Below are 54,927 nucleotides of genomic sequence, written 5' to 3' on the forward strand. Positions count from 1 at the left end.
GCGAAAGCGCCCTCGCGCCAGATGGGCGAGCCAGCGGCCTACCAGGGCATAGTTCAGTGGAGGAATGCCGAGCAGCCACTGTCGAGCCGCGGCCCAGATGTCCATCACCACGGTCGCGCCCGTCCCGATCAGGAAAGCGCACATCGGGTAGCCCACTGCGTCAGACATGGGTGGCCCCCTTCAGCGCGCCCGACGCAAACGGCGCTCGGGCGCTGACCATCCAGCAGGCCGCAGTGAAGCGAACTTCAGCGCCGTGCACATAGGGATCGAAGGCGGTGCGGACCGTTTCGATGACCTGCATGCGCGTGCGCTCGTCCGCCTCTTGCAGGATCAGGCCAACGGGGCCGAGTTGGGACAGGTAGCCGACCAGTTCGTTCTCGGGGAAGGTGCATTCCACGTTGAGCGGCCGGATGTCGATCTCGGCCCAGCCGCTCTCCTCCAGCATGGAAGAGACCCAATGCCCTTCCGCGAAGGAGAACTGTCCCGGCGCACCTGGCCGGCGGGCGGGCATGCTCGGCAACAGCGGCGCAGCGGCGCGCTCGGCCGTCGTCATGAACGGATTTTCCGCGGCGCTGCGCCACGCGATAAAGCAGAGATCTGCGCCGTCCCGTGCGGCGTGGCGCAGGTTCTTGAAGGCCAGGACCGGGTTGTCGAAAAACATGACGCCGAAGCGCGAGATGATCAAATCGAAGCTTGCGGGCTCGAAGTCATGTTTCTGCACGTCGGCGCGGATGAAGCGTGCGGTGATATCTTCGCGTTCGGCGCGCACCCGCGCAGCGGCGATCATCGGATCCGAAATGTCGGCGCCGGTGCAATGGCCCTTCGCGCCGAGCCGCCGCGCTACGGCGAGCGTGGTGCTGCCCGTACCGCAGCCCACATCCAGCACCCGGTGCCCGGCGCCGCCACGGACCGCTTTGACGAGCAGGTCTTCGAAGGGCTTGAACATCTGGTCGAGCAGCGCCTGCGCCTCGACCCAGGCGCGCCCGGAGCGGCCCCTCCAGAGCGTCGCCTGCTCGCTTTCGGCCTGTTGCGTGACGTCCATGATCGTTTTCCTTTGCTGCCCCAGGGAGCGGAAGCTAGACTGTGCCAGTTCAAGTCGACTTGAGGTCAAGAGGGTGAAAAGCCTAGACATAGCCGAAGTGGCGCAGCAGTCCGGCGTTCCCGCATCGACGCTGCGGTTCTATGAGGAAAAGGGGCTGATTGCCTCCACTGGCAGGCGCGGGCTGCGCCGCCTGTTCGATGCCGGCGTGCTGGAACGGCTGGCGCTGATCGCGCTGGGGCGCGCCGCCGGCTTCTCGCTCGACGAAATTGCCCTCATGTTCGCGCCGCAGGGGCAGCCGCGCATCGACCGGCAGATGCTCGCGGCCAAGGCGGATGAGCTGGACAGGACGATCAAGAAGCTCAGCGCCATGCGCGACGGCCTGCGCCACGCCGCCGCCTGCCCGGCGCCTAGCCACATGGAATGCCCAACCTTCCGCCGCATCGTGCAGGCCGCCGCGTCCGGCGCCCTTGGAGCGCCGCCGAAGAAGGCGCCGCGATCGCCGCGGAGTTAGCGCGGAGTACGCACCATCGGGGTGGTCATGCCCACGCTGTGATAGGCTCGCGTGCCGAGCATATCGCCTCAAAGTCGGATTCCGGCCCATGCCCCATGTCTCCTCCGATCCGACCGAATGCGCCAAGAGTTGCACCGCGAGCATCTAGGCTTGACCGCGCCGGCCCTCACCAAAGCTTGCGCAGCGCCTTCAGCCCCGCCGCGATGCCCGCCTCGTCGATCGCGCCGAAGCCAAACAGCAAGCCCGCACGGTCCTGCGGGCCAAGGTAGTACTCCTGCGTGGTCCAGACCCCGATGCCCTGCTTCCTCGCGCGCTCCGCCAGCGGCTCGAGATCGGCATGGCCAACGCATAGCGCGGCCAGATGCAGCCCGGCGGCGCAGGGCACCGGATCGAGCCGGCCGCTGAAATCCGCGCGCAGCGTATCCAGCAGCAGCTGGCGGCGCACGCCATAGAGCCGGCGCATCTTGCGCACGTGGCGTGCCAGGTGCCCTTCGGCGATGAAGGCGGCGAGCGTGTCCTGCGCGGCGGCAGCGCAATGCCAGTCGCTGCACTGCTTGGCCAGCGTGAGCGCCTGCCGGGCCCACCGCGGGGCCACCACGAAGCCCAGCCGCAGCGTGGGAAACAGGCTCTTGGAGAAGGTCCCGACGTAGCACACGGATTCGGCGCGGTCGAGGGTCTGCAGGGCGTCGAGCGGGCGCTCTCCGTGGCGAAACTCGCCATCGTAATCGTCTTCGACGATGACCGCGCCGTGCGCCTGCGCGAACGCAAGCAAGGCCGCGCGCCGCGCCGCCGACATGGCATGGCCGAGGGGAAACTGGTGCGATGGCGTGACGTAGATCACCCGCGTATCGGCAGGCAGCCGGTCCACCACCAGCCCGTGCGCGTCCACCGGCACCGGCACGATCCTGGCGCCGGCGGCGGCAAAGGCAGCGCGGGCCGGCGGGTAGCCCGGGTCCTCCACCGCCACCACGGTGCGCCCGGGCGTCACCAGCACGCGGGCCAGCAGGTCGAAGGCCTGCTGCGCGCCCGCCGTGACCACCACGTCGCCAGCCTGGCAGGCGACCGCGCGCGCGAACGAGACGTGGCTGGCAATGGCCTCGCGCAACGCAGGCTGCCCTTGCGGGTCTGCATAGGCCACCGGCGCATGGGCCATCGTCCGCATTGCGCGCGCTGTCAGGCGCCCCCACAGGTCTGCCCGGAATGCCGACAGGCTGGGCACGCCTACGCGAAAATCAAAGCGCGGCACCAGCGGCGAAGCTTCCCGAGGCGGCAAGGGCGGCGCGCGCCAGAACGCGGCCAGCCGGCGCTCAGCCTCGGGCGCGCCGGGCTGCGGGGCTGGCTCGCGCGTGGGCGCCAGCAGCCCCGCCACATAGGTGCCGCCACGATCGCGCGCCACCACGTAGCCCTCGCTCAGCAGCAAGTCGTAGGCGGCCACGACGGTGTTGCGCGACACCCCACAGGCCTGGGCCAGCGCGCGCGTAGCAGGCAGGCGCAAACCAGGGCGCAGGCGCCCGTCCAGGATCGCCCCCTTGAGCTGGCCGTGCAGGCTGCGCAGCAAATGGCGCGAGCCGTGTACCGGCAAGCGGATCGGGAAGGCGAATTCTGGATCCATAAACTTCCTTGTTCCTGGTTCTTTTCAGGTACCAGTTTGCCGTCTTATCCTGGCCCTGTCATCCCCATGAGGTGCCTGGAAATGAAACGCTCCGATCTTTCGATGTTGCTGTCGCTGGCCGCCCTGTGGGGCGCCTCCTACCTGTTTATCCGTCTGGGTGCGGGTGAGTTTGGCGCGGTGCCGCTGGCGGGCGCGCGCGCCGGCGGCGCGGCCCTGCTGCTGCTGCCGCTGCTGGCCTGGCGCGGCGGGCTGGCCGGCCTGCGCCGCCGCTGGTGGGCGATCGCCGTGGTAGGGATCACGAATTCAGCGCTGCCCTTCGTGCTGTTCAGCTTTGCCGCGCTGACGATTCCGGCCGGGCTCTCCGCCATGTTCACCGCGGCCACGCCGCTGTTTACCGCGCTGATCGGCTGGCTGTGGTTGCGTGAAAGCCTGGGGGCGCCACGCGTAGCCGGGCTGGCCCTGGGCTTCGCCGGGGTGCTGTGGCTGGTGTGGGATAAGGCAGGGCTGCACCACGGCGCCGCGGGCAAGGCCGCCGGCCTGGCTGCGCTGGCCTGCCTGGCCGCTACCCTGCTCTATGGCTTCTCCGCCAACTTTACCCGCAAGTACCTGGCGGAGGTGCCGCCGCTGACCGTGGCAGCGGGCAGCCAGCTCGCATCGGCTCTGCTGCTGTGCGCGCCTGCGGCCTGGCTGTGGCCGGCCACGCAGCCAAGCGCGCACGCGTGGCTGGCGCTGGGCGCGTTGACCGCCGCCTGCACCGCGCTGGCTTATGTGCTCTTCTTTCGCCTGATCGCCAAGGCAGGGCCAGCGCGGGCAATGACCGCGCTATTCCTGATCCCGGCCTTCGGTGTCTTGTGGGGTGCGCTGTTCCTGGGAGAGCGCATCACCCCTTCGATGCTGCTGGGCTGCGCCGTGATCCTGGCCGGCACCGCCCTGACAACGGGCATTGTGCGCGGATGGAACAAGCGCCTGGCTAGCTAGCGAGGCGCAGGGATGCAGACTGGATTTACGGGGCTTGTAAAAAGCTTCGGCGCGCCACAGTGGGCGCGCCGTTTCGCATGCAGCGTGGGGACGCTGCGATATGCCTTCTTTACCACGGATGCTGTGGATCCCGGGGAACCCTCAGGCCGGGAGTGCCTGTGCCACCACGGTGGCCATGGAGCCGCTGGCAACGCAAACCAGCGCCCAGCCTGCCAACATCCGGAAACTCTGCCAACGGTTCATGATGTGCTCCAGGTATCCGCGCGTCGTTACGGTGACGCCGCGGGGTGATACATGCAATCCGGCGCCTCGGCCATCGAGACCTTTGAGGCACCGGTTTTCACTCAGGCCCTTGCGCCGTCGGTGTACACGTCCCGTGCGCCGCTGCGGGCACCGTCGAAGTACGGGTTGCGCTTGTCGTTGCGGGCGCCGTCGGTGTACGGGTCGAACTTGCGGCTGGGTTCAGACGACACGCCGCTGCGATCCAGGCCCGCGACGGTACGGAAACCATCCGTGTACGGGTCGGTCTTGCCAACGCGGGCGCCATCGGTGAACGGATCGGCCTTGCCGGCGCGTGCGCCTTCGGTGAAGGTATCGAACTTGCCGCTGCGGGCGCCGTCGCTGTAGACGTCGCGGGTGCGGTATTCATAGCCGTACTTGTCGGCGGTAACGGTTGCGGCGGCCTGGGCATGGCCAGCAGCGAATGCTGCGGCGAGGGTGGCGGCGGTGAGCAGGGACTTGGCAAAAAGCTTGGTGTTCATGATGTTCTCCAATCGAAGCATGGGTCCGGGGGTCTGCTTTGGCCGCGGGGACCGGGTTTTAGCTGGTTCGTCGTTTTTTCGCCCTCTTACCTATCACTAGGTAGAGAGGCGGAGCAAAAAAAATGACTTTCGTCTTTGTTCCTCATTTGCTGCATTGGAAACCGGCTGGCTGGGCCTTGTCTGCTTGGCGTTACCTTGCTGCGGGATCCATGGAACACATCTTATCTACCTGTAAGTAGATAGTCAAGGGTTTTTACTAGGTTGTACCTACGATATCCACCAATGGCATAAGCAGCACAAACCAAAGAAGGGGTTCATGAGTCGCTATTTGGCGCTATAGCCCTTTGATGCCCCGCGTGTACTACGCTTTTGGGGTGCGCGGACAACGAGGGATTGCCGCATCGCGGCATCGCGAGCAAACTCTCCGGGCCATGCCCGGGCATCCCCGCGCACGCATCAGCAGCACTCGACTCATCCGCACCGGCGCCCGCGCGGTGCCACCGGGAGGCCTTACAGCCATGAGCGCAGACACCGCTATCGGAAGCCTGGAACCCCCTGGCCCGCAAGCCATTGTTGCGGCGGGCCTGGCCATCGAGCAGGAGGCAGCCACCGCGGCGTTCTCCCCGATGGAGTCGCGCCGCCACCAGATGTGGCCCCTGCTTACCGCCGCCGAGATCGTGCGGCTCCAGCATTTCGGCACACTGCGGCAGTGGCGCGCCAATGAATACCTGTTTCGCACCGGCGACCCTGCCCACGGCATGGTGGTGGTATTGCGGGGCCGCGTGCGCGTCTTGCAGCGCGACGCGCGCGACCGTGCGTCGGTGGTCGGCGAGCACGGGCCGGGCAACTTCCTTGCCGAGGTGGGGCAGCTATCGGGCAAGCCCGCGCTAGTCGACGGCCTGGCGCTGGAGGACATCGAGGCCATCTCGATTCCACCCGATCGGCTGCGCGCGCTGATGGTCGCGGAAGCCGATCTGGGCGAGCGGATCATGCGTGCGCTGATCCTGCGCCGCGTTGGCCTGATCGAGCGCGGCAATGGCCCGACGCTGCTGGGCCGCGGCAGCGACGCGCGCCTGCTGCATCTGCAGGCGTTCCTGCGGCGCAACGGCTATCCCCACACCGTGGTCGACGCGGATACCGATCCCGATGCGTGCGCCCTGCTCGATTTCACCGCCGCCGCGCCCGGCGACTTTCCGCTGGTGATCTGCCCCGGCGGCGCGGTGCTGCGATGTCCGGACGCGGGCCAGCTTGCCACCTGCCTGGGCCTGCTGCCCGAATTCGACCCGGACTATATCTACGATGTGATCGTGGTGGGTGCCGGTCCGGCGGGTCTCGCCACCGCGGTGTATGCCGCTTCCGAAGGCCTGTGTGTTGCGGTGTTCGACAGCCTTGCGCCAGGTGGCCAGGCCGGCGCCAGCTCGCGCATCGAGAACTACCTGGGCTTCCCCACGGGTATTTCCGGGCAAGCATTGGCCGGCCGGGCCTTTGTGCAAGCCCAAAAGTTCGGCGCGCACCTTGCCATCCCCTTGCAGGTGAGCGCGCTGCATTGCGGCGAGCATCCGCAGCGCATCGAGCTGAGCGATGGCCGCAAGATTGCGGCCCGGACCGTGGTCATTGCCAGCGGTGCGGCTTATCGCCACCCCGCCATCGCGGAACTCGATCGCTACGAAGGACGCGGCGTCTACTACTGGGCCTCCCCGGTGGAAGCCCGCCTGTGCAACGGCGAAGAGGTCGTGCTGGTGGGTGGCGGCAATTCCGCAGGGCAGGCCGCAGTGTTCCTGGCCGCGCACGCCAAGCGCGTGCACATTCTCATCCGGGCATCAGGGCTGGAGGCCAGCATGTCGCGCTACCTGATCGAGCGCATCGCGGCCCAGCCCAATATCGAACTGCATACCGGCACGGAGATCGTCGCCCTGGGCGGGGAAGAACGCCTGGCCACGATCGGCTATCGCTCGCGCGACAGCGATCGCGTGACCGAGGTGCCGGTCCGGCATCTGTTCCTGTTTACTGGTGCCGACCCCAATACGGGATGGCTCGCCAGCTGCAATGTGCGCGTGGACGCGAAGGGATTCGTGCTGACCGGCACAGACACGGCGCATGAAGGCACCATGCCGGCATCCACGCTGGAGACCAGTGTGCCAGGCATTTTTGCAATCGGGGACGTGCGCTCGGGTTCCACCAAGCGGGTTGCGGCGGCCGTGGGCGAAGGCGCGGCGGTGGTCGCGCAGATCCACGGCTACCTGGAAAAAATGAAACAGCCGGAGCCGGGAACGCTTGCCATGTAAGCGCTGCCGGGCACCTTGCAAACACCGGACGATGAATTTACTCCTGCCGTTGCACGCCGGCAATCGACCGTGTGGACGGCGCGCGACAGGGCCTGAAATGCGCTTTTATTTACTATATTGGTTGCATGGCAGGAGCTTCAATTCGAAGCCGTCGATAGCGGGAGGTTGCCATGCGTTCGCTTGCAGACATGTTTAGTCCGCCCACCCCGGAGAAAATCGCAGCAAGGGAATTGCAGCAAATGCGGCTTACCTTATTCCAAGCCGAGCGTCGTCTGCTGGAGGCACAGATGCAGGTCGACTACTACCGCGACCTGGTCGCCTTCCTGGAGGAGGTGACCGCCTCTGGCGTCGAGAGCGTCGTGGACAAGCGGCGCGCACCCGTTGCCGCGGAGCATGCGCAAGCGCCCCGCTCCGCGCCCGGCCTCATCACGGTGCCTACCGTACCTTCAGCAGCCTGACGGTTTGCCGTCAGGCCATGCCGCGCGGCTTGAAGCCGCCGCGGCCATCCGCTCGCATGACACGCGGCGCTTGCTGAAGCGTTCCCGATTGCCCAGCCGCCGGCACCGCGCCGGCGCTGTGCGATACTTGCCGCCTCACGCGGCCACCCCCATGCCATCCGCACAGACACATTGCCCCGCACCGGGCAGTGGCGCCCAGCGCGCTCGCCGTGCCGGCAAGGGGGCCCGATCAGGATCCGGGAACAAGGAACATCGAAATGAGCGCACTGCTGCCAGCCATTGAAATCGAAACCGCGCCGTCACCCACGTGGTCGGTCATCTGGATGCACGGGCTCGGCGCCGACGGCAGCGATTTCGTGCCCGTGGTGCCGGAGCTGGGCCTGGCGTCCGCGCCCGGCGTGCGTTTCGTGTTTCCCAATGCGCCGGCCATCCCGGTTACCTGCAACGGCGGCTACGTCATGCCGGCGTGGTACGACATCCAGTCGCTCGATGACGCCCGCCGCCATGCGGACGAGGCCGGCATCCGGGTCTCCCGCGATGCCATCCGCGCCCTGATCGCGCGCGAGAACCAGCGCGGTGTGCCCAGCCACCGCGTGGTGCTGGCGGGGTTCTCGCAAGGCGGGGCCGTGGCCTATACCACAGCCCTGACGCATCCCGAAGCGCTGGGCGGCATCATTGCCCTTTCCACCTATATCCCCGCGCCGGCAATGCTTGCCGCCGAGTTCAGCGAAGCCAACCGCGCCACGCCGATCTTTGCCGGACACGGCAGCGAGGACGATGTGGTGGCCGTGCAGCTCGGCCTGCTGGCGCGCGAGACCGTGGAAAAACTCGGTTGCAAGGTGGAATGGCACACCTACCGCATGTCTCACTCGGTCTGCATGGAAGAGATCAAGGCGATCGGCGCCTGGCTGAATGCGCGCTTCGCGGCGGCCGGGAAATCCTGACCCGCACGCACGCCGCCCCGGCACCGGATAGCGTGGTAGGCTCGCGCCCCACCGCACGATTTGCAAGTCATGATGAAAACCTCTTCCCCCGACGCTTCTGCTTCCGCTTCCGCCCCCACGCCAGCGCCAGCACTCAAGCTCGACTTCAATACCCGCAAGGCCTTGCTGTTTGCGCTCGCCGCCGAGCGCTTGTCGGCATTCTACGAGCACCGCCAATGGATGACCGATGCCCAGGGCGCCACCCTGGCGAGCCTGTGGCTGTCGCGCTCCAAGCTGCAACTGGCGCTGGCCGAGCGGCGCTTGCTGTCGCAACTGAGCGATCAGTTCGCGCGCCAGCTCGCCGGCACGCTCTCGCGCGAGGCCGGGCTGTACACCGCCCACGAAATGATGGAAGCGCTGGACCCCAATTACCAGTCGGCCTTTGCGCACGACCTGCTCGATGAGTGCGAGCGGCTGCTGCATGAGAACGGCGTGACTGAGTGATGACGGGGCAAGCCGGCGCGCGATGCGCCGCGTCCCGCCATGGGGCATCAGCGACTGGCTACGCTGGCCGGGCCGCGGCTCTTGTCGAACTGCTCGGCATCGAGCTGGCGGAACACCAGCGCCGATAGCAGCGTGATCATGCCCACGGTGAAGAACGCCAGCCGGTAAGCTGTGCCGGCCACGCCCAGCTGGGCTGTGAACATGCTGACCAGCCCGCCGCCGATGGTGACCCCGAGGCCGATTGCCAGCATCTGCACCATCGAGAACAGGCTGTTGCCGCTGCCCGCGTCTTCCACGCTCAAACCCTTGAGCGTCACGCTGTTCATGGCAGCAAACTGCATGGAGTTGGTGGCCCCGAACAAAGCGAGCTGCGCAATGGCAAGGCCCACGGGCCATCCCGGCGCAATCGCTGCGAACGAGGCGATCGAGCCACCTACCAATACCGTGTTGACCAGCAGGAAGTTGTCATAGCCAAAGCGCTTGACCAGCGGCACGATCCAGCGTTTGGCAACCACGCCGGCCAGTGCGGCCGGCAGCAGCATCAGCCCCGAATGCAACGGGGAATATCCCATCTGCAACTGCAGCAGCAATGGCATCAGGAACGGTACCGCACCCGAGCCGATGCGGCACACCAGGTTGCCGGCCAGGCCCACGCTGAAATTGGGCTCGCGAAATAGCGCCAGCCGGAACAGCGGACTTTGACGGCGCCGCGCATGCGGGATGTAAAGCAGCGCGGACAGCAGGCTCAGCGCGAACAGGCTGCCGCTCCATGCCGCGTGGCTTGCCTCGCGCGGGGTGTCCAGCGCCAGCGAGAACGCCACCATGCAAAGCGACAACAGGCCGCAGCCAACAAAGTCGAACGGTGGCGCACGGCCAATGGTGTGGTCGGGCAGGTAGCGCAAGACCGCCAGCATCCCGATGGCGCCCACGGGCACATTGATCAGGAAGATCCAGTGCCAGGCCACCGACTGCACGATCCAGCCGCCCAGCACCGGGCCAAAGATCGGCCCGACCTGCCCCGCCACCGAGACAAAGGCCAGCGCCGCGATGTAATGCTCGCCGGAGACGCTGCGCAGCACCGCCAGCCGGCCGATTGGCAGCAGCATGGAGCCGCCCACGCCCTGGATCACGCGGGCAATCACGAGCTGGTCCAGGCTCTGCGCACCCGCGCAGAACAGCGAGCCCAGCACAAAGATCAGGATCGCGGCGAAGTACACGCGACGGGTGCCGAAGCGGTCGGCCAGCCAGCCCGAGGCCGGCGTGAGCATGGCCATGGTCAGCGTGTAGGCCACTACCACGGGCTTCATGTCGAGGGGGCTTTCGTTGAGGCTGCGCGCCATCGCGGGCAACGCGGTGTTGACAATGGTGGTGTCGAGCGTTTGCATGAAAAAGCCCGCTGCGACGATCCACAACATGGCCTTTTGCGAGGTTTGGCTGGTCATCTGGTACGTCTCGAGGCAAGTGCCGGCAATCAGGGGCAATGACCGGCGCGGCATCTGGAGTGGACCGTGGAAGAAGCGATCGGGGCAAAACCAGTGCCAGGAATGCTGCCGATGTTAATACCGGCCATGCCAATCGGGAACCCCGCTAGGTATATTGACTGTCATCGGAAAATCCGATGACAATGCGGCATGCTCAATCCTGTCTGGATCAAGACCTTCGCCACCGTAGCCGCCGCGCACAGTTTTACCGACGCGGGGCGCCAGCTCGGCCTGTCCCAATCCAGCGTCAGCGACCACGTCCGTCGCCTGGAACAGCACGTCGGGCGCCGGCTCTTTGTGCGCGATACCCACACCCTGACCATGACCGCCGACGGCGAGGCGCTGCTGGCGCATGCGCGGCTGATCCTGGATGCCATTGCGCGCGCGGAGTCCCAGTTCAATGCGCCGCGCCTGCAGGGCCGCGTGCGCCTGGGTACTTCCGATGACCTCGCGCTGGGCCCCCTGCCCAATGTGCTGGCGGCGTTTCGCAACTCGCATCCGGATGTGGAGCTGGAAATCACCATCGGCATGACCGGCAAGCTCTACGAGCTGATGGATGCCGGCGCGCTGGACCTGATGATCGGCAAGCGCCGCGAAGGCGACCGGCGCGGGTCTCCGTTGTTCAGGGGCAAGCTGGAGTGGCTAGCCCGGCCCGGCACGGTGGCGGACCTGCGCCAGCCGCTGCCGCTGATCCTGGTGCCCGAGCCCAGTGTCACGCGCGCCATCGTGCTCGATACGCTGGCCAAGGCCGGGATGCGCTGGCAGATCGTCTGCACCAGCAGCAGTCACTCGGGCTGCATCGCCGCCGCGCGCGGCGGGCTGGGCATTACCGTGCGCGCGCAATACCTGTCCGGGCGCGGGCTGTCGCCGCTGGTCAACGGCGACAGCCTGCCGGCGCTGCCGGAGGTGGAGTTCATCTCGCTGCGCGCGGGCCGCCTGAGCCGGCCCGCCGAAACCTTGCTGCAACTGCTGCAAAAGAGCGATCTGCGCGGGTCCTGGCTGGACGAGTAGCCGGCCCCGGCGCATTGGACCGCGCGCGGCTCACGCATCCGCGCCATCCTGGTACACGTTGAAGCTGCGGGCCGGCGACGCCGAAACGCCGCGGGTATCCATGCCAGCCACTTTCTGCGCGCCATCGACGAACGGGTCGATATTGCGCGCCGGATCGGCGGAAACGCCAGTGCGATCCAGGCCAGCGATGCGGGCCCCATCGGTGAACGTATCGAGCTTGCGGGCGCCGTCGACGAACGGGTCGATGCTGCGCGCCGGATCGGCGGATACGCCAGCGCGATCCAGGCCGGCGATGCGCGCGCCATCGGTGAACGTATCGAGCTTGCGTGCGCCGTCGACGAACGGGTCGATGCTGCGCGCCGGATCTGCGGAGGGACCAGTGCGGTCCAGGCCGGCGATGCGCGCGCCATCGGTAAACGGATCCACCATGCGGGCGCGGGCGCCATCGGTGAAGGCGTTCACGGGCGCAGTGCGCGCCCCGTCGCTGTAGATGTCGCGCACGCTGGTGGCGCCGTGGGCAGCCGGGCTGGCGGCTTGGGCGCTGCCCAGGGCAAGCACCGCGCCGGTGATGGCGGCGGCAAACAGTGACTTGGTGAACGACTTGGTGAGGTTCGGGTACATGGCAATCTCCAACTGGGTGAATGTGCCCATTCGTCGCCGCCACCCACAGAAACTTACAGGTTTTTATAGATTGTTTGCGCCGATCCGTCCGCCGCATCCCCGTGCGGCGCCCCGGCCACCTAACCCCCCCGTCAAAAGTATGAACCCGGGGCTGAATCCAGCCAAAAGCATATCCCCCCAATACCGTGGCGATCTCCAACCTCCGGCCAGTGTCGGCAAGCGCACGCATGACGCTTAATACGTTAACGGGTCAAGCCCGGCTGCGTGGCATACCGAACAGAGAAAAAACCAAACGGCTGGCGCAGCAGCCGCGACCTTTCGACTTCGGGAGACAACGGGATGATCGATACCGAACTGGATCTGGCCGCCAATCACTTGCTAGGCGCCCTGCCGCCGCACGAGCGCCGCTTGCTGCTGCCGCGCCTGGATAGCGTCAGCCTGCGCACAGGGCAACTGTTGAGCGATTCCGGCCAGCGCATCCGGCATCTCTATTTCCCGAGCACGGCGGTGATCTCGATGATGTCGCTGCAGGAAAGCGGCGCCACCGTGGAACTGGCCTCCGTGGGCCGCGAGGGGCTGGTGGGACTGCCCGCGCTGACCGGCGCCGAGACCATGCCCAACCGGATCGAGGTACGCAGGAGCGGCACCGGGTTTCGCGTCGCCGCGAGCGACCTGCGCACGATCTACCCCGAGCTGCCCACGCTGCAGCGCATGGCCCTGCTCTATATGCAGGCGTTGCTCACGCAGGTGTCGCAGACGGCCGTCTGCATCCGCCACCACTCGCTGACCACGCAGTTGTGCCGCTGGCTGCTGCTGGCGCTGGACCGCTCGCCTTGCAATGAGCTCGACGTGACCCAGCAGACCATTGCCGACATGCTTGGCGTGCGCCGCGAAGGCGTGACCGAAGCGGTGGGCAAGCTGGCGGAGCTCCAGATGATCCGCCACAGCCGCGGCCATATCACCGTGATCGACCGGGCTGGGCTGGAGGGCTTTTCCGGCGAGTCTTACCGCATCGTGCGCAACGAGTTCGACCGTTTGCTCCGCCGCGCGGCCGGCTGATGCGGTGGTGAATCCGCCAGGCCGTCAATCCTGCGGCAGCGCCTGGTAGGCGGTGGCAAGGTGATATGGCGTGGTCGAAGGCATCTCCGCCCGCTCCACCTTGCCGGCAGGCGAGAGGCACTCATGCCAGCCGCCTGCGTGCAGGAATCGCGCCGGGTAGGCTTTCAGCCAGGCCTGCAGGTGCGCCAGCGCCACGCTGTCGCCGCGCACCGCCAGCGCCCGCGCGAATTCGGTCTGCGCCCAGATGCGCTGGATCGGGTCTCTGGGCGAGCCATCCAGATGCAGCGCCGCGGCTACGCCCATGGTGCTGGTGTCAACGCCGTGCTGCATGGCAAAGCCGAAGGCGCTTGCCAGCGCTTGCGCAAGCCCGGAGCCGTCGAACAACGCGGGCGCGCTGGCAAGCAGCGAGAACCACTCGAACTGATGGCCGGGCTCGACCCGGTTGCCAGCGCGATCGGTGCACATCGGCAATTCGGCAATGCAACCCGTCGCCGGATCGACAAAGGTGGCCAGCACGGCGGCGGCAATGCCCGCCAGCCGGTCCGCATAAGAGCGCTCCCCGGTGACCTCGAACGCCGCCAGGTAGGCCTCGGTCAGGTGCATGATCGGGTTTTGCTGGGGCGCCCCGCCCAGTGGGCGAAAGTCCTGCGCTAGCGCCGCATGGTACAGGCCATCCGCGGTGGCGAAACGCGCCTCGATCAGCCGTGTGGTGCCATCCAGCAACGCACGCGCCTGCGTGCTGCCCGACCGCTTGAAATACGCCGCGCAGGCAAAGACGACGAAGGCGTGGGTGTACAGGTCCTTGGTGGTATCCAGAGGCTGTCCCTGCGCATCGATGCTGTAGATAAAGCCGCCCTGCCCGCCATCGGCAAAGCAGCCCCCGAGCGATGCGAACAGGCGCGCGGCATGGGCGGCCTCATCGGTGCCATCGCACTGCGAAAACACATAGAGCTGGCGCGCGCAGGCCATGGCGCGGTAACGCGCCACCGGCAGAGGCTGCTGGTCGGCGCCGGACAGCGCCTCATAGGGCAGCTGCATCGTGGCGTTCCAGCCCGGCCCGGTCCAGAGCGGCAGGACGACGCCATCGTAGTGCGCGCGCAATGCGGCGAAGGAAGCGGCCTCGGGATCAGCACCAGTGGTGGCAAGGGGTGGCGTAACGTTCATGCGGAAAAGGAAATCGGTAAGAGGCGCGTATCTGCCACCCGTGGAATATACCTCAGCCCGCCAGCTGGCCTTCCCGAGCTGCGATGGCGGCCGCTGAGTGCCGCCTTCGTCCTACTAGCTCTTTTACGCCGACGGCAAGCTTGATCCCGCCAGTAAATCGCCTAACCTTACGGCGTGGCCCCTTGAATCGATCGCCGCGGTAAGCGGCTTTTGCGCCGTATTCCGCGCCTGCCGCGGCGTCCTGGCCACATTCCTGGTTTGTGCAGGTGACATGGACGGAGGGCTCCCCCCGCCTCCCGTCCAGTCCGTTCTCCAAGCACTTTCGGCCCGTCCGGAGCCCTCCGGAGGTCGCGCCCATGCTCCATGGGAGAGCAAGATGGAAAAGCCGGTTGTAAGCCCCTTGCGTTTTGTCGAACTACTCAACGCCAGGCTGCCCGCCCATCCCCTGTATCAGGAAGGGATGCGCGTGTACGCCATTCCCAATCATTCGGAACACCCGCACAGCCTGGTCTGCGTAGGCCCGCGTGGCGTCAAGGGCGTCTGCGCGACGGTGGAGTTGATCGTGCGCGGCGAGTGCGAGATCTTCCCCGACATACCAGGCGACTGGCACGGCTCCCACCACGGAACGGTCCGCGCGTCGCACCGCTAGGGCTGCTCCACCCTCACCCGTACCCTCATCCTCGCATCCTGCTCAAACCCGATCCAGCTTGCGGTGAGGCTCGGGCGGCAGCGTCACGCGAATCGCGTCGTGCGCGCGCACCAGTCCGCCGGCCAGGACAATGCCCATGATGCCGGCCTTGCGCACCAGCTTGCCTTCATCGTCCCGACCCAGCACCCGCGCAAGCAGGCCCGGCTGGAAGCGCTCGATCTGCGCGCAGGGATTGCGCAGCCCGGTGATCTCGACCAGCGCGGTCTCGCCCAGGTGCAGCCGCGCGCCCGTTGGCAGCGCCAGCAGGTCGATGCCCTGCGTGGTGATGTTCTCGCCCAGCGCGCCGGGCGCCACCGCATGGCCTGCGGCTTGCAGCATCGCCTGCAGCTCCACCGATAGCAGGTGAACCTGCCGCAGGTTCGGCTGGCTGGGGTCCACCGCCACGCGGGAACGGTGCTTGACGGTTTCCCCCAGATGCGCGTCACCCTCCACGCCCAGCCCGGCCAGCAGGCGGATGACTGGCGTCACCGTCTTGCTGAAGGTGTGCGTGGCACTCAGGCTTACCGCGGCCACACTGCCCGCCTGCGGCGATTCGGCCCACCCGTTGCCAATATCGGCCGCCATGGTCATGCTGCCGCGCGGCTTGGTTCGCCTGGTGCGTCGGGCGCCGGCATCTGGACCACCCCCGAGCTGTCAGCCGCCAGGGCGCCCGCCGGATAGCGCGCGGCAAACACCAGCCGGCCCGATGACCACGTATGCGTGACCAGCGGCTGGCCGGCCACCATGGCGACCGCCACCAGGTCGGCACGCAGCCCGGCCCCGATGCGCCCGCGATCGGACAAGCCGCAAGCCGCGGCCGGGTTGGCGCTGACCAGCGCGGCAGCCTGCGGCAGGCTCAGGCCAGCGAGGCGTTCCGCGGCAAAGGCGGCGGCAATCAGCGTGGATGGCTGGTAGTCCGAGCACAGGCAGTCCGCCACCCCGGCGTTGATGGCGTCGATGGCACGCATGGAGCCACTCTGGCTTTGGCCGCGCAGCACGTTGGGCGCGCCAAGGATGGTCGGCAGCCCCTTTGCCTTGGCGGCCTGCGCCGTCTCCAGGTTGATCGGGAACTCGCTCATGCGCACGCCCAGCGCATGCATGGTGGCAATACGCTGTGCCGAGTCGTCGTCATGGCTCGCGGCCGGCACCCCTGTGCGCGCGGCCAGTGACAGCAGGCGTTCAACCCGGTCCAGTGCGCCGTCCTTCTCCACCAGTTTCTTGGCGGCGGCGGCATGGGCCTCTTCGCGGCTCATGGCGTGGTTGCCCATCATGTAGGCCAGGTAGGCCTCCAGTGTCTTGAACTGGCCCTGCCCGGGCGAATGGTCCATCACGGAGACCAGGTCCACCAGGCCGGATTCCACCAGTTGCTCCAGCACCGGCAACGCGCTGGCGTCCGTGACCTCATAGCGGCAATGGATGCGGTTATCCACCAGGCTGTGGCCGCGAAAGGCGGCGACGGCGCGCACGAGCTCGCCGGCCGTGTCGAAATTGCGCACGCCGAACGAGTTACCCGCGAACGAGACCGCGTGGTAAGGCGTGGTGATGCCCGCTGCGGCGTTGCGGCGATCGATCTGCGCCACGGCAAAATCCAGCGGGAACATCACCCGCGAGCGCGGCTCGGCTTCTTTCTCGATGGCGTCGCAATGCAGGTCGACCAGGCCGGGCAGCAGCGTCTGGCCACGCAGGTCGATCACCTGGGCGGCACGCGGCACGGCGGCGGCATTGGGCTCGATGGCCGCGATGTGGCCGTTATCGATCAGCAAGGCGCTGTCGGCTAGCACGCCGTCGGGCAGGACGATTCGTGCATGAGTCAGGTAAGCAGGAAGCATGGTCGGTTCCGGGAGCGATTGGGAACGAGTGAATACGGGAAAAATGAATGGCTCAGCCCGCGACAGCCGCAAGCTTGCCGACCGGCGCAGCCTCCATGACAGCCGGCGGGTGCAATGGCAGCAGCCTGGTGGCCACCGTCTCGCGCACGGCTTCATCGTGGAAGATGCCGACCAGGCACCGGCCCTCGGCCAGCGCCTCGCGGATCAGCGCCACCACCACCGCGCGGTTATCCGCGTCGAGCGAGGCGGTCGGCTCGTCGAGCAACAGCACCGGATGGCCGCCGATCAGCCCGCGCGCAATGTTCACGCGCTGCTGCTCACCGCCCGAGAACGTCGCGGGCGGCAGGCTCCACAGCCGGCCCGGCACCTGCAGCCGCGCCAGCAGCACCGCGGCACGCTCGCGCGCTTCGTCGGCACTGGCGCCACGCTGCTGCAGCGGCTCGGCCACCACATCGAGCGTGCTCACGCGTGGGATCACATGAAGGAACTGGCTGACATAGCCAATCACCTCGCGCCGCAATTGCAGGATGCGTTGCTCCGGCGCGCGGGTCAGCTCCACCCACGCGTCGTTGTCACGGATGCGGATGCTGCCTTCGGTGGCCAGGTAGTTGCCGTACAGACAGCGCAGCAGCGTGCTCTTGCCCGCGCCGGAACTGCCGGCCAGCACCAGGCATTCGCCGGCGGCAGCGTCGAAATCGATGGCCTGCAGCACGGGCAGGCGCGTGCCGCCCTGGTTGTGCAGGATGAAGGTCTTGCCGAGGCCGCGCACCTGGATGCGCTGGGCGTCGGCGGCCGTGCTTTGATGGTGGTAGGCGTCTTGCGTCATGATCAGCCCTGCAGAATGGAAGACACCAGCAACTGGGTGTACGGGTGGTGCGGATCGTCGAGGATCTGGTCGGTCAGGCCGCTTTCCACCACGCGCCCGCCCTGCATCACCAGCGTGCGGTGCGCCAGCAGGCGCGCCACGGCGAGGTCGTGGGTGACGATGATGGCAGCCAGCCCAAGGTCCGCCACCAGCCGGCGCAGCAGGTCGAGCAGGCGGGCCTGCACGGAGACATCGAGCGAGGCGGTAGGCTCGTCCATGAACACCAGGCGCGGATGCGTCACCAGGTTGCGGGCAATCTGCAGGCGCTGCTGCATGCCGCCGGAGAAGCTGGTCGGCGCATCGTCCAGGCGGCCCAGGTCGAGCTCCATCTTTTCCATCCACGTGCCAGCCACTTCGCGCAGCTCGCCATAATGGCGCCCGCCCACCGCCATCAGGCGCTCGGCGATATTGGCGCCGGCGCTCACCCGCATGCGCAGGCCATCGCGCGCGTTCTGGCGCACGAACCCCCAGTCGGTACGCGCCAGCAGACGCAGCCGTGCGTCGGACAGCGTGGCGAGGTCAACCAGCCCTTGCTCGCGGGTGTCGTAGCAAACGCTGCCGGATTCCGGCGCGGCCTGCCATGACACCGCCTGCAGCAAGGTGCTCTTGCCCGAGCCGGACTCGCCCACCACGCACAGCACTTCGCCGGGGAACAGATCGAAGCTGACATCGTGGCAGCCATGCACGCCGTCCCAAGTGCGGGTCAGGCCGCGCACGGACAACAGCGGCTGGTGCGGATCGGTGCGGCTCATGCGGCCTCCTTGCGTGCGTGGGCGGCGGTGCCGTTCGGCCCGGTCTCACCCTGCTCCTGGCGCGTGGCGCAGTACTCGGTATCGGAGCAGACGAACATGCGCCCGCCCGCGTCGTCGGTGATGATTTCATCGAGATAGCTGTCGGTGGAGCCGCATAGCTCGCAGCAGCCATCCCACGTCTCCACCGCGAACGGATGGTCGTCGAAGTCCAGGCTCTTCACGCTGGTAAAGGGCGGCACCGCATAGACTCGTTTCTCACGCCCCGCGCCGAACAGCATCAGCGCCGGGCTGTAGTCCAGCTTGGGGTTGTCGAACTTGGGGATCGGCGACGGCCGCATCATGTAGCGCTGGTTGACCATCACCGGGTAGTCGTAGGTGGTGGCAATGCGCCCATGGCGGGCAATGTCCTCGTAGAGCTTGACATGCATCGCGCCGTACTCGGCCAGCGCGTGCATGGTGCGGGTCTCGGTCTCGCTCGGTTCCAGCCAGCGCAGCGGCTCCGGGATGGGCACCTGGAACACCATGATCTGGCCCTTGGCCAGCGGCGTTTCCGGAATCCGGTGGCGGGTCTGCACGATGGTGGCTTGTGCGGTGCGCTCGGTGGTCTGCACGCCGGTCACGCGGCCAAAGAAGCGGCGGATATTGATGGCGTTGGTGGTGTCGTCAGAGCCCTGATCGATCACCTTGAGCACATCGTCGCTGCCGATGATGGAGGCGGTGACCTGGATGCCACCGGTGCCCCAACCGTAGGGCAGCGGCATCTCGCGGCTGCCGAAGGGCACCTGGTAGCCGGGGATGGCCACCGCCTTGAGCAGCGCGCGGCGCAGCATGCGCTTGGTGGATTCGTCCAGGTAGCCGAAGTTGTAGTGTTCGTCGCGCACGACGGTGTTGGCATTGGTGTCGGTCATGATGCGATGGCCTCCTGCGCCAGCACTTGGGAGATGACGGCATCGTCTTGCCCGGGCGGCGTGGGCGCCGGGGACGGCACGCCCTGACCGCGCTCGGCGCGCAGGCGGCGCAGCAGTTCGAGATTGGTCTGGAAATCCACGTAGTGCGGCAACTTCAAGTGCTGCACGAAGCCGGAGGCCTCCACGTTGTCGCTGTGGTAGAGCATGAACTCCACGTCGTTGGCGGGCGCGTCGGCGGCCTCGCCCAGTTCGGCGGCGCGCATGGCGCGGTCGGCCAGCGCCATCGACATGGCCTTGCGCTCGCCATAGCCGAACACCAGGCCGTAGCCGCGCGTAAAGCTCGGCCCTTCCTGCGCGTTGCCAGCGAACTGGCTCACCATCTGGCATTCGGTGACCTCGATCTCGCCGATGGTCACGGCAAAACCCAGTTCCTCCACGAACAGTTCCACTTCCACCTCGCCGTAGCGGATCTCTGCCGCGAACGGGTGCGAGTTGCCGTAGCCCCGCTGGGTGGAGTAGCCCATCGACAGCAGGAAGCCTTCATCGGCGCGGGCCAGGTTCTGCAAGCGCGCCGGACGCGCCGCGGGCAGCGCCAGTGGCTCGCGCGTGAGGTCGGGCGGCGCGGGATCGTGCTCGGGCACGGTCTCCGGCTCGATCAGCGACTCCTGGCGCAACAGGTCCGTCACGCGTGGCATGCGCGCATCCAGCGTGGTTGCCGCAGCCGGCAGCGGCGCATTGTCGCGCTCGGCTTCCAGTGTGAAGTCGAGCAGGCGCTGGGTGTAATCGTAGGTCGGCCCCAGCACCTGCCCGCCCGGCACGTCCTTGAAGGTGGACGAGATCCGGCGCTGCAAGCGCATGGCGCCGGTATCGAGCGCCACCGAATAGCCAAAGCGCGGCAGCGTGGTGCGATAGGCGCGCAGCAGGAACACGGCTTCGATCAGGTCGCCCGCGGCCTGCTTGATCGCCAGCGCGGCCAGGTGCGGGTCGTACAGCGAGCCTTCGGCCATCACGCGCGACACGGCCAGCGGCATTTGCTCGCGCACCTGCGCCAGTGTCAGCTCCGGCACGCGGCGGTCGCCGCGGCGGTAGTCGTCCAGCATGCGGTACGAATTGAGGATGGCGCGCTCGCCCCCTTTGACGGCAACGTACATGTCAAGCCTCCGCTTGGGTGGTGCGCGGCAGCGCGCACAGGGCGCTGCCACTGGTCAGCAGCACGTCCACGCCGAGCGGGAAACGCGCATGGTTGGCCTGCCACTGGGTCCAGAAATCGGCCGGCAAGCCTTGCACGGCCAGCGTGGCGTGGGTCTCGATGCCCGGGCCGCGCAGCGTGACCTTGGGGCCGCCGTTCAGCGAGGCGACCTCGATCAGCAACGTGGCGGAGCGGTCCGGGTACGCCGGATCGCCCTGGGCGCAAGCCACCAGATCGGGCACGGCATGGCCGGCCGGCACCGCCACGAAGGCCGCCTGCGCCACTTGCTCCACCAGCGGGCAGCCGCAATGGAAGCGCAGGAAGGCGCGCACGCCCTCGGGCGTCTCGGGCGGCAGCCACAGCGGCGTATCGCTGTCGACCAGCGCGAGCAGCAGCGCGCTCAAGGCCGCGGACAAGCCCTGCGGCACGCCGCACGGCTCGGCCAGTTCGCCGATGCTGCCCGGGTGGGACATGGCATGCAGCGCGGCGCGGAAGGTCCGCTGCGCCGATTGCACCGCATCGTCGAAGCCGGGCAGCAGCATCGGCGCAAGCGCGCCGTGCCGCCCCGGGGGCACGTTGTCGTATCCGGCCGTCTGGGCGGCAATCGTTTGGCCTGGCATCTCAGTCCTCTCCACGCACCATGGTAAAAAACTCCACCTTTGTCTGCGCCGCCACGGCGGCCTTGTGTTCGCCTTGCGCCGTGCGCGCCCGGGCCAGCGGCGCGACCACTTCGGCCTGCACGCGCGCATGCCAACCGGGCAACTGCAGCAGCGCATCCAGCACGGCGATCTGCTCCGCCTGGGCGTGGGTGCGGCCTTGCACGTAACCCACCCCGACCACGCCCGGCTCCAGCGTCACCGCGCAGCGCGTCACGCTGACCTCCCCGAGGTTGAACTGCGCCCCCGTGCCGCCGGCGCGCCCCCGCACCATGGCCATACCGCTCTCCGGCTTGCGCAGCAGGCGGTAGGCCGGCAGCGCGCCGAGGCGGCCCACGGCCTGCGCCAGGGCATCCGGAGCGGCCAGAGCCAGCACGCGCAGCCAGGCGGCTCGGGCCGCTTGAGCCGCTTGAGCCGCTCGCTGCTGGGCCGCCGCCCCTGCCTGCGTGCCCGCTTCGGTATCGGTTCGATCCATTTCACATCCCCTATACGTCTATACGTTTAGATGTAGAATACCATCCATGGCCGAACTACAACACAGCCAGATGAAGCTTTCATGACGCCCTGCCGTGCGCTTCGGCCCCGTGCACGGCATGGCCAGGTTGAGGCACAATCGCATCCTATTGAAGCACGCAAATGATTAACGCAGGATGACGAAAAGGCAGGACACGATGGTGGAACAGGAAGTCGAGCGGGGTTCGGGAGTTGCGGTATGGCGCCAGATCGGCGAGGCCCTGGCGCTCGACATCCGCAACAAGCTCTATGTCCCGGGCGAGCGCCTGCCGCCCGAGCCGGAGCTGGCCACGCGTTTCGCCGTCAACCGCCATACCATCCGCCGCGCCATGGGCGAGCTGGAGCAAAACGGGCTGGTGCGCATCGAGCAAGGCCGCGGCACCTTCGTGCAGGAACACGCCATCGACTACGCCATCGGGCGGCGCACGCGTTTTTCGCAGAACCTGGCCAGCCAGGGCATGCGCGGGCACATCGAGGTGCTGGAATCGCAAACACTGCGCGCGCCCGAGATCGCCAAGCACCTGGGCCTGGCGCGCAGCGCGCCCATCCTGCGCGTGCAGATGCTGGGCAAAGCCGAAGCCCGCACCATCGACGTGGCCGAGCATTATTTCGATGCCACGCGGTTTCCGGACATGGACGCCGAACTGCGCGCGCGCCTGTCGATCTCCAAGGCGTTCGCCCATTACGGCATTACCGATTACACGCGCAAGTGGTCGCGCATCACCGCCGCCATGCCGACGGCGCCGGTGGCCCGCCAGCTCAACCAGCCCAAGACGCGGCCGATCCTGCAGGTGGAGGCGCTCAACGTCGACCTGGAGGGCGCGCCGCTGCAATACAGCGTGGTGCGCTTTGCCGGCGACTGGGTCCAGCTGACCGTAACCGACCAGGACTAAAATGCGCAATCGTCCGCCGTTTGGGATACACGCCCTACCGATCAAATTGGTCTAGACATCTGTTTGTCATTTGCCCGCGCTAAGGTCGCCAGCATGGATACCAATCACGCACCTCACCCCACCCTTGCCGGCCTGAGCGGCCGCCGCGTTCTCACCGCCAACGGCATTGCGCCGGCCGCCTTCGCGTTCCGCGACGGTTGCCTGGCGGGGCCGGCCAGCACGGCAGGGCCTGCCCTCGATGCGGGCGACCTGCTGGTGCTGCCCGGCATCGTGGACATTCACGGCGACGCCTTCGAGCGTGCCGTGATGCCGCGCCCCGGCGTGAGCTTTCCGTACACCAGCGCGCTGTTCGACGTGGACCGCCAGTTGCTCGCGCATGGCATCACCACCGAGCTGCACGGCGTGACGCTATCGTGGGAAGGCGGCCTGCGCGGCGAGGCTTACGCCCAGCGCATGTTCGACGGCCTGGAGCGCATGCGCGGCACCCTTGGCGCGCAGCACCATGTGCACCTGCGCTTCGAGGCACATCACCTGGCCGGGCTGGAAACCGCGCTGGCCTGGATCGATAGCGGCAAGGTGCGCTTCCTGGCCATCAACGACCACCTGCCGCTGATGGCCACCCGCCTGCACGACGCGCGTAAGCTGGCGCAGTACGCGGACCGCGCGGAGTGCGATCCGGTCATCTTCCGCCAGCGCCTGGAGCAAGCAGCCGCGCAGGCAAGCGAGGTGCCCGAAGGCGTGGCCCGGCTGATTGCCGCCGCCCGTGCCGCCGGCCTGCAGGTCGCCTCGCACGACGACGGCGACGCCGCCACCCGCCAGCGCTATCACCAGCAAGGCTGCACCGTGGCGGAATTCCCGCTCACCGTGGATGTGGCCCGCGCCGCCCACGCGCTGCGCAACCACGCTGTATTCGGCGCGCCCAACGTGATCCGCGGCGGCAGCCACACCGGCGCCCCGGATGCCACCGAGATGATCGCCGCCGGGCTGTGCAACGTGCTGGCCTCCGACTACTACTACCCGGCGCCCCTGCAAGCCGCGTTCCGCGTAGCACAGCTCGGCGTGCTGCCGTTGCCGGCCGCCTGGGACCTGGTCTCGCGCAACCCGGCGCGCGCCGCCGGCATGAACGACCGCGGCGCGCTCAGCCCCGGCCTGCGTGCCGACGCCATCATCGTCGACGACCGCGATCCCGCCCTGCCCCAGGTCTGCGCCGCCATTGTCGGCGGTGTGCTGCACCACGCCACGCGTGCCTTCCCGCTGGTGCAGGCCAGCGGCGAGCGGCGCGCGGCCTGACCCGCATGACCAGGATGCCGAGCCCGATGTCGAACAATCCATTGCCACAGGCTTACCGCTACGCCATCTACCTCAACCCCGCCGCGCCCTTTCGGCTGGTGGGCGAGCAATGGCTGGGCCGCAGCGCCGAAACAGGCGAGGCAATTGCGCGTACCGTACCCAACGATGCCCGCCGCATTGCCCGCATCGCCCGCTGGACGGAAGCACCGGCCCACTATGGCCTGCATGCCACACTCAAGGCCCCGTTCCGGCTGGCGGATGGCCAGACGCCTGCCGGGCTGGACGCCGCCATGCGCGTCTTCGCGCTGGACCGCCAGCCCTTCGCGGTACCGCTAGCGCTGCACAATCTGCGGGGCTTCCTGGCCTGGTGCCTCGGCGGCGACGCCAGCGCCAATGCGCGCATGCACGCGCTGGCAGACGCAGCGGTGCGCGAGTTCGACAGCTTCCGCGCACCGCCCACCCCCGCCGAGCTGGCACGCCGCAAGCCAGGGCAACTGAGCGAGCCAGCCCGGCGCATGCTGGATGCGTGGGGCTACCCGTACGCGTTCGAGACCTTTATTTTCCACATCACGCTCACGGGGCTGCTCGACCAAGCCGAGCAGGACAGCGCCATCGCCATGCTGCAGGCCGCGAGCGGCCCGCTGCTGCTGCAGCCGATGACGGTACGCGACGTCAGCCTGTTCGTGCAGAGCGCGCCGGACGCGCCCTTCCTGGCCGCCCGCCACTATGGCTTTGACGGCAGCACCACCGATGCCGCCGGAGCGGTCCTGCTGGAAGCCACGGCATGAGCGCCAAGGCCATGCGCACCGCGGTGCGCGCCAACATCGCCGCGCCCTGCGCCGAAGCCCCGCGCGGCAGCGGCCTGGTTTACCTGATGGGGCCCTCCGGCAGCGGCAAGGACTCGCTGCTGCGCGTGATGCGCGACAAGTTGCAGGATGATGCCGGCGTACGCGTGGCGCAACGCTACATCACCCGCGCCAGCAGCGCCGATGAAGACAGCGTGGCGATCACCCCCGCAGCGTTCGAGCACCGCGTGGCGCAAGGCGGCTTTGCGCTGCACTGGCGCAGCCACGGCTTGTGCTACGGCATTGGGACCGAGCTTGACGACTGGCTGGCGCAGGGCTTGTGCGTGGTCGTGAACGGGTCACGCGAGCACCTTGCCGCCGCCCACGCGCGCTATCCGGCCCTGCACGCCGTGCAGGTCAGCGTGCGCCTGCACGTGCTGGGAGAGCGCCTGCGGCTGCGCGGCCGCGAGGACGAGCAAGCCATCGTGCGGCGCCTGCAGCGCGCCGGCGAGCCGTTCGCCGTGCCGGCAGGGTGCCGGCTGACGGTGATCGACAACAGCGGCGCACTGGAGGACGCGGCAAGCGCGTTGATGCGGCTCACGCACGAGCGCACGCGCCAGCACCAGAATCAGCAACAGCCGTAGGGTCCCGCTCCGGGCCCGCCACCACCCCGGCATCATGCAGCCGGCCTACGGCGGCGCCATCCAGCCCCAGGACTTCATGCAGCACCTGGTCGGTATGCGTGCCCAGCAACGCAGCAGGCATGGTTGCCTCGCGCTCCATCGACGCAACCCGCACCGTCGCGCCGGCCGCAAGATGTTCGCCGATCCCTGGGGTCGCAATGCGCTCGAACACCGGATTGGCAAGGCTGACACGCGGATCGCCGGCCAGCAACTCGCCGACCGTGCTGTAGCGGCCCCAGCAGACCTTGCGCGCTTCCAGCAAGCGCTCCGCCTCTGCCTGCGTGCGGGTGGCAAACCAGGGTGCAACCAGTTCGGCAATGGCCTCGCGGCAGGCAAAGCGATCGGCCTCGTCGCCCAGGTTCAGGCCCGTGCGCTGCTCCAGCGCAGTCACCTGCCCGGCGATGCCGCAAGCCTCCACCAGCGCCTTCCATTGCCCCGCCGAGATCGCCGCCACCATCAGGCGGCCGCCGTCCAGCGTGCCAAAGTCGCGGCCGAAGGCGCCATACAGGTGATTGCCGATCGACGGCCGCTCCTGCTGCAGCAATTCGGCCTCGGCCAGCAGGCCAAGATGCGACAGCATGGTAAAGGCCATGTCGGACAACGCCAGCTTCAGCTGCGCGCCTGCGCCCGTGCGCCGGCGTTGCTCCACCGCGGCGACCACGGCAAAGGCGGCCTGGTAGGCGCAAGCAATGTCCCAGGCCGGCAGCACATGGTTGACCGGCCGCTCGCGCGACCCGCCGCCGGTGACAGCCGGATACCCGGTGGCGCAATTGACGGTGTAGTCCACCGCCGTGCTGCCGTCGCCGTTGCCCTGGATGGTGCAGCTGATCATGTCCGCGCGCCGCGCGGCCAGCGCCTCGTGCGCGAGCCACGCTGTGCCGATATTGGTCAGCAGTACGCCCGCATCCGGCCCGGGCGCCGTCGCCAGCGCCTGCACCAGTTCACGCCCTTCGGGCTTGTGCAGGTCGACCGCGATGCTTCGCTTGCCCTTGTTCAGCGCGGTCCAGTACAGGCTGCGTCCCTTGCCGCCGGCCTGCGGCATGCGCGGCATGCGCATGTAGTCAATGCCGCCGCCGATCATGTCCACGCGGATCACGTCAGCGCCGAACTGGGCCAGCGTGAGGCCGGCCAGTGGCGCCGCGATAAAGGCCGAGCTTTCGATCACGCGCAGCCGGTTGAGGAATGGATAGGTCATGGGAGCGGTCCGGTCCGTAGTGGCGTAGTGGCGTAGTGGCGGCGTCAGGCGCGCTCGAATACGGCGGCAATGCCCTGCCCGCCGCCGATGCACATGGTTTCCAGGCCGTAGCGCGCACCGCGCCGGCCCAGCTCGTGCATCAGCGAGGTCATGATGCGCACGCCGGTGGCGCCCACCGGATGCCCCAGCGAGATGCCGGACCCGTTCACATTGAAGCGATCCGGATCATTCCAGCCCCAGCCCTTGGCGCAGGCCAGCGCCTGGCAGGCAAAGGCTTCGTTCAGTTCCACCAGGCCCATGTCGTCAAAGCCCAGCCCGTTCTTGCCGAACAGCTTCTTGACGGCTGGCACGGGGCCAATGCCCATGTGCGACGGCTCGCAACCAGCCACGGCCCAGCTATGCAGGTAGCCGATGGGCGCCAGGCCAAGCGCTTCCAGCTTGTCTTCGGCCACGATCAGGCAGGCGGCGGCGGCATCGTTCTGCTGGCAGGCGTTGCCGGCAGTGACGATGCCGTCCTTCATCAGGGGCTTGAGCCGTGCGAGCTGCTCAATGGTGAGATCCCCACGGATGCCCTCGTCCTCGCTCACGATCAGCGCCTCGCCCTTGCGCTGCGGCACGCTGACCGGCACCACTTCCTGCGCGAACTTGCCGCTGGACCAAGCGGCAGCGGCGCGCTGATGGCTGCGCAGCGCAAAGGCATCGGCCTCCTCGCGCGAGATGCCGTAGTCGCGTGCCAGGTTCTCGGCTGTCTCGATCATGCCGGAGATGCGGCCGAAGCGGGCTTCGGGCTGCGAGCGTTCGCGCCCGCGCTCCAGACGGTCGTGGAACTTCACGGTGCCGGCGCGCTTGCCCCAGCGCATGTCGGTGGTGTAGTACTCCACGTTGCTCATGCTCTCGACGCCGCCGGCCATCACGACATCGGCGACGCCGGTCTGCACCATCATCGCAGCCGTGGCGATCGCCTGCAGGCCGCTGCCGCAGCGGCGGTCCAGCTGCATGCCGGCAACGCTGATCGGAAAGCCGGCCTGCAGCGCTACCCAGCGGCCGGTGCAAGGCACTTCGCCGTTGGCGTAGGAATGCGCGAACACCACATCCTCGATACGGGCCGGATCCAGGCCCGTGCGCTCGACCACGGCGCGCGCCACGGTAGCGCCAAGTTCTTCGATAGCGATACTGCGCAGGCTGCCGCCGAACGCGCCGATGGGCGTGCGCAGCGGGGAGACGATTGCGGCTCGTTTCATGATGGCATCCTTTGTTCTTGATGCAGTTCGTCAGTGCCGAACCGCGGGGTTTCCCTGGCGAAGAAGGCACGCACGCCTTCCTGCGCTTCCTTGGAACTGAAGACGCGGTCCGACAGCGGCAGCGCCTGGCGCATCGCCTCGTCTTCGGTGGTGTCAAAGCTCAGGTCGATGGCCTGCTTGCACAGCGCCAGCGCCAGCGGCGGGCGCTGTGCCAGCGTGGCCGCCAGCGCCAATGCCGCTTGCAGCGCCTGGCCCGGCGGGGCCACGCGGTTGACCAGGCCCCAGGCCAGCGCGGTGGCTGCATCGATAGGCTCGCCCAGGAACATCAGCTCCTTGGCGCGCCCTTCGCCCACGCGCCGCGTGACGCGCACCGGGCCGCCGCTGCCGGGGAACACGCCCAGCTTGATCTCGGGCAGCGCGAAGCGCGCCGTCTCGTCCGCCACGATCAGGTCGCAGCAGACCGCGATCTCCAGGCCGCCGCCGAACGCCAGGCCATTGACCGCCGCCACCGTCGGCTTCGGGAAATCGTCCAGCCGCCCGAACACCGCATGCTGCAGGGCGAGCTTGCCCGGCACGATCTGCCCGGGCCGCATCAGCGGCCGGAACTCGGCGATATCGGATCCCGCGCAGAAGGCACGGGTGCCGGCGCCGGTCAGCACCACGGCGCGCACGGCGGGATCGCGTTCCAGCGCATCCAGCGCACGGTCAAGCGCCTCGGTCAAGCCACGGAAAACCACGTTCAGCGGCGGGTTGTCCAGCGTCAGCGTAGCAATGCCGTCTTTGGCGGAGCAACGCACCGGCCCTGCCGAGATCTCAGCCATAGCGCCCACCGGTGACGTGCAGCACCTCGCCGGTAATGAAGCTGGCGCGCTCCGAAGCCAGGAAGGCCACCGCATCGGCGATGTCGCCCGGCCGGCCAACCCGCTTGATCGGCTGCGCGGCGACGGCCCGCTCCTTGATGGTCTCGTAGGTGGGCAAGGCCTGCACCATCTCGGTTTCCATGAAGCCAGGCGCCACGCAATTGACCGTCACGCCGTAGCGCCCTTCCTCCAGCGCCAGCGCCTTGGCCATACCGATCAGCCCGGCCTTGGCCGCCGCGTAATTGGCTTGCGTGGGATTGCCGAAGTGCGCGCGCGAGCTGATATTGATGACCCGCCCCCAGCCTTGTTCGATCAAACGCGGCATCACGGCCTTGGTAGCCAGGAAAGCGCCCTTGAGCATGACCTCCATCACCAGGTCCCAGTCCTCCTCGGTCATCTTGACGAGGTACTTGTCGCGCGGAAAACCGGCGTTATTGACCAGGATGTGCACCCCGCCAAAATGCGCGACGGCTTCATCCACCAGCCGCTGCACGTCGGCGCCCTTGGTGATGTCGGCGACGATGCAATGCGCCTGCAAGCCATCGGCGCGCAGCGCGGCGGCCGTGGCTTCGGCCTGCTCGCGCAGGATGTCCGTGATCACCACCTTGACGTCCTCTTGCGCCAGGTGGCGTGCCGTAGCCGCGCCCAGCCCGCGGGCCGAGCCCGTGACGATGGCGACTTTGTCCTTGATCTGCAGGTCCATTCGGTTCTCCTCGGAATACGTGTGTCGGGATGGCTGCGCAAGCAGCGTCAGATTGGAGCCGGCGGCTGGCTCAGGTCCACGCGCCCGGCGTTGAGCACCACCACGCCGCGTTCCAGCGCCGTGGTGCGCAGCGACACCACCGGGCCATCGACCCAGATCGCCGTGCGCAGCGTTTCGCCGGGCAATACCGGGGCGGTAAAGCGCACCCGCATGCCGCGCACCGTGGCGGCGTCGTAGGCCAGCACGGTTTTCAGCACGGCGTGCATGGCGATGCCCATGGTGCACAGGCCATGCAGGATGGGCCGCGAGAACCCGGCCGCCTGCGCCACCGCCGGGTCGGCGTGCAAGGGATTGAAGTCCCCGTTGAGCCGGTACAGCAGCGCAGCCTGCGGCAGCGTCGCCAGATCGCACACGGCGTCCGGTTCGCGCTCGGGCATCGCATGCGGCGGCGGCGTGCCCGCCCTGGCGCCGCCGGCGGCAAAGCCGCCATCGGCGCGCAGCATGGTGGTCTGGGTGACGGTGGCCAGCAACTCGCCGGTGGCCGCGTCATGCACCTGGCGCTCCTGCATCATCAACGCGCCTTTATCCGGGCCTTTGTCGTACAGCGCGGTGACCTTGTTCCGGCCAACTACCCGCCCCTGCGCCGGCAACGGCCGGTGCAGCACGAACGCCTGCTCGGCGTGCACCAGCTTGCGCCAGGTGATGCCGGTGTCCGGCTGGTCGGCCCAGAAGCCGCTGTAACCCAGCACGTTGACCAGCGTGGGCAGCGCCTGCAGGCCGCCGCGCGCGTGCTCATAGACGTAGCGCAGCTGGCCAGCGTCGAGCGGATCGGCGCCCAGGCCGATGCCCAGCGCATAGCACATGCTGTCGCGCGCGCTGTAAGCCTGCTCGACGGGCGCGAACTGGCGGCTGAGGAGATGCTTGGGGTCGAGTGGCATGGCGTGTTGTCTGCAGTTGTCTGCTGGATGGTGACGGCGTCAGGCGCGCGGCGTACAGGCGCTCGGCGGGTACCAATTCCTCGCGCACAAAGCGCCGGATGCTGTCGCCCAGGGCGTTGAGGGTTTCGGCGTCGCGAATCATCCGGGTAGCTCCGTCACCTCGATCACGGCGTCGACGGCAAAGGCGCCCTGTCCTTGCGGCATCGCAAACACCGGATTCAGGTCCACCGATTGCAGGCGCGGGCCGGCCTGGTGCGCAAACACAGACAGCCGCGCCAGCATGCCCGCCAGCGCCTTGATATCCACTGGCGGCTTGCCGCGCGCACCCAGCAGCAGCGGCGCGCCCTTGATGGAGCGGATCATCTGCTCGGCCACGTCCTCGCCGAACGGGCAACGGTGCAGCACCACGTCCTTCATCACTTCCACAAAGATGCCGCCCAGCCCGAACATGGCCACCGGGCCAAAGACGGGATCGCGCTGGATGCCGAGAATGCATTCCACGCCGCCGCTGAGCTGTTTGGCGACCAGCACGCCTTCGAGGCGCGCGCCCGGCACGGCCTCCTTGCCGCGTGCAATCAACAGACCGAAGCCAGCACGCACGCCTTCGGCATCGGTGACGTTCAGCAGCACGCCGCCGATCTCGGACTTGTGCTGGATGCCCGGCGACAGGATCTTGAGCACCACGGGATAGCCCAACGCCTCGGCCGCCGCCACCGCCTCGCTGGCCGTGGCGCAAGCGCGTTCCGGGGCCACGGCGATGCCAGCCTGCGCCAGCACGCGCTTGGCCTGCGCCTCGCTAGGCATGCTGTCAGGCAGCTCCACCGCGGGCACCGAGGGCGGCGGCAAGCTGGGAGCGCGCTCAAACGCTTGCCCAAAACGGCCCATGGCTTCGATGGCCACCACCGCGCGGGTGGGATCCTCGAACACGGTGAAGCCGTCGGCCTCGTACTCGCGCACACGCTCGGGCGAGGCCAGCACCGACAGCAGGTACAGCCGGTCCGGATGCTTGTCGCGCACGCCCTTTAGCTGCTCGCGCAGGCGCGGCGCGATGGAGTCGGCGCCGCCTGTGTAGGTAAAGAAACCCAGCACCGACTGGTAGCCGCCCTCGGCCACCACCGCTTGCGTGAAGCGGCCCGCGATGGTCATGTCGTTCAGGAACTGCGCCGTGCAGTCCACGGGGTTGCGCGGCGCGGCAAAGGGCAGCAACGCTTTCAGGCGCTCCTGGGCCGCCGGGGGCATCTCCGGCATCGGCAAGCCAACCACTTCCGCCGCATCGGAAATGATGACGCCGGCGCCGCCGCTGACGGTAATCACGCCCAACGAATTGTTGGCCGGATAGATGCGGCGCGTGGCCAGCCGTGCCACGTCGAGCATATGCTCGGTGGAGCGCGCCCGCACCACGCCGAACTCGGCCAGCACGGCATCGGTCACCGCGTCGTTGCCGGCCAGCGAGGCCGTGTGCGACTGCGCCGCCGCGCTGCCCACCGCGCTGGTGCCGACCTTCATCATGACCACCGGCTTGCGCGCCTTGCGCGCGGCCTCCAGCGCCTGCATCAGGCGCTGCCCGTCGCGTATGCCCTCGGAGTAGACCGCGATCACATCGGTGTTGTCGTCGTCCACCATGGCGTGGACGATGTCGCCCAGGCTGATGTCGCTCTCGTTGCCGCTCATCACGCAGGCCGACACGCCAATGCCTGCATCGCGCGCAATGCCCAGGATGTGGCTGCCATACGCGCCGGACTGGCTGGCAATGCCGACCCGCCCCGCCGCCGGAAAGCCCATTTCCACCACCGAGGTGAAGCTGCCGTAAAAGCCGGTGCCGGGATTGACCACGCCCAGCGAGTTCGGGCCAAGCAGGCGCATGCCGGCTTTGCGCGCCGAAGCCACCATGCGTTGCTGGATCTGCGCGCCCTCGTCCCCGGCCTCGGCAAACCCTGCGGAGAACACAATGGCCGCCGCCGTGCCGCGTGCCGCTAGTTCCGCCACCACGTCGGGCGCCAGCTTGGCGGCCACCGCCACGATGGCCACGTCCGGCGTCTGCGGCAGGTCAGCCACGCTGGCGTAGGCTTCCAGGCCCTGGATGGTGGCGCGATTGGGATTGACCGGCATCAGGCGGCCCTGGTACCCCTGGCTGCGCATGTAGTCGATAGGCCGGCCGCCGATGCGCAGCGGATCGTCCGAGGCGCCGATGACGGCGACGGAACGCGGACGAAGGAGACGGACAAGGGGATGACGGTCTGGCATGGCGAGATCGCTTGCAAGAAAAACGGTGGCGGCGGAAGGGGAATAGGAAAAAGAAGAGGAGCGGATCGGGTCGGGGCGGCACCCGCCCCTGCCTTCGCAAATCCGGCTTACTCGACTTTGGCGCCGGAAGTCTTGACGACCTTTGCCCAACGGTCGATCTCCGAGCGGATCAACGCGCCGAATTGCTCTGGCGTGCCCGGCGACGGCTCGAAGCCCTGGGCGCGCAGGCGCTCCTTCATCTCCGGCGCGTCCAGCGCCTTGTGGATCTCGGCGTTGAGCTTGTCAATGATCAGCTTGGGCGTGCTTGCCGGCACCATCAGCCCGTTCCACGCCAGGGTCTCGAAGCCAGGCACGCCGGACTCCGCCACCGTTGGCACGTTAGGCAGCAGCGGCGAGCGCTTGGCGCCGGTGATGGCGATCGCACGCAGCTTGCCGCCATTGACCTGCGGCAGCGCCGAGAACATCAGGTCCATCACCAGTTGCGCATTGCCCGCCATCACGTCCGCCATGGCAGGCGCGCTGCCGCTGTACGGGATGTGGGTCATCTTCACACCAGCCATCGAACTCAGCAGCTCGGTAGCCAGGTGCGTGGACGAGCCGTTGCCCGCCGAGCCGAAGTTGATCGATCCCGGCTTGGCCTTGGCCGCGGCGATCACGTCCCGCACCGTCTTGTAAGGCAGCGACGGGGTCACCATCACCAGCATCGGGCCGCGCGTCAGCTCGCTCACCGGGGTGAGATCGGTCTTGATGTTGTAGCGCAGGTTCTTGTAGAGCGAAGGGTGAATCGAATGCCCCGTCGTCACCAGCAGCAGCGTGTAGCCGTCGGGCGCCGCGCGGGCCACCTGCTCCGCGCCCAGGTTGCCGGAGGCGCCGGGCTTGTTTTCGACCACGAACGGCTGGCCCATGCTGTCACCCAGCTTCTGCGCCAGCAGGCGCACAACGATGTCATTGGTGCCGCCCGGCGGGTAAGGCACGACGATCTTGACGGGCTTGGCAGGAAAAGCCTGCGCCAGGCTAAGCGCGGGCAAGGTGAGAGCGGCGGTGGCCGCAACGGCAGCGGCAAGCCAGCGTTTCGTGCTGATCATCGATTGTCTCCGGTCTGAGGTCAGGCGCGGCCGAAACGTGTGTTCGGCGCCCTCGGCTTCTTTGTGCCTGTTTCAGAAACAATCGTAAGCAATGCCATATACTTAATCCAATACTTTACATGCACCTAGCTATACACGAGGTATATGGATGGACCTGCGTCAACTCAAGCAATTCGTAGCCGTCGCCGAGACCAGCAGCTTCAGCCGGGCGGCAGAGCGGCTGTTCATGGCACAGCCGCCGCTTTCCGTCGCCATCCGCAAACTGGAGGAAGAACTCGGCACGCCCTTGTTCGAGCGCACTGCCCGCGGGGTACGGCTGACCGCCCCCGGCGAAGCCGCCCTGCAAGCCGCCAGGAAATGCCTGCAGAATGCGGAAGAAGTCAGCGCGGCCGCGCGTGCGACCGCCACCGGCGAAGCCGGACGGCTACGCATCGGGTTTATCGGCTCGGTCACGTTCGGTTTGCTGCCGCGGCTGATACAGGCGTTCACCAAGCGCCACCCGCAGGTCAAGCTGGAGTTGCGCGAAGGCACCAACCTCGAACTGCTATCGCTGGTGGAAAACGGCGAGCTCGACGTGGGCTTCGTGCGCGTGCCCACCGCCCGCCCGGAGAACGTCCGCTTCCAGCTGATCCAGACCGACGTGTTCTGTGCCGCGCTCCCGCGCGGCCACGCACTGGCCAAGCAGAAGCAGGTCGCCTTGCACGACCTCGCCGACTGTCCCCTGATCGGCTACACGCCCTCACGCGTGGGCGGCCTGCAAGCCGCGGTGTCGCACCTGTTCGCACGCGCCGGCATCAGCCCCTACATCGCGCAGGAAGCCGTACAGGTGCAGACCGTGGTAGGGCTGGTGGATAGCGGGCTCGGGGTCGCCCTGGTGCCATCGGTCAACGCATCGCACTCATCGGGCCGCGTCGTGTTCCGCCCGATCTCCGACCTGCCGCCGGATGCGTCGATCGGCATTTCCCTGGCGTATCACGCGCTGGCCGAAACCGCTGTCACGCAGCGCTTTCGCGAAAGTATCGAGGCGCCGGCGGAGAAAGCGCCTAGGGCCGAGGGGGAAACGGCCAGGCGGAGTGCGGGCAAGCGGATGGGATAGCGCTACTGTCAGAGGTGCACCGCGGCCACCGGCAACCCGACGCTAAAACTGGTCCCGTGCTCCGTAAACCCAAGCCGCCGGTAGAACTGATGCGCCTGCAGCCGGCGCGCGCTGGACGATAGCGCCAGCTTGGAGGCGCCCGCCTCTTCGGCCAGCCGCATGGCGGCGTGCATCATGGCCGTGCCTACGCCGGTGCCGCGCGCGGCGTGGGTCACCACCACGCTTTCCACGATGGCCTCGCTGCGGCCGTCGTGCGCCAGCACCGGGAACACCAGCAGGCAGAACGTGCCGAGCGCTTCGCCGGCGCCACTGCGCATCAGGTAGCAGCGATAGTGCGGCATCGCCTTGAGCTGGGCGAACAGCGCGCGCATGCGCTGCAAAGGCAGCGGCGTCTCGTTGTCCATTTCGGAGAGCAAGGCGGCCACCTGCAGCAGTTCGGCATCGGTGCCGGTCACTTCGTGCAGGGTCGGGCCGCCGCTGGTGCGGCGTGCATCTGGCAGGTCCATGCGGATATCGGTTTCGAGTGAGATTGCTTAGGTGCGATGCCGGTCAGGGCGCGCGGCGCAGGCAGCGCGCCACCATCGGCAGGTAGTGCTCCAGCGGCGGCGTGGCAAGGCCGACGACCTTGGCCAGGTCGTCGTAGCGGCGCAGGCGCACGGCTGCCGGCCCGTGGGGATGGGCGACGAACGCCTCCGCCTGGGTGGCGCCAAAGGGGCCGCCCTGCAGTGCCAGGCTGTGTTGCGAGGCAGGCGACAGGGTGGCCTGGTAGCCCGGCTCGGTAGCGCACAGGTAGCGCTTGGCGGCCACATGCATGCGCACCGGCTCGGTCACCTCCGGCCCAAACCCGACCGCGAGCAGGTCGGCGCCGACTTCCTGGTGGCGCAGATCGATGGTGCTGTCCTCGGACATCACGAGGTGGCCGAGGTCGTGCAGCAGGCTGGCAACGATCAGTGGCTCAGGGTCGCCGGCCTGCTCGGCCAGCTGCGCGCACTGCAACGCATGTTCGGTCTGGGTGATGGCCTCGCCGCCGTAGAAGGCGGTACCGTGGCCGGAGAAGAGGATTTCGATGCGCCTGAGGATCGTCATGATGATTTGTGTGTGCGGGCTGGTGTCGTGAGGCGGCTTGAAGCGGCTTGGGGCGGCTTGAGGCCGCTGTCAAACCAGCGCCTTGCGGATCCGGGCGGACAGCAAATCGATGACCGTGACAAAGCCAACGATGATGATGATCACCGCGCAGGTCTCGGCATACTGGAAGCTGCGGATGATCTCCCACAGCACGGTGCCGATGCCGCCAGCGCCGACGATGCCAAGCACCGTGGCCGAGCGCACATTGGATTCGAAGCGGTACAGCGCATAGGAGATCCACAGCGGCAGCACCTGCGGGATCACGCCGTAGACCACCTCTTCCACAGCGCTGGCACCGGTGGCGCGCACGCCTTCCACGGGGCGCGGGTCGATGGCCTCCACGGCTTCCGAGAACAGCTTGGCGAGCACGCCGGTGGTGTGCACCCACAGCGCGAGCACGCCGGCGAAGGGGCCCAGCCCCACCGCCACGATAAACAGCATGGCGAACACCATCTCATTGATGGCGCGGCAGGCATCCATCACGCGGCGCATCGGCTGGTAGACCCAGGCCGGCACGATATTGGCGGAACACGCCAGCCCCAGCGGCACGGCAAACACGATGGACAGGAAGGTGCCCCAGATCGCGATCTGCACGGTCACCAGCATCTCGTCCAGGTAGATGCGCCAGTCACGGAAACTGGGCGGGAAGAAGTCGGCGGCGAATTTCGCCATGTTGCCGGAGTCCCTCCACAGGTCGAGCGGACGCATGTCGGCGCCCTGCCACGACATGACCAGCAAGGCGAGCACCACCGCCCAGACGAACATGACAGGCAGGCTGGCACGCGGCGGACGGACGGCACGAGGCGGAGTGGCTGGGATCATGGTGGGGTTGGCGCAAGGATGCATGAATACTCGGGCTAAAGCAAAGGTGAGGCGACGGTGTGCGGCCCGCCCCGGCTTGGGGGCGGGCCGCGGATAGTGCTTGACTATGGGCGCGTTACTGCGCGCTGGCGGCGATCTTGTCCAGCTCAGCCAGCTTGCTGCTCAGGTCGGCGAGGCGCTTTTCCTTGTCCGGCGCGGCCATCGTGGTGTCGGACTCGATCTTGGTCTTCTCGCGGGCCAGCTCGATCTGGCGGATCGGCACCAGCTGCTTGTCGTTGGACGCACGGAAGCCCTGGTAGGTCAGCTTGGCAAGGTTCTCTTTCTCGCGCGCGGCGTCGGCACCCTTGCCGTAGTTCACGAAGAAGGTCTGTACCTTGGCCTTGACATCGGCCGGCAGGTCCTTGCGGTAGACCAGCGGATCCGCCGGGATCAGCGGCGACTTCCACAGCACGCGCACCTGCTCATAGGCGTTCTTGCCGGTGTTGATGCGGTAGCGCTCCATGTTCTCGGTGTTGTTGACCGCCACGTCGACCTGCTTGTTCAGCACGGACAGCAGGTTGGTTTCGTGGTTGCTCACACGCACCGTCTTGAAAAAGGTCTTCGGCTCGATCTTGTGGGCGCCCCACAGGTAGTGGCCCGGCACGGCGGTGCCCGAGGTGGAGTTCGGATCGCCCGCGCCATAGCTCAGCGACTTGCCTTGCTTGAGCACATCGTCCAGCGTCTTGAGGTTGCTGTCCTTGTTGACGATCAGGAGCGACCAGTAGCCGGGGTTGCCGTCCTTGTCGATCACCGAGGCGAACACCTCGCCGTTGGCGCGGTCCACCGCTTCGATGGCGGACTTGTTGCCGAACCAGGCAATCTGCACCTTGTTGAAGCGCATGGCTTCGATGATGCCGGCGTAGTCGGAGGCGAAGAACGGCTTGACCTGCACGCCCAGCTGTTTGCTCAGGTCATCGATCACGGGCTGCCAGGCGGACTTCAGGTTGGACGAGGTTTCCGTCGAGATAAAGCCCATGTTGAGGACCTTGCCTTCCTGGGCAAAGGCGGGCAGCGAGAGCGCGCCAGCGGCGCTCGTGACGATCAGGGCGAGAAGGGTTCTGCGCAGCATGAGGGAACTCCGAGGAAAAACCTTGTTGGGGGTGCTTGCGGGAAACATTGCGAAATAATCCGGGGTCAATCAGGCCGCCGCCAGGCCACCGTGCAGCATGGCGGGCGCGGCAACCTCCAGCCCCGCGCCGTCGGGCAGCAGCTCGGCGGCTTCCGTGCCATACAGATCGCGCAACATGGCCGGGGTCAGCGCGGCGGACGGGCCGTCGTAGACCACCTTGCCGTGGCGCAGCGCGACCACGCGCGGGCAATAGCGCATCGCCACATCCACCTGGTGCAGCGACACCACCACTGCCACGCGGCGCGCTCGGTTGATCTGCGCCAGCAACTCCATCACGCGCCGCGCGGATTCGGGATCCAGCGAAGCGATCGGCTCGTCGGCCAGGATCACCCGCGCGTTCTGCACCAGTGTGCGGGCAATGGCCGCGCGCTGCTGCTGGCCGCCCGACAAGGTGGATGCCCGCCGAAAGGCATAGTCGTCTATACCAACCTGGGCAAGCGCTTCGAGCCCTGCGTCGATCTCGCCGACACGGAAGAAGCGGATCAGGCTGCGCCACAGCGGCACGCGCGGCAGCATGCCGGTCAGCACGTTCGTGATCACCGGCAGGCGGCCCACCAGGTTGAACTGCTGGAATACAAAACCGATCTCTGCCCTTGCCGCGCGCACATCACGCGCCAGCCGGCCGCCTTGCTGGATGGCCCGGCCATTGACCAGCACCTCGCCAGCGCCGCCCGCATCGGCAGCGATAAACCCCGCCACGTGGCGCAGCAACGTGGACTTGCCCGAGCCCGAGGCACCCAGCAGCGCCACCATTTCACCAGGGGCAACGGCAAGGCTCACGTTATCCAGCGCCTTGCGTCCCGCCTGGAACGACTTGGACAGGCCGCGCACTTCAATCGCATGCGTCATCCCACACTCCTTGCATCAACAGTGAGCGCATTCTGGGTGGTGCGGATGACAAAACGATGAAGGTTGGAGAGCAATCTCGAATTGGGAGGCCCGCTTGGCCAGCCGCCTGCACCAAGTGGCCTCGGGCCGACCTCGCTGCCGGCCCGCCGGGCCGCATGGGCTACTGGGCGCGAGGCATGCACATGGCCATGCAGGACAGTGGCCATTCTCCGCCCCGGGGACCCCATCTCTCGATTGAAACAGGTGGAACATTCAAACGGTGCAAAGCGCAAGGTATCCTTCTTGGGCACCTTCCACGTGGGGGAGCACAGGGTGCCCGGCCAGACCAGAGGTTGCCCCCGATGAAACCCTCCGGATTGCGTACGCGCACCGACAAGGACGTTCATGAGCAAAGCAAAACGCGCCGGGCTGCTGTTTGTGTTCGTATGGTTCGCCCTCGGCGGGCTCGGGCACTTCATGCTGACGCCGTTCTTCGTCAGCATCGTCCCTCCATCGATCCCCTACCCTGCCGCCGCCGTGCTGGTGAGCGGCGTGTTCGAACTGCTGGGCGCGCTGGGGGTGCTGTGGCTGCCCACCCGGCGAGCGGCGGGATACGGCCTAGCACTGCTGACGCTTGCGGTCACGCCGGCCAATGTCTACATGTGGCAGCACCCCGAGCTGTTCCCGAAGATTCCGCCGAGCCTGCTGGGTATCCGGCTGGTGGTGCAGGTGTTGTTGCTGGTGTGCATCTTGTGGAGCACGAGCAAGGCGGGCGAATCGAGGGACGCAGTGTAAGAACCCAACCACAAACGACTCACCCCCGCGCGCCCTGCCTGCCCTTCACCGCCCGCCACGCACTGGCCACCACCAGCGACCCCAGCCCAAGCGCAAGCCCAAGCAGGACGATGGCGCTCATGTGGTCGCGCACCAGCGGCACATTGCCGAAGAGATAGCCGCCGGCCAGCAGCGACACCACCCACACCGTGGCGCCAGCACTCGCGGCCAGCGCGAAGCGCGTCGCGGACATGGCGGACACGCCCGCGACGAACGGGGCAAAGGTGCGCACCACGGCGACGAAGGGGGACAGCAGCAAAGTCAGGCCGCCGTGGCGCTGGTAGAAGTCATGCGTCCTGCGCAGTGCGTCGCGGTTGATCCATCGGTAGCCGCCCGTGAACACGCGGGCCCCGATGGCTTTGCCGATGGCGTAGTTCAGCAGGCTGCCGGCCACCGCGGCGACCAGCAGCACCGGCAGCAGGATCCATAGCTTGAGCGCGCCCGCCGCGCAGAACGCGCCACAGAGAAACAGCAGCGGATCGCCAGGCAGGAAGAACAGCGGCAACAGCCCGATCTCGCAGAACACGATGGCGAACAGGATGCCGTAGACCAAGATGCCGTATTGCGCGATGGCAGGGCCGAGATGCTGGTCGAAATGCAGCAGCAACGGCAAGACTTGCGATGCTTCCATGCGTGCCCCCGGTCTTGAAGTGATGGCTACAGTGTAGGCGCGCCCTGGCCACCGGGGACCCCAGGTGGGTACGGTGCCCTGGCCTCTGTGCCGATGACAAGCGGGAAATATGGCGAGAAGAGCCTTTCCCTCCGGCGCGCGCCCGCATAATATTGAGCATAACCCGCATAATCCGCACAATCCTCTGCACCAACAACCCCAGGAAATACCATGTCAAATTCCCAAGCCACCGCCCGGATCGGCTCGGTCGATGCCAACTACCTGGTGCACCTGCAGGCCGGCAGCCACGCACTGGTCGGTGACGAGTCCGCCGGGCTGGGCGGCACGGACCAGGGCCCGCCGCCCTTTGCCTTCGTGCTGTCCGGTCTGGTGTCCTGCACCGCCATCACGCTGAAGATGTACATGCAGAGGAAACAGTGGCCCGTGGCCGATGTGGAAGTCACGGCGGTCTTCCAGGGCAAGGACGAGGCACGCTTCATCCGGCGCGAGGTCCGGCTTAGCGGCGTGGAACTGGGCGAGGCCGAGCGCGAGCGGCTCGCGCAGATCTGCGAGCGCACGCCGGTGACGCTGTTCCTCAAGGGTGCGTCGCGAATCGAGACAACCTTCCTCTGAGAAGCCCCAGGCAAAACCGGAAGGGGCAGCCCGCAGACCATCTCTTCCGGTTCGTGCCGGCGGCCTACCCGGCGGCAGTCTCCGCCAGATGGGTGCGCACCACCACCTCCGAATGCAGGGTCCGGTGGACCGGGCACTTGTCGGCGATCTCCATCAGCGCCGCGCGTTGCGCCTCGTCCAGCGGGCCGCGCATGGTGATCTCCCGCTCGATCCAGTCGATCTTGCCTTCGGTGGTGGAGCACTCCGCGCAATCGGTCGCGTGGATCTTCTCGTGGCGCAGCGTCACGGCCACGTGTTCCAGTGGCCAGCCCTTGCGGTCCGCATACATGCGCATGGTCATGGCGGTGCAGGCGCCCAGCCCCGCCAGCAGCAGGTCGTAAGGCGCGGGGCCGCCGTTGAGTCCGCCAAACGAAACGGGTTCGTCGGCCAGCAGGTGGTGCGGCCCGGCGGTGATGCGCTGCTGGTACTTGCCGGCGTGGCTTTCCTCCACCCGCACCAGCCCTTCCTCGGCCACTGCGGCCGGCACATCCAGGGCATCGATGTCGAGATAGCGCTGGCTCCATGCCGCAATGGTGTTGGCCACGTAAACGGCATCGGCCTTGCGCGTGAGCAGGTGATCGGCGCGGTCGAGCGAGACGAAGCTCTTGGGATGCTTGGCGGCAATGAAGATCTGCGTGGCGTTATCGATGCCGACGGTGTCGTCCTGCGGCGCATGCATGACCAGCAGCGCCTTGCGCAGCTTGGCTACGTTATCGAGCAGCTTCTGCTCGGCCACGTCTTCGATGAACTGCCGCTTGATCTTGAACGGACGGCCGGCGAGCCGGACCTCGGCCTCTCCATCGGCCTCGATGCGTGCGGCCTGGTCGCCGAACAGGCCGACCACATGGCTCGGATCGCTCGGCGCGGCGATGGTGACGACCGCCTTGGCTTCGGGGATGCCGTGCGCGGCGCTGAGCACCGCCGCGCCGCCCAGGCTGTGGCCAATCAGCAAGGCTGGCGCCCGGTGGTGCTGGCGCAGATAGTCCGCCGCCGCCAGCAGGTCGGCCACGTTGGACGAGAAGTTGGTATTGGCGAAATCGCCGCCGCTGCCGCCAAGGCCGGTGAAATCAAAGCGCAGCACGGCGATGCCGTGTGCCGTCAGCGCCTGCGCGATACGCGTCGCCGCCAGCACGTCCTTGCCGCAAGTGAAGCAATGGGCGAACAAGGCAAAAGTGCGCACCGGGCCAACTGGCAAATCCAGCCGCGCGGAGAGTTGCTGACCATCACTTCCCGGGAACTGCAGGCGCTGGGCTTCCATGGGTATCCTCATGCTTGACGCGAACTGTATGAGGTTCCCACTCTAGCCAAGTTTGCCGCCGGGTGCTACTGGCGTCGCATGGCTGGCCGCGCACAACGCGCAGTTGCGCGGGCAGGCTTGCCAGCGCCTTGCTTTCCGTTGTACGGCAAGTCCCCGATCCTCCCTGTGGATGCCCGCAATGCTGCACGGCTAGCAGGACGCGCACAGCGTTGCAATCAAGGGGCACGAGCCAGTGCCATCGCTGGCGTGGCATTGCCCGATCAACCTGCGCAAGTCGGTACGCAGCGCCTGCAACTCCCCCAGGCGCGCCTCCACCGCCTGGAGCTTGCGTTCAGCCAGCGTACGCGCGGTCCCGCACGTGCTACCGTCATTGAGTTGCAGCAAGACGCGGATTTCATCCAGCGCGAATCCAAGCGCCTGCGCGCGGCGGATGAAGATCAGCCTTTGCAGGCTTTCACGTGGATATTGCCGGATGGCGCCAGGCGCTCGCTCGGGTACCGGCAGGAGGCCACACCTTTGGTAGTAGCGCACCGTTTCCACGCCCACATTGGCCGCCTTGGCCACCTGCCCGATCGTCAGTGCCGATTCCATCGCTTGACTCCGTACCCGAGTACGCACCTAGACTATGTGCAAGCTGGCCTTAAGGGAAGGGGATGCGCACCGTCCTACTGCAGTCGACCATCACCTGCCCACATTGCGGACACCGGAGCGCCGAGAACATGCCCACCGACGCGTGCCTGTGGTGCTACACGTGCGGGCACTGCAACGCCGTGCTGAAACCCAAGGCCGGGGACTGCTGCGTATTCTGCTCCTATGGCGATACCCGTTGCCCGCCGCGCCAGCAAGAACCGGGCGAGCGCAAGCGATGCTTCGCTCGTGCTCCCTGATCTGCCACCTTCCCCGCTTCCATCATGCTATGTCCAAGTTGCAGGAAATCTGACTTGTCAGTGGCAACGCTCGAGATCGATGCGCCCGAACTGGGTTCGTCTTTCCTCCTGACCGTGCTCAGGTGCCCCCTGTGCAGCGAAGGGATCATTGCGAAAAAGGAACTCCGGCGGATATTCCGCAAAGGCCGGAAGCCGGCAATGGCCGGCAAACCGGCCCCGCCCGTGCGGCTTCGGGAATCCGGCGCCGGCCACTGATCCTGGCATAGGCCCGCCGGCTCACATGCGCGCTTTCTCCCTGCCCTTGAGCGCACTGCGCAGGTAGTCCGCAAGCGCCACCACATTGCCCGGGGTGGCGGGCTCGCGCTTCCATACCAGCCCCACGTCCATCGACGGCACCTTGTCGGCAATCGCGCGCCGCACGATGCGCTGCCCCTCCAGCGACCACGGCCGGTAAACCAGGTCGGACAGGATGGCAATGCCGCGCCCGGCCGCCACCAGGCTGCGGACCGCCTCGATCGAGCAGCTCTGGTAGCGGACCTGCGGTGCCAGTCCATATTGCCCCCAGTACTTGCCGACCGTGGCAATGTGCTCGTCCATGTCGAGCAGGATGTAGTCATGCCGCGCCACGTCCGCCAGGCCGATGCGGTCCGCCATCATCAGCGGATGCTCGGGATGGCCCCATAGCTGCCTTGGCGAGCGCAGCAGCGTTTCGCAGGTGACATGGTCGAGCCCGGGCAGGTTCGAAACCAGCAGCAGGGCAATGTCGATCTCGCCACGCAGGATGCCCCGCTCGATGTCATGCCGTTCCCGCTCCAGCAACTCAAGCCGCAGCCGGGGGAACTTTCTCTCGATGGACTCCAGCAAGCCGGGCAGCACATAGGCCGTGATGGTTTCGGTCACGCCCAGGCGCACCGTGCCCGCGATGTCTACCGGCGCCACGCTGACGGCTTCCACCGCATCCAGCACGGCGTCCTCGATCTGCTGCGCATGCCGCAGGAAACGCGTACCGGCTTCGGTGAGGCGCACGCCGCTGGCGTGCCGGGTGAACAACTGCACGCCTACCGCTTCCTCCAGACCCTTCAGGGAGGCCGTCATGGATGACTGCGATACGTGGCAACGAAGCGCCGCACGCGACACCTGTCCCGTCTCGGCGATGGCCACGAAATGCTGCAGTTGCTTTAAGGTGGGTAGCATCGATTTTTCCGATATTGCTATGTCGAAATTATGAATTAGAAATACTTCCTCATGCTAGCTAGCATCCGGTCAGGAGACAAGATGCGGTGACAACCATGATTCAGGAAGACAAGCGCGGCTACTGCACGTTGTGCCGCTCCCGATGCGGCACGGTGAACGTGGTGGCGAACGATGCGCTGATCGCAGTGCGCCCCGACACCGCGCACCCCACGGGCAAGGCAATGTGCATGAAGGGAAAATCCGCGCCGGAACTGGTCCATAGCGCCGACCGCGTCTTGTATCCGATGCGGCGAACCACGCCCAAGACCGATGCGGATCCCTGCTGGCAGCGCATTAGCTGGGAGGAGGCCCTGGCCGAGGTTGCGCAGCGCCTGCTCCAGGCCAGGCGTGAGGGCGGCGCCGAATCGGTCGCCTTTGCCGTCACCACGCCGAGCGGCACGCCGCTATCCGACAGCATCGACTGGATCGAGCGGCTTATCCGGCTCTTTGGCAGTCCCAACACCTGCTACGCCACGGAAATCTGCAACTGGCACAAGGACTATGCGCACGCCTTCACCTTCGGCTGCGGCATGCCGACCGCCGATTACCGCAATGCCGAACTCATCGTGTTGTGGGGCCATAACCCGACCAACACCTGGCTGTCGCAGGCCGAAGCGATTGGCGCCGGCAGGGCCGCCGGCGCAAAGCTGCTGGTGGTGGACCCCAGGGAGACAGCGCTGGCAGGCCAGGCGGAGCAATGGCTGCGCGTGCGGCCGGGCACGGACGCCGTGCTCGCCATGGCGATCGCCAACCTGCTGATCGAAGCCAATGCGTTCGACCTGGCCTTCGTGCGGCAATGGACCAATGGCCCCTTGCTGGTGCGCTGCGACAACGGGCGCTTCCTGCGGGGCCGCGACCTGGGGCTGGCCGATGGCGATGCCTACCTGGTCTGGGACGCCCATGCCGGACAAGCCCGGCCGTCATCGGCGCTAGCCGGGCGGGATTTTGAGCATGTTGCGCTAAGAGGCACATTCGAAGTGGGCCAGGCCACAGCCACAGCCACGGCCACGCTCGCTTGCCGACCCGCCTTCGACCTGTATGCCGGCGAATGCGCCCGTTACCCCGTCGACGTAGCCGCGCGGCTCACCTGGGTGGCACAGGCGGATATCCACCATGCGGCAAGCCTGTTCGGCTCGGCCAGGCGCGTGGCCTATCACGCCTGGTCCGGCGTTGGCCAGCACGACAACGCAACCCAGACGGACCGGGCAATCGCCTGCCTCTATGCCTTGACCGGCAGTTTCGACAAGCCGGGCGGCAACCGGATCTTTCAAAAGCCCCCGTACAACCCGGTCAGCAGCTTCGACCTGCTGCCGCCGGCGCAGAAGAGCAAGGCGCTGGGCTATGACGCGAGGCCGCTCGGGCCGCCCGCGCAGGGATGGGTCACCGCGCGCGACCTTTACCGGGCGATCCTGCACGCGCAGCCCTACGCCGTGCGCACGCTGATGGCATTCGGCACCAATCCCCTGCTCTCGCAAGCCGATGTGGAAGACGGCGAGCGCGCCTTGCGCAGCCTGGACTTCTATGTCCATTGCGATTTGTTCGAAACCCCCAGTTCCCGCTACGCCGATATCCTGCTGCCGGTCAACACGCCATGGGAGCGCGAGGGACTGCGCATCGGCTTCGAGATCTCCGCCGAGGCCGAGCAACTGGTGCAGTTGCGCCAGCGCATGGTGTCGCCGCGCGGCGAGTCGCGCTCGGACAACGACATCGTGTTCGATCTCGCTGTCAGGCTGGGCATGGGGCAGGCGTTCTTTGGCGGCAGCCTGGAGGCGGGATGGAATCATATGCTCGCCCCGTCGGGGTTGACGGTGGACAGGCTGCGCGAGCAGCCGGAAGGCATCCGCGTGCCCGTTGCCGACGTGGAGCGCAAGTATGCGGGCCGGCCGCGTGAGCGCGCCTTCCATACGCAAACGGGGCTGGTGGAGTTGTACTCAGAACAGCTGCTGCGTCACGGCTATCCGCCACTGCCACGCGCCGGCCAGTGCCCCGAAGAAGCGGACGACACTGCCGGCGGCGCCTATCCTTTTGTCCTGACCTCGGCCAAAAGCGGCTACTACTGCCACAGCCAGCATCGCGGGCTGCCCTCGCTGCGGCGCCGCGCACTGCAACCCGAAGCGGAAATCCCGGCCGCGCTGGCGGCCGCGCGCGGGATTGCCAGCGGCGATGCGATCCGGGTGACCACGTCCATCGGCAGCGCAAGGTTTATCGCCAAGGTCCGGGAAGGCCTGCATCCCCGCGTGGTGGTCGGCGAGTTTGGCTGGTGGCAGCGCTGCGATGCGCTTGCGCAAACCGCGCTGGGCGTCACGGGCGAGAACAACAGCAACTACAATGGCTTGATCGCCGCGGACAGCATCGATCCGGTCAGCGGCTCCGTGCCGCTGCGGGCCTACCGCTGCAACGTCGAGCCCGATCCGGCTTTCGACGTAACGCGCCGCCGGTGGGACGGCTATCGCGCCTTTCGCGTCGCGAGCCTGGCGAAGGAAGCGCACGAGGTCATGTCGGTATGCCTGGAGCCCTTGGATGGTGGCGGCTTGCCGGACTTCCTGCCGGGCCAGCATGTGACGATCAAGCTCACCGTGCCGCCCGCCGGCGAAGAGATCGTGCGCTCGTATTCCCTGACCGGCCCCGCCGTCTTGCCGGCGCGGCGCGGCTACTCGATCTCCGTGCGCCGCGCTGCTGGCCTGACCGATGCCGGCGAGGCCGTGTTCGGGCGCGCTTCGTCGCATATCAACCTGTGCCTTGCGGTTGGCGACATCGTCTCGCTGCGCGCGCCATCCGGCACCTTTGTCATGCCGGTGCGCACCCGGCGCCCCCTGGTGCTGCTGGCCGGCGGGATAGGCATCACGCCGTTCATCAGCCTGCTCGAATCGCTGGCCGGGCTCGCCGATCCGTCAAGGATGCTGCTGTTGTACGCGAACCAGAACGGCCTGGCCCATGCGTTCCGGTCACGCATCCGGGCGCTGCGGCAAACCCTGCCGACGCTGGAAGTCGTCAACTTCTACGACCGTCCCGCGCAAGGCGACGTGCCCGGCGTCGACTACGACGTGGCCGGACGCGTCAGCGCCGAGCATGTCCCCGCCGAACTGCTCGGCCAGCGCCCGCTCGTCTATATGTGCGGCCCCGCGCCAATGATGACCGCCTTCGCCAATGCGCTCGCCGAGCGTGGCGTGCCGCGCGCCGACATCTTGCGCGAAGTGTTCCGCTCGCCCGAGCGCGTGGCGGCCGGGCCCGGCCAGCAGTTCAATGTGGTGTTCGCCAGGTCCGGCACCACCGGCACCTGGCGCTCGGCGGACGGCCCCCTGCTGGGCTTCGCTGAAAAACTCGGCCTGGCACTGCCCAGCGGCTGCCGGGTCGGCCAGTGCGAGAGCTGCGCGGTTTCCGTCCTGTCGGGCCGCACCCGGCACCTGCATGGCGAGGAACCCGAGGATGCCGGCATGTGCCTGGCGTGCCAGGCCGTGCCCGCCAGCGACATCGTGCTGAACGCGTGATCGCGCCCGCCGCCGCCCTTTTTCCAACCCCACCCAAGCCAAGATGCTGATACTCGACTCCGACACCACCCGCGCGCTGCTGCCGTTCGCCAGGCTCGTGCCCGCCCTGCGCGACGCGTTTATCCGCGGCTGCGAGGTCCCCCAGCGCCACAGCCATGTCATCGATCCGCACGGCGCGGCGCCGGGGACGATGCTGCTGATGCCCTCGTGGCAGGCCGGCGCCTATCTCGGCGTGAAGACCGTGACCATCTACCCGGGCAATACGCTGTCCGGGCTGCCGGGCCTGTACTCGACCTACCTGCTGCACGATGCGTGCACCGGCAAGCCGCTGGCCATGATCGATGGCAACGAGATCACGTCCAGGCGCACCGCCGCCGCGTCGGCGCTGGCGGCCTCTTACCTGAGCCGCAATGATGCTTCGTCGATGCTGGTGCTCGGCGCGGGCCGCGTTGCCAGCCTGCTGCCCCATGCCTATCGCGCCGTCAGGCCGATCCAGCGCGTTGCCGTCTGGGATATCAACGCGAGCCAAGGCGAAGCGCTGGCGGCAAGACTGCTGGCCGACGGCTTCGAGGCGCGCTTTGTCCCGACGATCGCCGCCGCCTGCGAAGACGCTGACATCGTGACCTCGGCCACGCTCTCCACCTCGCCGCTCGTGCAGCGCGCGTGGCTCAGGCCCGGCACCCACCTGGACCTGATCGGCGGCTTCACGCCAGCCATGCGCGAGGCCGACGACGGCTGCTTCGAGTCAACCTCCGTCTTCGTCGATACCAGCGAAGCCGTGCTCAAGGCCGGCGACCTGCTCCACCCCATCGAGGCTGGCGTGCTCAAGGCCGCCCACATCCGGGCCACGCTCGCGGACCTGTGCCAGCAGCGCCATCCCGGCCGCGCGGATGACACGGAGATCACCGTCTTCAAGGCCGTCGGCACCGCGCTGGAAGACCTCGCGGCCGCCGTCATGGCTTATGGAGGATTCGAAGGCTCGCCGCGCACCACGCCGCGCGCAGAAAGCCATGGCAATGCAAGGAGACAAGCATGAAAAGCACCCCCCTATCCCTGGACACAACGGAACAGCCTGAACACCCGGACCACCCGGGCCGCGGCGGACTGGAGCGCCTGGCCGTCAAGGTCACCGACTGGTCCGAGCGCTGGTTCCCCGACTCGTATATTTTCGCCGCCATCGCGGTGATCGTCGTGGCGCTTGGCGCGATGGCCATCGGCGCGCCCGCGCAAGGCGTAGCCCGCGCATTTGGCGACGGCTTCTGGAGCCTGATCCCGTTCACCATGCAGATGGCGGTGGTGGCCATCTCGGGCTACGTCGTGGCGGCCTCGCCCCCGGCGTCCCTGCTGATCGAGCGGCTAGCCGCCCTGCCGCGCACGGCGCGCGGCGCCATCGCCTTTGTCGCGCTGGTCAGCCTGCTGACCTCCCTGCTCAACTGGGCCATCAGCCTGATCTTCAGCGGGTTGCTGGTGCGGGCCATTGCACGACGCACCGGGCTGCGCGTGGACTATCGCGCGGCCAGCGCCGCCGCCTACCTGGGGATGGGTGCCACCTGGGCACTGGGCTTAAGTTCGTCCGCTGCGCAGTTGCAGGCCAACCCCGCCAGCCTGCCCAAGTCGCTACTGGATATCACCGGCGTGATTCCGTTTTCGCAGACCATCTTCCTGTGGCAATCGATGGCGATGACGGCCGTGCTGATCGTCGCTTCCTTGCTGGTAGCATATTTTTCAGCGCCGGCGGGCGAGCGCGCGCGCACCGCGCAGGACATGGGCGTGGATATCGACGATGCAGGCGATGGCATTGGCCGCCCCACGCGTCCCGGCGAATGGCTGGAGTACAGCCCCTTGCTGACCCTGCTGATCGTAGCCCTCGGCGCCGGTTGGCTGGTGCATGAGTTCACCACCAAGGACCCGATCCTCGCGATCTCCAACCTCAACACCTACAACTTCCTGTTCCTGATACTGGGAATGCTGCTGAACTGGCGTCCCAAGCGCTTCCTGCGCGCCGTGGCCAGATCCGTGCCATCCACCGCGGGGGTGCTGATCCAGTTTCCGCTGTATGGCGGCATCGCATTCATCCTCACCAAGGCAGCTGGAATGGATGGCACGACGTTGTCGCACCACCTGGCATCGGCTTTCGTCTCGGTCGCCACCAAGGAATCGTTCTCCGCGGTGATGGGCGTCTATTCCGCCGTCCTGGGCTTCTTCGTGCCATCGGGCGGCGGCAAATGGGTCATCGAGGCGCCTTACGTGATGCAGGCTGCCAATGAACTGCAAGTCCACCTGGGCTGGGCGGTGCAGGTGTACAACGCCGCGGAGGCGCTGCCCAACCTGATCAACCCGTTCTGGATGCTCCCGCTGCTGGGCGTGCTGGGGATCCGGGCCAAGGACGTGGTCGGGTTTACTTTCACCCAGTTGCTAGTCCACGCGCCGCTTGTGCTGTTCATGCTGTGGGCCTTTGCTTCAACGCTGCCTTACCGTCCGCCAGTCATGCCTTGATGCCGTGGTGCCTTGCCGTCGAGTGGCTTGGCAAGCCTGGCGGCCACGCCGGTAGCGGTGGACAAACCCGGAGGGATCCCATTCCCGGTTTAAGATGCTGGTTTTCAGGCCGGCGCGACCGGCCAACTTTCCCCCTCCACTCTGCCAGCTGACATATGAAGAAGATTGCACTGCTACTTGCCGCCCTGGGCATGGCGTCCATCGCTCACGCTGCCGCCCCGGCCGCGGAAACCCTGCCGTCCGGCATGTCCATCCAGACCATTGTCAAGGGCACCGGCGCCACGCCGAAAGCCTCCGATGTGGTCAAGGTGCACTATCGCGGCACGCTCACCGACGGCACCGAGTTCGACAGCTCCTACAAGCGCGGACAGCCGATCTCGTTCCCGCTGAACCGCGTCATTCCCTGCTGGACGGAAGGCGTGCAGAAGATGCAGGTCGGCGGCAAGGCCAAGCTGGTGTGCCCGGGGCCGACCGCCTATGGCGCGCGCGGCGTACCCGGCACGATCCCACCGAACGCCACGTTGAACTTTGAAGTCGAGCTGCTCGGCATCGGCAACTGACGCGAGGCAGCCTCACCGCTTTTCGCAAGGCCCCGGCCTCCCGGCCGGGGCGCGATTGACTGGCACCGCAGCGCTACGCCTGCACTGCCGTCGCCACACCCCACAGCGCGAGCCAGCGTATGTCCTCGCCTTTGCGTCCTGCGGTCATCCGGGCGCAGATCGGCATCGGATTCAAGGAAGACGGTACGCAGCAGTTCCGGCCATGAGCGCGGCAATGAGCGGGTCAGGCGGAACGTAGAAGGCCACCCCGCCCGGGGTGGGCGGCCAGCATTACTCGTTTGAACCGCCAGGCGCCATGGCGCGGCGCTTGCGCGTTACCACCAGGGGCGCCTGGGCGTTGCCTTCTGAAGACACGCGCGGCGGACGGGGGCCAGAGCCCGGCGTCCGCGGGCCTGCGCCGGGCGGACGTGCGCCGCCACCGCCGCCGGGAGGACGCGTGCCGGTATCCAGCTGGATCGTCGAGATGGCGCGCTTGTAGATGGTCTGCATGCCGCCGGGCGTGCTCAGCATCACCACGAATGCGTCGAAGGACTCGATGGAGCCGACGAGCCGGATGCCGCTGACCAGGTACACCTGCACACGCTTGCGCTCTTTGCGCGTGGTGTTCAGGAAGGAGTTTTGCGGGTTGGTGTCGTCAAGCTGCATGGGATATTGAGAGTAAGGCAGACGAAGCGCTGCGAGAAAAAGATGGCTACTGCGGCGCAGCTTCGTCGGCGGCGCACCGATGCACAATATCGGTGCGCACGCGCTAACGCAAGATGAATCAGGCACGCCCGGATGGCAGCGCATCATGATTGCTTACAGTGGCTAGGCTTGCCATTCTAGCGCAAGCCGGATGCAGTTCCCCGCGCAAGGAGCATGCCAACGGTTCCGGCGCCCGGCTGAAAGCCACCTCAAGACCACCTCACGGCCACCTCGCATGCCGATCACCGCACCAGGCTCCCATCCTTTCACGCCGCCCGCTTTGCCATTAACATGTCCGCCCACGATCCAGCAGGCCACCACATGAAGCTCAACCAGCTGCGCGCCCTGGCCGCCGTTGCCGAAACCGGCAGCATCCAGGAAGCCTCGCGCATCCTTCACCTGACGCAGCCCGCACTGAGCAAGGCGATCAAGGAGCTGGAGAGCAGCGTCGGTGCCACCTTGTTTGTGCGCTCCAGCAAGGGCGTGCAGCTCACGCCCTTTGGTCAGCGGCTGGTCTCGCATGCGCGGCTGATCAGCGAGAATGTGCGCCGCGCGCGCGAAGACCTGGAAGACATGAAAGGCACGGTGCAAAGCGAGATCACCGTGGGGGTGACGCCGGTCACGGCGCTGATGCGGCCGATGGCGGCCTGCCTGAGTACCTTCCGCCGCGAGTTCCCGAACGCCCGGCTGCGGGTGCTGGAGATGCGCCCGGCGCAGTTGCTGGAGCACCTGCGCGAGGGCACCATGGATTTCGCGGTGACCTCGCAGTTGCTGCCGCTGGATCGCGGGCTGGACTGCACCCAGGTGTGCCGGCTGCCGACCGTGATCGGTGCCCGGCGCGGGCATGCGCTGCGCGCGGCACGTTCGGTGCGCGTGCTGCAGCAGGCGGACTGGCTCGCGCTGGACCCGCTGTCCGATGCGAGCTCACCTTTTCATCAGTTGTTCGCGGGTAACGGCCTGGCGGTGCCGCCCCGGGTGGTCGAGTGCACATCGATGGGCTTGGCGCTGGACCTTTGCTGGCAGGTTGACACCCTGATCCTGCTTTCCAGCGAGTCGCTTGGCAGCCAGTACATCACCGAGCGGATGGATTTCATCGAGGTCGCCGAGCCCGTGCCCGACCGCATCATCTCGCTGGTCACGCGCGACCGGCATGTGCTGACGTGGGCGGCGGCGCGCCTGCACGACGCCGTGCTGCAAGCGCTGGCGAGCCACTATCCGCCACCGGGCAGCACCGCCGCCCAGTGAGCGGTCCCGCATGCGCCGGCAACGCGCATCCGGGCCAGGCAATGCCCCAGCACCGCGCTGGCCCGGCATGACGCGATGACGCAAACCCATCCCCGATTAAAACCCATAACAATCAATTAGTTACGGGCAACAATCGAATCGAAGGGCAATGAAAACAGCCCATTGCCTGACGCCGCGCGCCCAATCGGCGGCCGCCCCCTGATTCCCAATGCTCATACCCATGAAAAAAAGCGAAGTGCTTATCCAGCGCGCGGCCCCTACCATGCCCCCACACCGAGAGTAACGGGGCCACGCCGCACCCGCTGCCCATCTACCCCACCCGAGGAGGACAGCATGACCATCGCCCACACCGCACCAGGCCACCCGGCCGGCGCCGTGCCTGCCACTGCCGCCCGCCCGCACTCGCGCCGCGCCATCGTTGCCGCCGCCATCGGCAACGGGCTGGAAATGTACGACTTCACGGTCTATAGCTTCTTTGCCGCCACCATCGGCAAGTTGTTCTTTCCGTCGAGCAGCCCGCTGGCATCGTTGCTGCTGTCTTTCGCCACCTTCGGTGTCGGCTTCGTGATGCGTCCCCTGGGCGCGGTGCTGATCGGCAACCTGGCCGACCAGCGCGGCCGCAAGGCGGCGCTCACGCTCACCATCGTGCTAATGACGGCAGGCACCGCGCTGATCGCCTTCACGCCCACCCATGCAAGCATTGGCATGGCCGCCACCGTGCTGGTGGTCATCGGCCGGCTGCTGCAAGGCTTGTCGGCTGGCGGGGAAATCGGCGCCGCATCGGCCCTGCTGCTGGAGACCGCCAGCAAGCGCAACCGTTGCTTCCTGGTCAGCTGGCAAGCCGCCACGCAAGGCGGGGCCGCGCTGCTGGGCGCGCTGACCGGTGCCGCGGCATCGGCCTTGCTCAGCCCCGACGCCATGCTTGCGTGGGGCTGGCGCCTGCCGTTCATGCTTGGCCTGCTGATTGCGCCGGTGGGCATGTATATCCGCCGGCACCTGCAAGAAACCCACGAAGGCGGCAGCGCGCATGGCGGCGTCGGCAAGGTGTTTCGCGAACATGGCCGCACGCTGCTGCTGGGCATGCTGCTGATGACCGGCAGCACCTCATCCATGTACATCATGGTGTTCTACATGCCCACTTACCTGGTGAGCGCTCTGCATATGCCACCTGTCACCGCCTTCCTGGCGGCATGCACGGCAGGCGCTGCCATGCTGGTGATGGCGCCCTTGTTCGGCCTGCTGGCCGACCGGCTGCCGAGCCGCAAGCCCCTGCTGTTTGCCGGCGGGCTGACTTCGCTGGCGCTGGTCTACCCCAACTTCACGCTGCTATCCGCGGGCCCCAGCCTGCCGCTCACCATGGCGTTGATCGGCGGGGCCGTGACCCTGGGCTCGGTCGGCAGCGGCGCGGGTGCCGCCCTGATGATGGAAGCGCTGCCGCGCCACCAACGCGCCACCGGCATGTCGCTGATGTACAGCTTTGGCGTGACCGTGTTCGGCGGCTTCGCCCCGCTGATCGTGACCTGGCTGATCAGCGCCACGGGCAGCAACATGGCGCCTGCCGGGTACCTGATCGCGGCCTCCTGCATCAGCCTGACCGCGCTGGCGCTGTTCCCCAGCCACCCCGGCCGCGACTGACCCGCGGCGCAAAACCCATCCCTTCCGAACGCACGACACACACCCTGCAGCCATGACCAAGCACCCAGGAAACATCCCGCCGGCACTGACCGAATCCGCCGAGCGCTTCGCCGAACTGCGCCACCGCATCCACGCCCACCCAGAGTTGGGCGCCGACGTGCCACGCACCGCCGAAATGGCCGCCGCGCTGCTGCGCGAATGGGGCTATAGCGTGCACGCCGTGGGCGGCCACGGGCTGGTGGCACAACTGAAGGTCGGCAACGGTGCGCGCACCATCGGTATCCGCGCCGACATGGACGCGCTGCCGCTGCAGGAGCGCACCGGCCTGCCCTATGCCAGCCAGGTAGCAGGACGCATGCACGCCTGCGGCCATGACGGTCACACCGCCACGCTGCTGGCCGCTGCCGAGTACCTGGCCGCCACGCGCCACTTCGACGGCACCCTCAACCTGATCTTCCAGCCCGACGAGGAAGGCATGACCGGCGCGCTGGCCATGATGAACGACGGCCTGTTCGAGCGTTTCCCCTGCGACGCGATCTACGCCTTTCACAATGCGCCC

The 54,927-nt window shown here is 67.4% G+C and carries 57 protein-coding genes (2 of these 57 only partly in view); 25 read left to right on the forward strand and 32 right to left on the reverse strand.

Annotation, left to right across the window (positions count from 1 at the left end; genetic code table 11):
* Positions 1-168, reverse strand: partial view of a DUF2938 domain-containing protein gene (locus tag AC07XB_RS20635; RefSeq protein WP_492831472.1) — the 5' end (the start) only. The gene continues 354 nt to the left of window position 1, outside the view; 168 of the gene's 522 nt are visible here — the first part of the coding sequence; its start codon is at positions 166-168; the stop codon falls past the left edge of the window.
* On the reverse strand, positions 161-1,042 hold the full coding sequence (locus AC07XB_RS20640) for a class I SAM-dependent methyltransferase (protein WP_492831471.1): 882 nt from the start codon (positions 1,040-1,042) through the stop codon (positions 161-163). The genes AC07XB_RS20635 and AC07XB_RS20640 overlap by 8 nt, the downstream gene beginning before the upstream one ends.
* Positions 1,043-1,115: 73 nt before the next feature.
* On the opposite strand from AC07XB_RS20640, the gene AC07XB_RS20645 reads away from it, so the two are divergent.
* A complete protein-coding gene (locus AC07XB_RS20645; RefSeq protein WP_492372007.1) occupies positions 1,116-1,553 on the forward strand; it encodes a helix-turn-helix domain-containing protein in 438 nt (145 codons plus the stop codon).
* A 166-nt stretch (positions 1,554-1,719) separates the two neighbouring features.
* On the opposite strand, the gene pdxR is transcribed toward AC07XB_RS20645, so the two are convergent.
* Positions 1,720-3,165, reverse strand: a complete 1,446-nt coding sequence (gene pdxR / locus AC07XB_RS20650) for a MocR-like pyridoxine biosynthesis transcription factor PdxR (RefSeq protein ID WP_492831470.1) — start codon at positions 3,163-3,165, stop codon at positions 1,720-1,722.
* A gap of 81 nt (positions 3,166-3,246) precedes the next feature.
* Here pdxR and AC07XB_RS20655 point away from each other — a divergent pair, with 81 nt between their 5' ends.
* Complete coding sequence (locus AC07XB_RS20655) at positions 3,247-4,143, forward strand: DMT family transporter (protein ID WP_492372009.1); 897 nt, start codon at positions 3,247-3,249, stop codon at positions 4,141-4,143.
* A 344-nt stretch (positions 4,144-4,487) separates the two neighbouring features.
* Here the strand turns inward: AC07XB_RS20655 and AC07XB_RS20660 are convergent, their stop codons facing one another.
* A complete protein-coding gene (locus AC07XB_RS20660; RefSeq protein WP_416052389.1) occupies positions 4,488-4,904 on the reverse strand; it encodes a hypothetical protein in 417 nt (138 codons plus the stop codon).
* Between the two features lie 518 nt (positions 4,905-5,422).
* On the opposite strand from AC07XB_RS20660, the gene AC07XB_RS20665 reads away from it, so the two are divergent.
* From AC07XB_RS20665 to AC07XB_RS20680, 4 genes are all read left to right on the forward strand, one after another.
* Positions 5,423-7,189 (forward strand): FAD-dependent oxidoreductase, encoded by a 1,767-nt coding sequence (locus tag AC07XB_RS20665; RefSeq protein WP_492807189.1) that lies wholly within the window; start codon positions 5,423-5,425, stop codon positions 7,187-7,189.
* A gap of 170 nt (positions 7,190-7,359) precedes the next feature.
* Positions 7,360-7,647 carry a hypothetical protein gene (locus AC07XB_RS20670; protein ID WP_253929278.1) on the forward strand — a complete coding sequence of 96 codons (288 nt, stop codon included), beginning with the start codon at positions 7,360-7,362 and terminating at the stop codon, positions 7,645-7,647.
* A gap of 257 nt (positions 7,648-7,904) precedes the next feature.
* On the forward strand, positions 7,905-8,591 hold the full coding sequence (locus AC07XB_RS20675; RefSeq protein WP_150989309.1) for an alpha/beta hydrolase: 687 nt from the start codon (positions 7,905-7,907) through the stop codon (positions 8,589-8,591).
* A 72-nt stretch (positions 8,592-8,663) separates the two neighbouring features.
* A complete protein-coding gene (locus AC07XB_RS20680; RefSeq protein ID WP_492807482.1) occupies positions 8,664-9,074 on the forward strand; it encodes a hypothetical protein in 411 nt (136 codons plus the stop codon).
* Positions 9,075-9,121: 47 nt separating this feature from the next.
* Here AC07XB_RS20680 and mdtD read toward each other — a convergent pair whose 3' ends face one another.
* Complete coding sequence (gene mdtD / locus AC07XB_RS20685; protein ID WP_492807186.1) at positions 9,122-10,516, reverse strand: multidrug transporter subunit MdtD; 1,395 nt, start codon at positions 10,514-10,516, stop codon at positions 9,122-9,124.
* 189 nt (positions 10,517-10,705) lie between these two features.
* Between mdtD and AC07XB_RS20690 the strand changes: the two genes are divergently transcribed.
* Positions 10,706-11,566, forward strand: a complete 861-nt coding sequence (locus tag AC07XB_RS20690; protein WP_043354809.1) for a LysR family transcriptional regulator — start codon at positions 10,706-10,708, stop codon at positions 11,564-11,566.
* A 30-nt stretch (positions 11,567-11,596) separates the two neighbouring features.
* On the opposite strand, the gene AC07XB_RS20695 is transcribed toward AC07XB_RS20690, so the two are convergent.
* On the reverse strand, positions 11,597-12,187 hold the full coding sequence (locus tag AC07XB_RS20695) for a copper resistance protein CopQ (protein ID WP_492807183.1): 591 nt from the start codon (positions 12,185-12,187) through the stop codon (positions 11,597-11,599).
* Between the two features lie 339 nt (positions 12,188-12,526).
* Between AC07XB_RS20695 and AC07XB_RS20700 the strand changes: the two genes are divergently transcribed.
* Positions 12,527-13,246 carry a Crp/Fnr family transcriptional regulator gene (locus AC07XB_RS20700; protein ID WP_492831073.1) on the forward strand — a complete coding sequence of 240 codons (720 nt, stop codon included), beginning with the start codon at positions 12,527-12,529 and terminating at the stop codon, positions 13,244-13,246.
* A gap of 24 nt (positions 13,247-13,270) precedes the next feature.
* On the opposite strand, the gene AC07XB_RS20705 is transcribed toward AC07XB_RS20700, so the two are convergent.
* Positions 13,271-14,410, reverse strand: a complete 1,140-nt coding sequence (locus AC07XB_RS20705; protein WP_492807181.1) for an AGE family epimerase/isomerase — start codon at positions 14,408-14,410, stop codon at positions 13,271-13,273.
* Positions 14,411-14,786: 376 nt separating this feature from the next.
* On the opposite strand from AC07XB_RS20705, the gene AC07XB_RS20710 reads away from it, so the two are divergent.
* Positions 14,787-15,059: a hypothetical protein gene (locus AC07XB_RS20710; RefSeq protein ID WP_174423701.1), complete on the forward strand. Its 273-nt coding sequence runs from the start codon at positions 14,787-14,789 to the stop codon at positions 15,057-15,059.
* A 42-nt stretch (positions 15,060-15,101) separates the two neighbouring features.
* Here the strand turns inward: AC07XB_RS20710 and AC07XB_RS20715 are convergent, their stop codons facing one another.
* The 8 genes from AC07XB_RS20715 to phnG form a co-directional block, all read right to left on the reverse strand.
* Complete coding sequence (locus AC07XB_RS20715; RefSeq protein ID WP_492372015.1) at positions 15,102-15,683, reverse strand: MOSC domain-containing protein; 582 nt, start codon at positions 15,681-15,683, stop codon at positions 15,102-15,104.
* A 2-nt stretch (positions 15,684-15,685) separates the two neighbouring features.
* A complete protein-coding gene (locus AC07XB_RS20720) occupies positions 15,686-16,927 on the reverse strand; it encodes an alpha-D-ribose 1-methylphosphonate 5-triphosphate diphosphatase (RefSeq protein WP_492831072.1) in 1,242 nt (413 codons plus the stop codon).
* Positions 16,928-16,979: 52 nt separating this feature from the next.
* Positions 16,980-17,753, reverse strand: coding sequence for a phosphonate C-P lyase system protein PhnL (gene phnL, locus AC07XB_RS20725; protein WP_492372017.1), 774 nt, complete (start codon positions 17,751-17,753; stop codon positions 16,980-16,982).
* A 2-nt stretch (positions 17,754-17,755) separates the two neighbouring features.
* Complete coding sequence (gene phnK / locus AC07XB_RS20730; protein WP_150989340.1) at positions 17,756-18,544, reverse strand: phosphonate C-P lyase system protein PhnK; 789 nt, start codon at positions 18,542-18,544, stop codon at positions 17,756-17,758.
* Positions 18,541-19,452 carry an alpha-D-ribose 1-methylphosphonate 5-phosphate C-P-lyase PhnJ gene (locus AC07XB_RS20735; RefSeq protein WP_492372018.1) on the reverse strand — a complete coding sequence of 304 codons (912 nt, stop codon included), beginning with the start codon at positions 19,450-19,452 and terminating at the stop codon, positions 18,541-18,543. Before AC07XB_RS20735 ends, phnK begins: the two co-directional genes overlap by 4 nt.
* Positions 19,449-20,603 (reverse strand): carbon-phosphorus lyase complex subunit, encoded by a 1,155-nt coding sequence (locus AC07XB_RS20740; RefSeq protein ID WP_492372019.1) that lies wholly within the window; start codon positions 20,601-20,603, stop codon positions 19,449-19,451. The genes AC07XB_RS20735 and AC07XB_RS20740 overlap by 4 nt, the downstream gene beginning before the upstream one ends.
* Before the next feature lies 1 nt (position 20,604).
* Complete coding sequence (gene phnH, locus AC07XB_RS20745; RefSeq protein WP_492831076.1) at positions 20,605-21,183, reverse strand: phosphonate C-P lyase system protein PhnH; 579 nt, start codon at positions 21,181-21,183, stop codon at positions 20,605-20,607.
* Positions 21,184-21,262: 79 nt separating this feature from the next.
* Positions 21,263-21,772 (reverse strand): phosphonate C-P lyase system protein PhnG, encoded by a 510-nt coding sequence (phnG, locus tag AC07XB_RS20750; protein WP_492372020.1) that lies wholly within the window; start codon positions 21,770-21,772, stop codon positions 21,263-21,265.
* Between the two features lie 196 nt (positions 21,773-21,968).
* Between phnG and phnF the strand changes: the two genes are divergently transcribed.
* From phnF to phnN, 4 genes are all read left to right on the forward strand, one after another.
* On the forward strand, positions 21,969-22,703 hold the full coding sequence (gene phnF, locus AC07XB_RS20755) for a phosphonate metabolism transcriptional regulator PhnF (RefSeq protein WP_492372077.1): 735 nt from the start codon (positions 21,969-21,971) through the stop codon (positions 22,701-22,703).
* A 93-nt stretch (positions 22,704-22,796) separates the two neighbouring features.
* Complete coding sequence (locus AC07XB_RS20760) at positions 22,797-23,993, forward strand: alpha-D-ribose 1-methylphosphonate 5-triphosphate diphosphatase (RefSeq protein ID WP_492372021.1); 1,197 nt, start codon at positions 22,797-22,799, stop codon at positions 23,991-23,993.
* A 26-nt stretch (positions 23,994-24,019) separates the two neighbouring features.
* On the forward strand, positions 24,020-24,781 hold the full coding sequence (locus AC07XB_RS20765; protein WP_492831071.1) for a DUF1045 domain-containing protein: 762 nt from the start codon (positions 24,020-24,022) through the stop codon (positions 24,779-24,781).
* Positions 24,782-24,792: 11 nt separating this feature from the next.
* Positions 24,793-25,422, forward strand: coding sequence for a phosphonate metabolism protein/1,5-bisphosphokinase (PRPP-forming) PhnN (gene phnN / locus AC07XB_RS20770; protein ID WP_492372078.1), 630 nt, complete (start codon positions 24,793-24,795; stop codon positions 25,420-25,422).
* Here the strand turns inward: phnN and AC07XB_RS20775 are convergent.
* From AC07XB_RS20775 to AC07XB_RS20805, 7 genes are all read right to left on the reverse strand, one after another.
* On the reverse strand, positions 25,376-26,656 hold the full coding sequence (locus tag AC07XB_RS20775) for a CoA transferase (RefSeq protein WP_492807175.1): 1,281 nt from the start codon (positions 26,654-26,656) through the stop codon (positions 25,376-25,378). The two genes, phnN and AC07XB_RS20775, sit on opposite strands and share 47 nt — an antisense overlap.
* Positions 26,657-26,700: 44 nt before the next feature.
* Positions 26,701-27,897, reverse strand: coding sequence for an acetyl-CoA C-acetyltransferase (locus AC07XB_RS20780; RefSeq protein WP_492831070.1), 1,197 nt, complete (start codon positions 27,895-27,897; stop codon positions 26,701-26,703).
* The gene (locus AC07XB_RS20785) at positions 27,894-28,718 is read right to left on the reverse strand and encodes an enoyl-CoA hydratase/isomerase family protein (protein WP_492372025.1); all 825 of its coding nucleotides are present in this window, start codon (positions 28,716-28,718) and stop codon (positions 27,894-27,896) included. The genes AC07XB_RS20780 and AC07XB_RS20785 overlap by 4 nt, the downstream gene beginning before the upstream one ends.
* Entirely contained in the window at positions 28,711-29,460 is a 750-nt protein-coding gene (locus AC07XB_RS20790; protein ID WP_492372026.1) for an SDR family NAD(P)-dependent oxidoreductase, read from the reverse strand. The genes AC07XB_RS20785 and AC07XB_RS20790 overlap by 8 nt, the downstream gene beginning before the upstream one ends.
* Before the next feature lie 47 nt (positions 29,461-29,507).
* The gene (locus AC07XB_RS20795) at positions 29,508-30,398 is read right to left on the reverse strand and encodes a MaoC/PaaZ C-terminal domain-containing protein (RefSeq protein WP_492831069.1); all 891 of its coding nucleotides are present in this window, start codon (positions 30,396-30,398) and stop codon (positions 29,508-29,510) included.
* Positions 30,399-30,536: 138 nt separating this feature from the next.
* Positions 30,537-32,642: an acetate--CoA ligase family protein gene (locus AC07XB_RS20800; RefSeq protein ID WP_492831068.1), complete on the reverse strand. Its 2,106-nt coding sequence runs from the start codon at positions 32,640-32,642 to the stop codon at positions 30,537-30,539.
* Between the two features lie 107 nt (positions 32,643-32,749).
* Positions 32,750-33,727 (reverse strand): tripartite tricarboxylate transporter substrate binding protein, encoded by a 978-nt coding sequence (locus AC07XB_RS20805; RefSeq protein WP_492831067.1) that lies wholly within the window; start codon positions 33,725-33,727, stop codon positions 32,750-32,752.
* Between the two features lie 148 nt (positions 33,728-33,875).
* Here AC07XB_RS20805 and AC07XB_RS20810 point away from each other — a divergent pair, with 148 nt between their 5' ends.
* A complete protein-coding gene (locus tag AC07XB_RS20810; protein WP_492372030.1) occupies positions 33,876-34,823 on the forward strand; it encodes a LysR family transcriptional regulator in 948 nt (315 codons plus the stop codon).
* A gap of 8 nt (positions 34,824-34,831) precedes the next feature.
* Here AC07XB_RS20810 and AC07XB_RS20815 read toward each other — a convergent pair whose 3' ends face one another.
* From AC07XB_RS20815 to phnC, 5 genes are all read right to left on the reverse strand, one after another.
* Complete coding sequence (locus AC07XB_RS20815; protein WP_492831066.1) at positions 34,832-35,329, reverse strand: GNAT family N-acetyltransferase; 498 nt, start codon at positions 35,327-35,329, stop codon at positions 34,832-34,834.
* A gap of 43 nt (positions 35,330-35,372) precedes the next feature.
* The gene (locus tag AC07XB_RS20820; protein ID WP_492372032.1) at positions 35,373-35,909 is read right to left on the reverse strand and encodes a phosphonate degradation HD-domain oxygenase; all 537 of its coding nucleotides are present in this window, start codon (positions 35,907-35,909) and stop codon (positions 35,373-35,375) included.
* Positions 35,910-35,978: 69 nt separating this feature from the next.
* Complete coding sequence (gene phnE, locus AC07XB_RS20825; RefSeq protein ID WP_492831065.1) at positions 35,979-36,770, reverse strand: phosphonate ABC transporter, permease protein PhnE; 792 nt, start codon at positions 36,768-36,770, stop codon at positions 35,979-35,981.
* Between the two features lie 115 nt (positions 36,771-36,885).
* The gene (gene phnD, locus AC07XB_RS20830; protein WP_492807162.1) at positions 36,886-37,878 is read right to left on the reverse strand and encodes a phosphonate ABC transporter substrate-binding protein; all 993 of its coding nucleotides are present in this window, start codon (positions 37,876-37,878) and stop codon (positions 36,886-36,888) included.
* A gap of 69 nt (positions 37,879-37,947) precedes the next feature.
* Positions 37,948-38,787: a phosphonate ABC transporter ATP-binding protein gene (phnC, locus tag AC07XB_RS20835; RefSeq protein ID WP_492807161.1), complete on the reverse strand. Its 840-nt coding sequence runs from the start codon at positions 38,785-38,787 to the stop codon at positions 37,948-37,950.
* A 384-nt stretch (positions 38,788-39,171) separates the two neighbouring features.
* Here phnC and AC07XB_RS20840 point away from each other — a divergent pair, with 384 nt between their 5' ends.
* Complete coding sequence (locus AC07XB_RS20840) at positions 39,172-39,561, forward strand: DoxX family protein (protein ID WP_492831064.1); 390 nt, start codon at positions 39,172-39,174, stop codon at positions 39,559-39,561.
* 19 nt (positions 39,562-39,580) lie between these two features.
* Here AC07XB_RS20840 and AC07XB_RS20845 read toward each other — a convergent pair whose 3' ends face one another.
* Positions 39,581-40,231 (reverse strand): VTT domain-containing protein, encoded by a 651-nt coding sequence (locus tag AC07XB_RS20845; protein ID WP_492807157.1) that lies wholly within the window; start codon positions 40,229-40,231, stop codon positions 39,581-39,583.
* A gap of 210 nt (positions 40,232-40,441) precedes the next feature.
* Between AC07XB_RS20845 and AC07XB_RS20850 the strand changes: the two genes are divergently transcribed.
* Entirely contained in the window at positions 40,442-40,843 is a 402-nt protein-coding gene (locus AC07XB_RS20850) for an OsmC family protein (RefSeq protein ID WP_253929250.1), read from the forward strand.
* A 64-nt stretch (positions 40,844-40,907) separates the two neighbouring features.
* Here the strand turns inward: AC07XB_RS20850 and AC07XB_RS20855 are convergent, their stop codons facing one another.
* On the reverse strand, positions 40,908-42,140 hold the full coding sequence (locus AC07XB_RS20855) for a bifunctional alpha/beta hydrolase/OsmC family protein (protein ID WP_492372037.1): 1,233 nt from the start codon (positions 42,138-42,140) through the stop codon (positions 40,908-40,910).
* Between the two features lie 189 nt (positions 42,141-42,329).
* Entirely contained in the window at positions 42,330-42,731 is a 402-nt protein-coding gene (locus tag AC07XB_RS20860; RefSeq protein WP_492372038.1) for a MerR family transcriptional regulator, read from the reverse strand.
* Positions 42,732-42,793: 62 nt separating this feature from the next.
* On the opposite strand from AC07XB_RS20860, the gene AC07XB_RS20865 reads away from it, so the two are divergent.
* Both AC07XB_RS20865 and AC07XB_RS20870 read left to right on the forward strand, forming a co-directional pair.
* Positions 42,794-43,027, forward strand: a complete 234-nt coding sequence (locus AC07XB_RS20865; protein ID WP_492807154.1) for a GDCCVxC domain-containing (seleno)protein — start codon at positions 42,794-42,796, stop codon at positions 43,025-43,027.
* Positions 43,028-43,081: 54 nt separating this feature from the next.
* On the forward strand, positions 43,082-43,282 hold the full coding sequence (locus AC07XB_RS20870; protein WP_492831063.1) for a hypothetical protein: 201 nt from the start codon (positions 43,082-43,084) through the stop codon (positions 43,280-43,282).
* Between the two features lie 21 nt (positions 43,283-43,303).
* Here AC07XB_RS20870 and AC07XB_RS20875 read toward each other — a convergent pair whose 3' ends face one another.
* The gene (locus tag AC07XB_RS20875) at positions 43,304-44,221 is read right to left on the reverse strand and encodes a LysR family transcriptional regulator (RefSeq protein ID WP_492372041.1); all 918 of its coding nucleotides are present in this window, start codon (positions 44,219-44,221) and stop codon (positions 43,304-43,306) included.
* Positions 44,222-44,316: 95 nt separating this feature from the next.
* On the opposite strand from AC07XB_RS20875, the gene AC07XB_RS20880 reads away from it, so the two are divergent.
* The 4 genes from AC07XB_RS20880 (at position 44,317) to AC07XB_RS20895 (ending at position 50,804) form a co-directional block, all read left to right on the forward strand.
* Positions 44,317-47,748 (forward strand): molybdopterin-dependent oxidoreductase, encoded by a 3,432-nt coding sequence (locus AC07XB_RS20880; protein ID WP_492831075.1) that lies wholly within the window; start codon positions 44,317-44,319, stop codon positions 47,746-47,748.
* 43 nt (positions 47,749-47,791) lie between these two features.
* Positions 47,792-48,784 (forward strand): bifunctional Delta(1)-pyrroline-2-carboxylate/Delta(1)-piperideine-2-carboxylate reductase, encoded by a 993-nt coding sequence (lhpI, locus tag AC07XB_RS20885; protein ID WP_492372042.1) that lies wholly within the window; start codon positions 47,792-47,794, stop codon positions 48,782-48,784.
* Positions 48,781-50,244, forward strand: a complete 1,464-nt coding sequence (locus AC07XB_RS20890; RefSeq protein ID WP_492831062.1) for a short-chain fatty acid transporter — start codon at positions 48,781-48,783, stop codon at positions 50,242-50,244. The genes lhpI and AC07XB_RS20890 overlap by 4 nt, the downstream gene beginning before the upstream one ends.
* 155 nt (positions 50,245-50,399) lie before the next feature.
* Positions 50,400-50,804, forward strand: a complete 405-nt coding sequence (locus AC07XB_RS20895; protein WP_006163829.1) for an FKBP-type peptidyl-prolyl cis-trans isomerase — start codon at positions 50,400-50,402, stop codon at positions 50,802-50,804.
* A gap of 270 nt (positions 50,805-51,074) precedes the next feature.
* Here AC07XB_RS20895 and hfq read toward each other — a convergent pair whose 3' ends face one another.
* Positions 51,075-51,449 carry an RNA chaperone Hfq gene (hfq, locus tag AC07XB_RS20900; RefSeq protein ID WP_492372044.1) on the reverse strand — a complete coding sequence of 125 codons (375 nt, stop codon included), beginning with the start codon at positions 51,447-51,449 and terminating at the stop codon, positions 51,075-51,077.
* Positions 51,450-51,809: 360 nt separating this feature from the next.
* On the opposite strand from hfq, the gene AC07XB_RS20905 reads away from it, so the two are divergent.
* From AC07XB_RS20905 to AC07XB_RS20915, 3 genes are all read left to right on the forward strand, one after another.
* A complete protein-coding gene (locus tag AC07XB_RS20905; protein ID WP_492372045.1) occupies positions 51,810-52,733 on the forward strand; it encodes a LysR family transcriptional regulator in 924 nt (307 codons plus the stop codon).
* A 333-nt stretch (positions 52,734-53,066) separates the two neighbouring features.
* Positions 53,067-54,368, forward strand: coding sequence for an MFS transporter (locus AC07XB_RS20910; protein ID WP_492831061.1), 1,302 nt, complete (start codon positions 53,067-53,069; stop codon positions 54,366-54,368).
* A gap of 52 nt (positions 54,369-54,420) precedes the next feature.
* Positions 54,421-54,927 carry the 5' portion of a M20 aminoacylase family protein gene (locus tag AC07XB_RS20915; RefSeq protein WP_492807145.1) on the forward strand. Its footprint extends 678 nt past the window's final position, so the window shows 507 of its 1,185 coding nt (coding positions 1-507); the start codon lies at positions 54,421-54,423; its stop codon lies beyond the right edge, outside the window.

Source organism: Cupriavidus sp. GW821-FHT02F09 (assembly GCF_059421605.1).

Coding starts and splice junctions, on each gene's coding strand:
- AC07XB_RS20640 (WP_492831471.1), bottom strand. CDS start 1,042: ATGGACGTCACGCAACAGGCCGAAAGCGAGCAGGCGACGCTCTGGAGG.
- pdxR (WP_492831470.1), bottom strand. CDS start 3,165: ATGGATCCAGAATTCGCCTTCCCGATCCGCTTGCCGGTACACGGCTCG.
- AC07XB_RS20655 (WP_492372009.1), top strand. CDS start 3,247: ATGAAACGCTCCGATCTTTCGATGTTGCTGTCGCTGGCCGCCCTGTGG.
- AC07XB_RS20660 (WP_416052389.1), bottom strand. CDS start 4,904: ATGAACACCAAGCTTTTTGCCAAGTCCCTGCTCACCGCCGCCACCCTC.
- AC07XB_RS20665 (WP_492807189.1), top strand. CDS start 5,423: ATGAGCGCAGACACCGCTATCGGAAGCCTGGAACCCCCTGGCCCGCAA.
- AC07XB_RS20670 (WP_253929278.1), top strand. CDS start 7,360: ATGCGTTCGCTTGCAGACATGTTTAGTCCGCCCACCCCGGAGAAAATC.
- AC07XB_RS20675 (WP_150989309.1), top strand. CDS start 7,905: ATGAGCGCACTGCTGCCAGCCATTGAAATCGAAACCGCGCCGTCACCC.
- AC07XB_RS20680 (WP_492807482.1), top strand. CDS start 8,664: ATGAAAACCTCTTCCCCCGACGCTTCTGCTTCCGCTTCCGCCCCCACG.
- mdtD (WP_492807186.1), bottom strand. CDS start 10,516: ATGACCAGCCAAACCTCGCAAAAGGCCATGTTGTGGATCGTCGCAGCG.
- AC07XB_RS20690 (WP_043354809.1), top strand. CDS start 10,706: ATGCTCAATCCTGTCTGGATCAAGACCTTCGCCACCGTAGCCGCCGCG.
- AC07XB_RS20695 (WP_492807183.1), bottom strand. CDS start 12,187: ATGTACCCGAACCTCACCAAGTCGTTCACCAAGTCACTGTTTGCCGCC.
- AC07XB_RS20700 (WP_492831073.1), top strand. CDS start 12,527: ATGATCGATACCGAACTGGATCTGGCCGCCAATCACTTGCTAGGCGCC.
- AC07XB_RS20705 (WP_492807181.1), bottom strand. CDS start 14,410: ATGAACGTTACGCCACCCCTTGCCACCACTGGTGCTGATCCCGAGGCC.
- AC07XB_RS20710 (WP_174423701.1), top strand. CDS start 14,787: ATGGAAAAGCCGGTTGTAAGCCCCTTGCGTTTTGTCGAACTACTCAAC.
- AC07XB_RS20715 (WP_492372015.1), bottom strand. CDS start 15,683: ATGGCGGCCGATATTGGCAACGGGTGGGCCGAATCGCCGCAGGCGGGC.
- AC07XB_RS20720 (WP_492831072.1), bottom strand. CDS start 16,927: ATGCTTCCTGCTTACCTGACTCATGCACGAATCGTCCTGCCCGACGGC.
- phnL (WP_492372017.1), bottom strand. CDS start 17,753: ATGACGCAAGACGCCTACCACCATCAAAGCACGGCCGCCGACGCCCAG.
- phnK (WP_150989340.1), bottom strand. CDS start 18,544: ATGAGCCGCACCGATCCGCACCAGCCGCTGTTGTCCGTGCGCGGCCTG.
- AC07XB_RS20735 (WP_492372018.1), bottom strand. CDS start 19,452: ATGACCGACACCAATGCCAACACCGTCGTGCGCGACGAACACTACAAC.
- AC07XB_RS20740 (WP_492372019.1), bottom strand. CDS start 20,603: ATGTACGTTGCCGTCAAAGGGGGCGAGCGCGCCATCCTCAATTCGTAC.
- phnH (WP_492831076.1), bottom strand. CDS start 21,183: ATGCTGCTGCCCGGCTTCGACGATGCGGTGCAATCGGCGCAGCGGACC.
- phnG (WP_492372020.1), bottom strand. CDS start 21,772: ATGGATCGAACCGATACCGAAGCGGGCACGCAGGCAGGGGCGGCGGCC.
- phnF (WP_492372077.1), top strand. CDS start 21,969: ATGGTGGAACAGGAAGTCGAGCGGGGTTCGGGAGTTGCGGTATGGCGC.
- AC07XB_RS20760 (WP_492372021.1), top strand. CDS start 22,797: ATGGATACCAATCACGCACCTCACCCCACCCTTGCCGGCCTGAGCGGC.
- AC07XB_RS20765 (WP_492831071.1), top strand. CDS start 24,020: ATGTCGAACAATCCATTGCCACAGGCTTACCGCTACGCCATCTACCTC.
- phnN (WP_492372078.1), top strand. CDS start 24,793: ATGCGCACCGCGGTGCGCGCCAACATCGCCGCGCCCTGCGCCGAAGCC.
- AC07XB_RS20775 (WP_492807175.1), bottom strand. CDS start 26,656: ATGACCTATCCATTCCTCAACCGGCTGCGCGTGATCGAAAGCTCGGCC.
- AC07XB_RS20780 (WP_492831070.1), bottom strand. CDS start 27,897: ATGAAACGAGCCGCAATCGTCTCCCCGCTGCGCACGCCCATCGGCGCG.
- AC07XB_RS20785 (WP_492372025.1), bottom strand. CDS start 28,718: ATGGCTGAGATCTCGGCAGGGCCGGTGCGTTGCTCCGCCAAAGACGGC.
- AC07XB_RS20790 (WP_492372026.1), bottom strand. CDS start 29,460: ATGGACCTGCAGATCAAGGACAAAGTCGCCATCGTCACGGGCTCGGCC.
- AC07XB_RS20795 (WP_492831069.1), bottom strand. CDS start 30,398: ATGCCACTCGACCCCAAGCATCTCCTCAGCCGCCAGTTCGCGCCCGTC.
- AC07XB_RS20800 (WP_492831068.1), bottom strand. CDS start 32,642: ATGCCAGACCGTCATCCCCTTGTCCGTCTCCTTCGTCCGCGTTCCGTC.
- AC07XB_RS20805 (WP_492831067.1), bottom strand. CDS start 33,727: ATGATCAGCACGAAACGCTGGCTTGCCGCTGCCGTTGCGGCCACCGCC.
- AC07XB_RS20810 (WP_492372030.1), top strand. CDS start 33,876: ATGGACCTGCGTCAACTCAAGCAATTCGTAGCCGTCGCCGAGACCAGC.
- AC07XB_RS20815 (WP_492831066.1), bottom strand. CDS start 35,329: ATGGACCTGCCAGATGCACGCCGCACCAGCGGCGGCCCGACCCTGCAC.
- AC07XB_RS20820 (WP_492372032.1), bottom strand. CDS start 35,909: ATGACGATCCTCAGGCGCATCGAAATCCTCTTCTCCGGCCACGGTACC.
- phnE (WP_492831065.1), bottom strand. CDS start 36,770: ATGATCCCAGCCACTCCGCCTCGTGCCGTCCGTCCGCCGCGTGCCAGC.
- phnD (WP_492807162.1), bottom strand. CDS start 37,878: ATGCTGCGCAGAACCCTTCTCGCCCTGATCGTCACGAGCGCCGCTGGC.
- phnC (WP_492807161.1), bottom strand. CDS start 38,787: ATGACGCATGCGATTGAAGTGCGCGGCCTGTCCAAGTCGTTCCAGGCG.
- AC07XB_RS20840 (WP_492831064.1), top strand. CDS start 39,172: ATGAGCAAAGCAAAACGCGCCGGGCTGCTGTTTGTGTTCGTATGGTTC.
- AC07XB_RS20845 (WP_492807157.1), bottom strand. CDS start 40,231: ATGGAAGCATCGCAAGTCTTGCCGTTGCTGCTGCATTTCGACCAGCAT.
- AC07XB_RS20850 (WP_253929250.1), top strand. CDS start 40,442: ATGTCAAATTCCCAAGCCACCGCCCGGATCGGCTCGGTCGATGCCAAC.
- AC07XB_RS20855 (WP_492372037.1), bottom strand. CDS start 42,140: ATGGAAGCCCAGCGCCTGCAGTTCCCGGGAAGTGATGGTCAGCAACTC.
- AC07XB_RS20860 (WP_492372038.1), bottom strand. CDS start 42,731: ATGGAATCGGCACTGACGATCGGGCAGGTGGCCAAGGCGGCCAATGTG.
- AC07XB_RS20865 (WP_492807154.1), top strand. CDS start 42,794: ATGCGCACCGTCCTACTGCAGTCGACCATCACCTGCCCACATTGCGGA.
- AC07XB_RS20875 (WP_492372041.1), bottom strand. CDS start 44,221: ATGCTACCCACCTTAAAGCAACTGCAGCATTTCGTGGCCATCGCCGAG.
- AC07XB_RS20880 (WP_492831075.1), top strand. CDS start 44,317: ATGATTCAGGAAGACAAGCGCGGCTACTGCACGTTGTGCCGCTCCCGA.
- lhpI (WP_492372042.1), top strand. CDS start 47,792: ATGCTGATACTCGACTCCGACACCACCCGCGCGCTGCTGCCGTTCGCC.
- AC07XB_RS20890 (WP_492831062.1), top strand. CDS start 48,781: ATGAAAAGCACCCCCCTATCCCTGGACACAACGGAACAGCCTGAACAC.
- AC07XB_RS20895 (WP_006163829.1), top strand. CDS start 50,400: ATGAAGAAGATTGCACTGCTACTTGCCGCCCTGGGCATGGCGTCCATC.
- hfq (WP_492372044.1), bottom strand. CDS start 51,449: ATGCAGCTTGACGACACCAACCCGCAAAACTCCTTCCTGAACACCACG.
- AC07XB_RS20905 (WP_492372045.1), top strand. CDS start 51,810: ATGAAGCTCAACCAGCTGCGCGCCCTGGCCGCCGTTGCCGAAACCGGC.
- AC07XB_RS20910 (WP_492831061.1), top strand. CDS start 53,067: ATGACCATCGCCCACACCGCACCAGGCCACCCGGCCGGCGCCGTGCCT.